This is a genomic window from Streptomyces sp. NPDC059861, from assembly GCF_042731435.1.
In the GTDB taxonomy this organism is placed as follows: domain Bacteria; phylum Actinomycetota; class Actinomycetes; order Streptomycetales; family Streptomycetaceae; genus Streptomyces.
Genome location: NZ_JBHWJQ010000021.1, coordinates 56,303 through 111,502 on the forward strand (window position 1 = coordinate 56,303; position 55,200 = coordinate 111,502).

The following is a 55,200-nucleotide window of genomic DNA, read 5'->3' on the forward strand; positions in this document are numbered from 1 at the left end:
TGGGAGGTGCGTTACTGGAGCCCTGTCAACGCGCCGGTCCTCGGCCAGGACGGGACGGTCGTGCTGCTGGTGCACCGGGTCGAGGAGGTCACCGAGCTGATCGAGGCCCGCGGCGGCCCCGGCGGGAGCAGGGCACGGGTGCTGGAGGCCGAGCTGTACACCCGCGCCCGCGACCTGCAGGAGCTCAACGAGCGGCTGCGCGAGGCACACGACTGGGAGCGTGAGGTGGCACTGGCGCTCCAGAAGGCGATGCTGCCCGGCCGTCGGCAGCTGGGGCACCACGGGGCGGCCGTGCGCTACCGGCCTGCGGTGGGCGCGCTGCACGTGTGCGGGGACTGGTACGACGTGGTCGACCTGGTGGGCGGCAACCGCATCGCGGTCTCGGTGGGCGACGTGGTCGGCCACGGTCTGGCCGCCGCGGGCGTCATGGGCCAGCTGCGCAGCGCGCTGACCGCGGCTTCCCGGGTGGCGGCGGGCCCGGCCCAGGCACTCGACGTTCTGGGGCGGTTCGCGCATGTCGTCGACGGCGCCGAGTCGGCCACGGCGGTGACGACGTTCATCGACTGCGACATGCAGACCATCACCTACAGCAGCGCCGGCCACCTGCCGCCGGTGCTGGTGCACCCCGACGGCCGCGTCGAGTTCCTGGACCGGGCCACCGATCCTCCGCTCGACGCCCATCCCGACCCGCGGCCCCGCCCGCAGGCCGGCACCGGCTTCACGCCCGGTTCCACGCTCGCCCTGTACACCGACGGACTGGTGGAACGGCGGTACGAGGACATCGACAAGGGGGTGGCCCGCCTAGCCGAGTCCCTCGCTCGGCACCGGGACGCCGATCCCGAGGGCCTCGCGGACGCCGTCCTGCACGAGCTGCTGCCTCCCGAGGGTGCCACCGACGACACCGTGCTGATCGTCGTGCGGCTCTGACCGTCGGCGCGGCCGGGACGCATGTCGTTCCCGGCCCCGCACGACGCATGACCTACGGCTTTCGCGCCACCGCCCCGTACATGGCGATGTCCTCGTCCCGGATGCCCTCCTCGCCCATGCCGTCCGGGCGCCACTTGTGGACCTGGACGATGCCGGGCTCGACGAGTTCCAGGCCGTCGAAGAACTCGTGGGCCTCGTCGATCGTGCGCAGCCGCATCGGCATGTTGCGGGCGGCGTACTCGCGGGCGACGCGGCCCACCTCGTCCGGCGCGAACTCGGCCGTGCCGATGGACATCGCCAGGTAGCTGCCCGAGGGCAGCGGCTCCAGCAGGCGGCGGACGATGCCGACCGCGTCGTCCTCGTCCAGGATGAAGTGGACGATCGCGATCACGGTGAGGGCCACCGGCTGCGTGAGGTCGAGGGTGTCGCGCAGCTCGGCGGCGTCGACGATGCTGCCCGGCTCGCGGAAGTCGGCCTCGATGTACGCGGTCCGCCCCTCGGGGGAGCTGGCCAGCAGGCCCTGGGAGAGGGTGAGGACGATGGGGTCGTTGTCCACGTAGACGACGCGCGCCTCGGGCGCCACCGCCTGGGCTATCTCGTGCAGGTTCGGCGAGGTGGGTATGCCGGTGCCGACGTCCAGGAACTGGCGTACGCCCGCCTCCTCGGCGAGCCAGCGCACGGCGCGGTTCATCCAGTCGCGGTTGGCCCGCATGTGGATGGGCAGGGCGGGCCACTCCCGGGACATGGCGTCGCCCGCCTCCTTGTCCGCGGGGTAGTAGTCCTTGCCGCCCAGGATGTAGTCGTAGATCCGCGCGGAGTGCGCGTTCTCGGTGTCGATACGGTCGGCCGGCCATCCGTTGTCAGGCAACGCCGTGTCTCCCATTCGGGTCGGGGGGTGTGGGGAACGCTCAGCTATAGCAACGGGGGGCGAAGAGCCCGGAGAACAGGTTAGGAGAGCCCGGTCGAGCAGAAGGACGATCAGAGCAGGAAGTCGGCCTCACCCGACTTCACACCCGTCAGGAAGGTCGTCACTTCCAGGGGCGTGAAGACCAGCGCGGGTCCCTCGGGGTCGGTCGACTGGCGGACGGCGACCCGACCGTCGGCGAGCCTCAGCACCTCCACGCAGGCGCCTCCGGCATCGTCGCTCCACGGCTTGGACCAGCCCTGGGCGGCCAGTTCGGGGGCGGGCATGCCGTTGTGGACGGGGCGTGTGGGGTGGTGCACGTCAGAGCTCCTTGCGTATCGCGCCGAGTTGGGCCTCGGTCTTGCCGGCGGGCGCCGCCTGGGCGCCCAGCCGGTCCAGGGCCTCGCGGTACACCACGACGTCGTCGCTCTTGTCCAGGTAGACCGCACCCACCAGGCCGTTGAGATAGACGATGTCGGGCAGTTCGCGCGCCCGGAACCGGAAGAGGTGGAAGGCGCCCGCCCGCATCGCGGGGTGCGGCCCGTTCGCGAACCGCATGATCTGCAGGGTCACGTGCGGCAGCCGGTTCACCTCGATCAGATGGTCGATCTGTGCGCGCATCACGTCCGCGCCGCCGACCGGCCAGCGCAGCACGGTCTCGTCCATCACGACCCACAGCCGCGGCGGCGCCTGGCGGGTCAGCAGCTCCTGGCGGCGCATCCGCAGTGCGACCCGGCGTTCGGTCGCCTCGGCCGGGGCGTGCGGATTACCGGCGCCGAGCAGGGCGCGGGCGTAGCTCTCCGTCTGCAGCAGGCCGTGCACGAACTGGTTCTCGTAGGCACGGATCTGCAACGCCGCCTGCTCCAGGCTCAGGTACGCCGCGAACCAGTCCGGCAGCACGTCACGGTAGGTGTGCCACCAGCCGCGCTTGTTGGCCTCGCGCACCGACTTCAGGAAGGTGTCGATCTCCTGCTGTTCCGTCACGCCGTAGACCTGGAGCAGCTTCTCGGCGTCCGGTAGCCGGAGCCGCGCCACCTTGGCGGCCTCCATCCGGCGGATCGTGGAGTGGCTGACACCGATGGCGGCGCCCGCCTGCTCGTAGGTCAGTCCGGCCCGGGTCCGCAGCTCCTCCAGCTGTCTGCCGAGGATCATGCGCAGCACGGAAGGAGCGCCGCCCCAGTCGGTCTCCGCGGTCACGCCCTACCCCCTCACGCCGTCGGCTCCAGGGCCACCGTCTCACGCGGTCACATTCGGAGTGCCATTCGATCATTTCCTGGCGAGAGCAGCATGCACCTGGCCAATTGCAATTTTCAACTTGCGGCTTGCGAGCAGTTGTCGGCGAGTGCCACAGTGGGCTCACTGTCCACGGCTTCGCGAACAGTGCGGCGGAACGGTCCAGTTGGGGGAGACCGAGCCACAACTCGCTGTCCCGCGGCGCGTTCTGCACCCCCGTCCCCACCACGCGCAGCCGGCCGACCCGACAGCTGTACGGCGATGACGCACATGGCAGACGAAAGGCGTACGGCGATGGCTCCGCCCTCCCTCCCCCACCCGCTGGACCGCCTGCCCGGGCATGAACTCCCCGACCACGCGCCCACCGCACGACAGGCCCTCCGCCTGGCCGGCACCGATTTCCTCGGTCCGCTGCCCGGCTCGGAGCACACGCTCCGGGCGCCGTCGAAGGCGACGCGCTCCCCGCAGCCACCCGGAGGCGAGTTCACCGGTCGACTCCCCGGGCCGAAAGGCCCCGACCGGCTCGCCTCCGGGGACCAGCCCGCCCACCGGGCCCACACCTTCGTCCTCCCGGCGACCCCGGAGTCGGCCGGTGTGGCCCGAGGGGCCGTACGCCAGACCCTGACGTCGTGGCACACCCACGCCGACGACGTTGACAACGCTGTCCTCGTCACCTCCGAGCTGGTCACCAACGCGGTGACGCACTCGGGCAGCGAGCGGATCGTGTGCCGACTGCACCTCACCGGGCGCCGGCTCCGCGTGGAGGTCGAGGACCAGAACCTCGGGTCCACCCTCCCGGCGTCCCGGCAGGCCTGCCCCGACGACCAGAACGGCCGCGGGCTCCTCCTGGTGGAGGCGGTCTGCGACGACTGGGGAGTCCGACCCGCCCCGAACCGTACGGGACGCGTCGTCTGGGCCGACCTGACGACGACCTCTTCCGCTCCCGTCCCGCCCTCCCCCACACCCCCCGCCCGGCCCATCCCCCACTCGGCCGAAGGATCCGTCCCCCATGTTCCGACCGCACAGCCGTGACCCGCACCCGTGCCGTTCCGCGGCGACCCTCCACCCCACGCCCGACCGGCACGACGATCTCCGCCTGCCGATCCCGCCACAGCTCCCCACGACCCTCGGCCACGACGCCGTGGGCACGTCGCCGGAACACGGCGAGGCCATCCTGGAGGCGCTCCCCCGCGTCGGCTGTGTCTTCGCCGACGACCGTCACTGGTGGTGGATCGTCCCGTCCGGATCGCACATCGGGATCACCTGGCCGCCGAGCACCACATACGCGATCGGCGCCCGGATGGGCGACCCGTCCTGGACGGCCACCCGCCCGAGGCCGGGCCCGAGCCACCCGCGCCTGCTCCACTCCCCCATGGACGGCTCGCCGTACACGCCTCCGATACCGCTGTATTTCCTCACCTGCCGCCTCACCGGCAGCAGCCCGCGCTGGTCGCTCGGCGCAACCGATTGAAGAGCCACCGCCACGGCGCACTCCCCCGGCGCCGTACCGGTTTCCCACCCTCCCGCCCGCGCCTACACTGACACCTCACGACGTGCTGGTTGACCTGCGAGAACGCTGCGGGGCGCCGAACCTACGGAGTGAGGAGCCACCCGTTGTTCTACTACCTGCTCAAATACGTCCTTCTCGGGCCGTTGCTCCGACTGGTCTTCCGGCCCCGGATCGAGGGTCTGGAGCATGTGCCGGCATCGGGTCCGGCGATCGTCGCGGGCAACCATCTGTCGTTCTCCGACCACTTCCTGATGCCGGCGATCCTCAAGCGCCGCATCACCTTCCTGGCGAAGGCGGAGTACTTCACCGGCCCGGGCATCAAGGGCCGGCTGACGGCGACGTTCTTCCGCAGCGCCGGGCAGATCCCGGTCGACCGCTCCGGTAAGGACGCCGGCCAGGCCGCGATCCGCGAGGGCCTCGGGGTGCTGAGCAAGGACGAACTGCTCGGCATCTACCCGGAGGGCACCCGCTCGCACGACGGCCGCCTCTACAAGGGCAAGGTCGGGGTCGCGGTGATGGCTCTCAGGGCCGGGGTCCCGGTGATCCCCTGCGCGATGATCGGCACCTTCGAGGCCCAGCCGCCGGGCAAGGTCGTCCCCCGTCTCCACCCCGTCGTCATCCGCTTCGGCAAGCCCCTCGACTTCTCCCGCTACGCGGGCATGGAGAACGAGAAGGCCGTCCTGCGCGCCATCACCGACGAGATCATGTACGCCATCCTGATGCTGTCCGAGCAGGAGTACGTCGACCAGTACGCGGCCGTCGTCAAGGCGGAGGCCTCGCAGAAGGCGGAGCAGCGGGAGCGCAGGTTCCGACGCACGCCGCTGCGCTGACCTCCTCTGCTCTGAGCCGAACTCCCTGACCCAGCCGGTCGTCGCGGCCTACGGTCGCCTCATGAGACGTGCTGTGGTGATCGGAGCGACAGGCCAGATCGGGCGCCCGGCGGTACGGGCCCTCGCGCGGGACGGCTGGGAGGTGACGGCCGCCTCCCGGGGCGGCGGACGGGACGAGAGCTGGCCCACGCAGGTGCGGGCGGAACGGCTGGACCGGGACGACGACGCGGCGCTGGCCGCGCTGATCGGCGACGACTGCGACCTCGTGGTCGACGTGGTCGCCTACGGGGCCGAACACGCCCGGCAGCTCACGGGCCTGGCCGGGCGGATCGGATCGGCGGTGGTGGTCTCCAGCGTGTCGGTGTACGAGGACGACAAGGGCCGCGGCTTCGACACCCAGGCCGAACCGGACGGCTTCCCCGAGTACCCGGTGCCGGTGCCCGAGAGCCAGCGCACGGTGGCGCCCGGCGAGTCCTCGTACAGCACCCGCAAGGCGGCTCTGGAACGGGAACTCCTCGCGGCCGGCGACCGCTTGCCCACCACGCTGCTGCGGGCCGGCGCGGTCCACGGCCCGCACTGCCGCACGCCCCGCGAGCTGTACTTCGTCAAGCGAAACCTGGACGGCCGCGCCCGTCGTGTCCTCGCGTACGGCGGCCGGAGCCGTTTCCACCCGGTGAGTGTGCACACCCTGGCGGAGCTGATCCGGCTCGCCGCGGCCCGCCCCGGCTCGCGGGCCCTCAACGCCTGTGACGACGAGGCGCCGCCGGTGCTGGAGATCGCGACGGCGATCGACGCCGTGATGGGTGTCGAGACGGAGACCGTCCTGCTCGACGGTCCCCCGCCGGCCTCGTCGGTGGGCGACACCCCGTGGTCGGTTCCGGTGCCGGTGGTGTGCGACATGTCGGCGGCACAACGGGAGCTGGGCTACCGACCGGTGGTGCGGTACGCCGAGACGCTTCCGGAGACGGTCGAGTGGATCGAGCGCCGACTGTCCGGGCGCAACTGGCGCGAGGCGTACCCGAAGATGTTCCAGGCGTACGGCGACCTCTTCGACTACGCCGCCGAGGACGCGTGGTTCCGCGAGGGGCGGCCGGCTGGTCCGCCGGCCGCCCCCGGCACCGTATGACCGATGCCTACGGCTTGGGCGTGGCGTGCGGAGCGCACGTCACGTCCTCGGTGTCCAGCTTGCCGGTGAGCAGGTAGGCGTCGACCCGGTCGTTGACGCAGGAGTTGACCAGGCTGGTGACGCCGTGCGAGCCGGCGTCCTTCTCGGTGATCAGGCGGGAACCCTTGAAACGCCGGTGCAGTTCGAGGGCGCCCTCGTACGGGGTGGCCGCGTCGCGCTCCGACTGCACGATCAGGACCGGGGGCAGGCCCTTGCCCGTCCGCACGTCCAGCGGGGTGCTCTGCTTGACCGGCCAGGTGGCGCACGGCAGGTTCATCCAGGCGTTGGCCCAGGTCATGAACGGGTGGTCGCGGTGCAGCCGGGTGTTGTCGCGGTCCCACGTGCGCCAATTCGTGGGCCACTTGGCGTCCGCGCACTCGACGGCGGTGTACACGGCGTTGCCGTTCTCCGCGTCGGCGTTGCCCACGGTGTCGGACAGGTCCGGGGCGGCCGCGTCGACGAGGGCCTGGGTGTCGCCGGCGACGTACTTGCTGAAGACGGTGGCGACCGGCACCCACGAGGAGTCGTAGTACGGGGCGCTCTGGAAGAAGGAGATCAGCTCGGCCGGACCGACCACGCCGCCGAGGGGGTTCTTCTTCGCGGTGGCGCGCAGCTGGAGCCACTTCTGCTGGACCTCGGCGCGGGTGTCGCCCAGGTGGAAGGTGGCGTCGTTCCTGGCGACCCAGTCCTGCCAGTCCTTCCAGCGCGTCTCGAAGGCGACGTCCTGGTCCAGGTTGGCCTGGTACCAGATCTTCTCCCGCGACGGGTTGACGACGCTGTCCACGACCATGCGGCCGACGTGGCGGGGGAAGAGGGTGCCGTAGACCGCGCCGAGGTAGGTGCCGTACGAGACGCCGAGGAAGTTGAGCCGCTTCTCGCCGAGCGCGGCCCGGACGACGTCCAGGTCGCGTGCGGTGTTCGGCGTGGTCATGTGCGGCAGCATCGCGCCGCTGCGCTCGTGGCAGCCCTCGGCGTACTCGCGGGCCAGCTTGCGCTGGGCGCGCTTGTCGGCCTCGGAGTCGGGCACCGGGTCCGGCTTCGGCGCCTTGACGAACTCCTGCGGGTCGACACAGGAGAGGGGCGCCGACTTGCCGACGCCCCGCGGGTCGAAGCCCACGAAGTCGTACGCCTTGGCCACCTTCGCCCACACGGCGTTGCTGGTGGTGACCCGGCGCGGGAAGCGCAGGCCGGAGCCGCCGGGGCCGCCCGGGTTGTACACGAGGGCGCCGAGGCGCTCCTCCTCGGTGCCGGTGTTGCCGATGCGGTCCACGGCGAGCTTGATCTGCTTGCCGTAGGGCTTGGCGTAGTCGAGCGGCACGGTGACCCAGCCGCACTGGATCGGCTTCTCCAGTCCCCAGTCGGCGGGGCAGTCCTTCCAGTCCACGCCGGCCTGGGCGGCGCGGGCCGCGGCGACCGTGACGCCCCAGGACTCGTGGTCCTGAACGTGGCGGGCCTGTTCGGCGCTGGCGCTGGCGGTGGGCGCGGCCACCGCGCCGGCTATGAGCGTCGCCGCGACGAGCAGTCCGGCGGAACCGATCGCCGCTGTCCGCCTCTTCGGTCTGATGTCCCTCAAGTCGGGCCTCCCGTACACCGTTTCGATGGGTACGGGTGATCCTGTCCGCTGTGAGGTCGCTGAGAAAGGGGCCGTCCCCCTTCTTTGCCAATCCGATAACCGGATAGGCAAGTTCGCTGGTCGGATTGTTATCCGAACGAGGCCAACACCTTCTCCAGTGTCCGCCGCAGGCTCCGCGCGTCCGGCGCGACGGCGGTCACCAGCGCGGCCGGCCCGGCGAGCGGCAGCACCACGGCGCCCTCCCCCACGACCCGGGACGCCACCGGACGCTCCGCGAACTCCGGCCTTACTACAACCAGTTGACCGACGGCACGATGGCCGCCCAGCCCGGCGGGGCCGTCCCAGCCGCCCGGGGCGCCCGGACCGCAGGACAGCTCCTGGTCGAGGACGGTCCGCCCGGCGATCCGCACGGACAGACGGCTGGTGAGCCGTCCGGGTTCCTCACCCGTCCGGCCGAGCACCTGCTCCTCGCGCAGGACGAGACGGGCACCCGGGCCGAGGTCGGCCCTGGTGCGCACGTGCAGGTCGCTGTCGCGCGCGGAGATCAACTGCTCCGGCAGCCAGCACAGCTCGCCGCCGTCGGCCACGCTCAGCCGGACGTCGTAGCGGGCCCCGTCCTTGGCCTGCCCTGGCAGCGCGAGGGTGGCGGCGGCCGACCCGACGTGCAGCCGGGCCCCCTCCTCCACGCCGGCCTCGACCGTGAAGTGGTCGCCACCGAGGGGGCCGCTCATCGCGCCGACCAGCGTCACCCGGGCCTCGCCCGCACTCCCGCGCGTCCGGCGCGGCGCCAGCGGCCCCTCCCCCGCCAGTACCGGCAGTGCCGTACCGCCGCGTCCGTCGGCGCGGGCGACGATCCGGGCGGTGGCGCGTACTCCGGTGGCCGTCGCGCTCATGCCGTCCACGCGGCGAGCCGCCCGCGCACCCACTCGGCCACGTCCCGCACGCCGCTGTCGTCACGCAGCGACTGGAACACGACGGGCAGTTCGGCGCGCTGGGCCTTGGCGTCGGCGGCCATCCTGGCCAGGTCGGAGCCGACGTACGGGGCGAGGTCGGTCTTGTTGACGACGAGCAGGTCGGCGGTGGTCACGCCGGGGCCGCCCTTGCGCGGGATGTCGTCGCCGCCGGCCACGTCGATGACGAAGACCTGTGCGTCGACAAGGCCCTTGGAGAAGGTGGCGGTGAGATTGTCCCCGCCGGACTCGACCAGGATCAGGTCCAGCGGCCCGACCTCGTCCTCCAGGTCCTCGACCGCTTCGAGGTTGGCGGAGATGTCGTCCCGGATCGCGGTGTGCGGACAGGCCCCCGTCTCCACGGCGGTGATCCGCTCCGGCGGCAGCACGGCCTCCCGCAACAGGAACTCGGCGTCCTCACGGGTGTAGATGTCGTTCGTGACGACGGCCAGGGACAGTTCGTCCCGCAGCGCCCGGCAGAGCGCGGCGACGGTCGCGGTCTTCCCGGACCCGACGGGCCCTCCGAGCCCGATCCGCAGGGCCCGCCGCCGCCCGTCGGGCCGACGGGCATCGGCACTGACGGCGGCGGGGCTGTGGTGGGGGTGGTCGAGATGCATGGCAACGGCTCCTTCGGTGACTGGCGTCGGCCTCTCAGGCAGAAGCGGGGGTCCAGGGGGGGCGGCACCCCCCTGGCGGGGTGGAAGGGGCAGAGCCCTGGGGGATGGGAAGGGCAGGGGCGGCGGGGGCGAGAACCCTCACGAGGCGAACAGCCGCACCCCCCACCCCGCATGCACCTCCGCCCCGATCTCCAGCAACGGCGCCGACCCCGCGGGCAACACGTCGGTCCCCTCCTCGACGACCTCCCGCGCCACCTCCGCCGCCCGCCCCGCCACCCGGTCCACCTCCGGCGCCAGCCGGGCCAGCACCCCGGTCGCCTCGAACGGATCCAGACTCAGCAGCCGCACCGTCGCACCGGCCGGCCCACTCACACACTCGTACGCCGCGCAGTAGGCCGCTTCGAGTGCCCCGAGCCCCGCCGCCCGCGCCACGAGCCCCAGCACCACCGGCTGATGCGCCCCCTTGGGGAACGCCCGCGCCACGGCGTCCAGCTCACCGGACGGCCAGGTGACCCGCGCGGCCCGCAGCAACTGCCGCCCCAGCCTGCGCGCCGCGAGCCGCAGCGCCGGAGACGGCGTCCGCGCGTCCGCCGCCGCGTCCAGTTCCTCCGGATCGACACCGAGCGCCGCCGCCGCCGCGAGGGCCGCCGACACCAGTCCCGTCGTGTGCAACCGGCCCCGGCAGAACTCCTCCAGGCTCGCCGCGCCCGTGACCCGCCCCGCCTTCACCGCGGCCTCGGCCCCGCCGGAGTGCGCGTGCCCTCCGGCGGGGAAGCGGCCGTCGGCCAGGACGAGAAGTGCCGCGCGGGACATCAGAAGAGGAAGTAACGCTGGGCCAGGGGCAGTTCGGCCGCCGGAGTCGCCTCGACGAGTTCGCCGTCGATGTGCACGGCGAAGCTGTCGGGGTCGATCCGGACCTCGGGCCGCGCGTCGTTCTCCCGCATGTCGGCCTTGGTGACCGCCCGCGTCGAGTCGATGGCCATGAACCGCTTGCCGAGCGCGAGCCGCTCCGGCAGCCCGTCCTCGACGGCGAGGGGCGCCACGAAGTTGAACGAGTTCGCGGCCGGGGCCCGCCCGATCGCCCCGAACATCGGCCGGGGCAGGATCGGCTGCGGCGTCGGGATCGACGCGTTGGCGTCGCCCATCTGCGCGTAGGCGATCATTCCGCCCTTGATGACGAGGTGCGGCTTGACCCCGAAGAACGCGGGCTCCCACAGCACCAGGTCGGCGAGCTTGCCGGTCTCGACGGAGCCGATCTCCCGTGCGAGGCCCTGCGCGAGCGCCGGGTTGATCGTGTATTTGGCGACATAGCGACGTACTCGGTGGTTGTCCGCGCCGCCGTCGCCGGGCAGCGCGCCCCGGCGCCGCTTCATCACGTGGGCCGTCTGCCAGGTCCGCATGATCACTTCGCCCACCCGGCCCATGGCCTGGGAGTCGGACGAGATGATCGAGATGGCACCCAGGTCGTGCAGTATGTCCTCGGCGCCGATCGTCGAGGGCCGGATGCGCGACTCGGCGAAGGCCAGGTCCTCGGGCACCGCTGTGTTCAAGTGGTGGCACACCATCAGCATGTCGAGGTGTTCCTCGGCCGTGTTGACCGTGTAGGGCCGGGTCGGATTGGTGGAGCTCGGGAGCACGTACGACTCGGAGACCACGGACATGATGTCCGGCGCGTGCCCGCCGCCCGCGCCCTCGGTATGGTACGCGTGGATGCCGCGTCCGCCGATCGCGGCGAGGGTGTCGGCGACGAACCCGGCCTCGTTGAGGGTGTCGGTGTGGATGGCGACCTGGATGCCCGTGCGGTCGGCCACCGTGAGGGCGGCGTCGATCGCGGCCGGCGTCGCGCCCCAGTCCTCGTGGATCTTCAGGCCGAGCGCGCCGCCCCGGATCTGCGACAGCATCGCGTCGTGCGAGACGGTGTTGCCCTTGCCGAGCAGACCGAAGTTGAGGGGGTATCCCTCCATCGACTCCAGCATCCGGGCCAGGTGCCAGGGGCCGGGCGTCACGGTGGTCGCCTTGGAGCCCTCCGCGGGCCCGGTGCCGCCGCCGACGAGGGTGGTGATGCCGGAGGCGAGCGCCTCGTCGGCGATCTGCGGGCAGATCAGATGGACGTGCGCGTCGATGGCGCCCGCGGTCAGGATCCGCCCGTTGCCCGCGACGACCTCGGTCTCCGGTCCGATGACCAGTGCCGGATGCACCCCGTCCATGGTGTCCGGGTTGCCCGCCTTGCCGATCCCGGCGATCCGGCCGTCGCGGACACCGACGTCGGCCTTGACGACCCCCCAGTGGTCGACGATCACGGCGCCGGTGATGACGGTGTCCGGCGCGCCTTCCGCGCGCGTGACACGCGACTGCCCCATGGACTCGCGGATGACCTTGCCACCGCCGAACACCGCCTCGTCACCGGCGAGTCCGGGCCCGCCGCTGCGGTCCTCCTCGATCTCGATCAGCAGATCGGTGTCGGCGAGCCGGATGCGGTCACCGGTCGTCGGGCCGAACAGGTCGGCGTAGGCGGCACGCGAGATCTCAGGCATCGAGGGCACCTCCCGTCTCCCCGCGCAGTCCGGGCACCACGCGGGCACCGGCGAGCGGAACGAGTTCGACGTCCACCGGGATGCCGGGTTCGAAGCGCATGGCGGTACCGGCGGCGACGTTGAGCCGCTTGCCGCGCGCCGCGGCGCGGTCGAACTCCAGGCCGGGGTTGGCCTCGGCGAAGTGGTAGTGGGAGCCGACCTGGACGGGCCGGTCGGCGGCGTTGAGCACGGTGAGCCGGGTGACCTCGCGACCCTGGTTGTACGCAATCGGGCCGTCGGCGAAGAGGATCTCTCCTGGGATCATCGAGGCCGCCTCACACGATCGGGTCGTGGACGGTGACGAGTTTGGTGCCGTCCGGGAAGGTCGCCTCGACCTGCACGTCGTGGATCATCTCGGGGATGCCCTCCATGACGTCGTCCCGGGTGAGCAGTTCGCGTCCGGAGGCCATGAGTTCGGCGACCGAGCGGCCGTCACGTGCGCCTTCGAGGATGTGCGAGGTGATGAGGGCGACGGCCTCGGGGTGATTCAGCCTCAGCCCGCGGGCGCGGCGCTTCTCCGCCACGTCGGCCGCCACGTGGATCAGCAGCCTCTCCTGCTCGTGCGGGGTAAGTTGCACGTCCCACCTCACCTCCTCGCTCCGGACCGTGCGGGGCCCGGCTGCCGCGGCCACCGGCAAGGTCCCCGACGGCGTGGAGGGGCAGGTTAGTCGGCACGCGTTTCGCGCACGTTAACCAAGCTGTGACCCACGAGTCGCGGCCCCCTCGTCCCGCATGCTCGTCAGCGCCCGCAGTCCGTCACGGAGGACCTCGACGGGCACGGGCCCGAAAAGGGACTGCTGCGCGAGGAAGCCCATCACCGAGGCGATCATCGTGCGGGCCACGTCGTCGGGGGTGACGTCCGCATCCATCATCCCGGCGTTCTGGTAGCTCTCCACGATCCGCGCCCAGGCCCCGCGCACCGAGCCGTACCCCTCGCGCAGCACGGCCGCCAGTTCCTCGTTGCGCAGCGTCTCCGCCCACACCTGGATGACGAGTCGCGGAAAAGCCGGCCGCCCGTCGACCGTCAGATTCTCCCGAGCGGCGAGCGTCCGGCCGAGGACCGCCGCGACGAGCTCGTCCGGCGGCGCGGGCGGGCTCTGCCGGGCCGCCTCCGCGAAGGCCTGGTGGACCGACCCGAGCACCTCGCCGACGATCGCGGCGATCAGTTCCTCCTTGCCGCTGAAGTAGCGGTAGACGGCACCCGCAGAGAGATTCACCTCCTTGAGCACGTCCTGCATCGACGTGGCATGGAACCCGTTGCGGGCGAAGCAGACGGCGGCGCCGTCGAGGATCTGCCGGCGCCGGGCGTCGAGGTGTTCCTGGGATACACGAGCCATGATCCCAATGTAGAACGAACATTCTTTCTTGACAACCGCCCACGCTTCGGCGCACGGTGGTCCGGAGTCTAAAACGAACGATCCTTCTTTTTTGGACGCCCACCCGAGGGGGAACCCATGTCCACACCCGGCACGCACTCCACCCGCCCCGGACCCCGGCACGTCGTCGCGGTCGTCGTCCTCGTGCCGCTCGTTGCGGCACTGGCACTGTGGGCCTTCGCCTGGCCGGCCGCCCGCACCGCGCCGCACGACCTGCCGCTCGGTGTCGCGGGCCCGGCCACCGCCACCGTGCAGATCCAGCAGCAGCTGGCACGGCATCAAGGCGCTTTCGAGATCCACCGCTACGCCGACGAGACCGCGGCCCGCGAGGCCGTCGAGGACCGGACGGTGTACGGCGCGATCGTCGTCACCGCCCAGGGTCCCGAGCTGCTGACCGCGTCGGCCGCGAGCCCGGTGGTCGCGCAGCTGCTCCAGCAGGCGATGTCCGCCGAGGGCGCCCGGCCCCGCACCGTGGACGTGGTGGCCGCTCCCGAGAGCGACCCGCGGGGCGCCGCACTCGCCGCGAGCGTGCTGCCGCTGGCGCTGGCCGGGATCGCGGCGGGCGCGGCCGTCTCCGTGCGGGGGCTGCGCGGGATCCGGGCGGTGACCGCGCTGGTGGGCGCGTCCGCGCTGGTCGGCGTCATCGCGGCCGCGATCGCGCACAGCTGGCTGGGGGTCCTCACCGGCGACTGGTGGGCCGAGGCCGCCGTCCTCGGGCTGTCGACGCTGGCGGTGAGCAGCGCGGTCGCCGGGCTCGCCGCACTCCTGGGCCATGCCGGGATCGGCATCGCCGCGGGCACGCTGATGCTGTTCGGCAACCCGTTCTCCGGTGCGGGGTCGGCGCCGCAGATGCTGCCCGAGCCGGCCGGGGCGATCGGCCAGTGGTTGCCGCCGGGCGCGGGGACGACGCTGCTGCGCTCGGTGTCGTACTTCGACGGCGCGGCGGCGCTCGGCCCGGCGCTGACCCTCATCTGGTGGGCCGCGATCGGGCTCGGCGCGGTGCTGCTGGGCAGTGCGCTGAAGTCCCGTACCGGGGTGGCGAAGCAGTCCGCGGCCGAGCGGGAGCCCGCACCGGCGGGCTGACCACGAGCAGGCCGTGCGCCCCGCTGCGGCGGACGGGGCGCACGGCCTCTTCACGCTGCCCGGCACGCGGGTGACGGCCGGTCAGCGGGTGCTGTGCGGGCCCCTCGAGGGTCAGGCCGGTGATCTGGGCATTCAGGGCGCGGAGTCGGCGGGGCCGCGCACCCGGCTGGGCGAGATGCTGCCTGATCCACCGGATCGTCCCGCACCGCAAGGACGTGCAGGGCCTCTTCGAGCATCTCGACCCGGCGTGCGCCGACGACACCTATCGTGGACAGCGCGCCGCTCAGGCGCTGGTGCGCAGGGCCGTCGAACCGCGCGACGCACTCACGCCGATGCACCGGCGGGGCGAGAGCGAACTCCCCGCACGAATCCTCGCGCGGGCGCTGCGCGTGCTGGACGGTGAACGCCGCGCGGCGCGTGTCCCCGTTGCACCGCGCTCCGACAGTTGCGGCAGGGCTGATCCACCCGCCGTCGCCTCGGACCGCCGGGAGTCATGACGGAATGTGCGGGCGGGAGTTGAAACGGACCAAAAGGGCTACCGCCGTCCGGATGACCTTCACCCCCTTTCTCGGGGCCCTTGCGGTTGCGCAACGAGGGCTGCTCCGGGGCGGAATGAGACCTTCCCTCGCTGGTCCGGGGTCGCGTGGCGCCCTTGACACCCGTTCGCACAGGAGGCTGTCCACCCGAACGGGTGAGTGGTGAGTAACGCCACAAATCCCCGATTGCGTTGGGATTTTCGGACTTCCGTGAGTCAAGATCCCTGACTGACGACAAGCCCCCGCCGCCGCGGCGGGGCGGTCCGGGCGGACGCCGAGTCCTGCCGCCGCCCGGATGACCGGTCGACAGGAGTGGATCGGCAGGAGTGGAGGACCCGAGCACGACGGGTCGCCGGAGCGCAATCTCCGAGCGTCCCTTGGGGTGAAGCCGTGGCAACGCGGCCGGGCAACTTCGCCAGCCCGAATCCGACAGGTCATCCTTCACAGGCGGCTGACGAAGGGTTGCGCATGACCGCGCTCAATCGTGTCCCGTCGCTGATGGCCCGCGCTGGTACGGCCTCGGCCCTCACCCTCGCCGCGGTGGGCGGCTCCGTCGTTGCTCCGGGCTTCGCCTCGGAGGCCGCGGCCGCCACACCGGCGACGAAGGCACTCCAGATCGCCGCCTCGAAGAAGGGCTCCCCGTACAGGTGGGGCGCCACCGGGCCGCGCAGGTTCGACTGCTCCGGGCTGACGCTGTACTCGTTCAAGAAGGCGGGCAAGAAGCTGCCCCGCACGGCCGCCCAGCAGTACAACAAGACCCGCCACGTCGGGGCCAAGAGCCGCAAGGCCGGTGACCTCGTGTTCTTCCACTCGGGGTCGAACGTGTACCACGTGGGGATCTACGCCGGGAAGGGGAAGATCTGGCACGCCCCGAAGACCGGGGACGTGGTGAGGCTCCAGAAGATCTGGACCAAGAGCGTCTGGTACGGCCGGGTGAAGTGACCCTCGGGTGGCGGTGGCGGCGCCCGGAGGGGACGCCGCCGCCCCGCCCGTGACACGGACTCGGACCGACTCGGACAGCAGGGTCGCGCCGAGGACCGTCAGCGCGGCGCCCGTGACGCTGTCCAGGGCACGGGCGGCGCCCGGCCTGCGCAGCCAGTGGCCGAGACGGTCCACCAGCAGGGCCACCGCCGGGAACCACACCAGGGGCGAGGGCCACGATGATCAGCGCCCGCAGCAGGGTGCGCGGCAGTGCCGGGGCGCCTGCCGGGACGAACTGCGGCAGCAGGCTGAGGAAGGTCACCGGCGCCTTGGGGTTCGGGGCGTTGGTGACGAAGCCCTGGCACAGCGGGGTGCACGGCGGCCGGGGTCGGCTCCCCGCCGGCGGCGGTACAGGGCCGTCGTACGGCCCACAGGGCCCGGAGCCCGAGAAAGAGCACGTAGGTGCGCGGCCGGCCGGCTGGAGGGCCCGGAACAGCGCGGGCACGGCGGCGAGAACGGCCGCGACGCCGGCCACGGGCGGGCGGTGTGCGGCAGCAGCCCGCCCGCGATCCCCGGCGCGCACGCCACGCCGACCCGGCGGGAGATCAACGCGTTGCGTACGAGACGGTGAAGTCCGCGCCCGGCATGGCGGCCACGCCCTCGGCCGCGAGGGGCTCGCGGCTGCCGCCGGCCGAGCCGGCCGGGCAGCCGTTGAGCGGCGTGGCGCCGGACCACCCCGCCCGGCAGGGGGGAGGCGGCGCTGGCACGCGCCGGGACGGCGCCCCCCGGTACTGGTCGCCACGCCGGGGTACGCCGTCGTGTGCGCGCTCGTGAGCGCGGGGCTCGGGGTGGCGGTCGTACCGGAGGTGGTGGCGCGCACGGCGGTCACGCCGGTGGGATGCGCCCGCTGTCGGCGGGCGAGCTGCGCCGCACGACCTCGTTCGCCCACCGCACCGGCGGGACGACCCCGGCGGCGGACGTCTTCCGCGCCCTCCTCCGCGGCGCCTTCGCCCAGGCCCGGCAGCCCCGCCCGACCTGACGCCACCCCACGACGGACCCGGCGACACCGGCTCCCCGCCCCGCCCGCTCCGGCACGGCGGCTCGCCCCCCGGTGGGCTACGGCTCCTGTCGGCCCGCCAGGCGGGCCGGGCGCACCGGTACCGTCCAGGGCAGTTCGATGGAGACCGTCTTGCCACCCTCGCGGGTCGGGCGGACTCTGAGACGGCCTCCGCACTCGGCGGTGAGCCAGCGGATGATGACCATGCCGCGGCCGTTGTCCTGCTGAACGGCGGCCGGGAGCCGCTTGGGGAAGCGTGGGTGACTGTCGGTCACCCCGATGCGGAGCTGCTCGTCGCGGTCGAGCTGCATCGCGACCGTGAAGGTGGGTGACTGACCGAGGGTGTGCTGGACGGCGTTGGTGGCGAGTTCGGAGATGATGAGCCTGATCGTGTCGGCCGCCTCGGTCTCCGGTGGCAGGCCCCATTCCGCCAGGGTGCTGACCACGTAGGTGCGGGCGGTGGAGACCGAGGCGGGATCGCTCGGCAGAGTGACGGATGCTTCCAGATGGTCTGCCATGGCGACGTCGTCCCTTTCCCACGGGACCGCAGTCCGACACGGAGCGGATGGTTCGAGTACGGTCCCGGACTGGTGCTTCTTCGCCAGACTGCCACTCAAAGCCCGGTAGCGGTGGCGATCCACCAAGATATGCATATATCTGTCGCTCGAAGCGGTGAACTCTGCGACGGCAGAGCGTATTTGGGCGGCTCGGAAGGAGTAAGGAGTAGCCCATGCAGCACGGTCCCGCGGTGCGCCGCCGGAAACTGGGCGCCGAATTACGCACACTGCGAGGCCGCGCGGGCCTCACAAGCGGTGAGGCGGCCCGGCTGGTGGGATGGCACCAGTCGAAAGTGAGCCGGATCGAGACCGGCGCCAGCGGCGTGAAACCGGCCGATGTGCGGTTACTCCTGGATGCCTACGGGGTTGACGACGCCCAACTCGGAGATCTCCTTCTGGCGTTGGCGGGCTCCGGCGACGGCCACGGCCGTGACCACTGGTGGCACGCCTACAAGGGGGTGCTGCCGCCCACCTACCGGGACTTCATCAGTCTGGAGTCGCAGGCCGGCGCCATGCGCACACTGGAGACCTCCGTCGTCCCGGGCCTGCTCCAGACCCCCGAGTACGCCCGCGCCGTGACCCGCGCCGCGGTCGAGGGCCTGGACGAGAGCCGCCTGGACGCCCTGGTGGAGGTACGTCTGGCCAGGCAGGACGTGCTCCGTTCGCACCCTCCGCTGGTGCTGAGCGCGGTGCTCGACGAGGCGGTGCTGCGCCGGGAGGTCGGCGGCCAGGAGGTGATGGCGCGCCAGCTGGAGCGGCTCGTGGCGGCCGCCCGCCTGCCCCAGGTGCGGCTCCAGGTGCTGCCCTTCGCCGCGGGGGCGCACATCGGTATCACCGGCCCTTTCGTTATCTTCTCATTTTCGAGCACTTCTGATCTGGATGTTGTGGTTCTAGACCACTTGACGAGTAGCCTCTACCTCGAAAGGAAAGAAGACGTAGAGGCCTACACCGAGGCCTTCAACGCCCTTCAGTTCCACGCCCTTTCGCCCGAGGAATCGTTGGACTACATCGCCGGGATAGGTGACGGCGTGTAAGGAGGCACCATGACCGCACTGCCTCGGAACGTACCTTCCAGCACGCAACTGCTCGGTGTGCACTGGCTGCGCAGCAGCTACAGCACCGGCGCCAACAACTGCGTCGAGACAGCCCGGCCGGCCCTGGGCCCGTGGGCCGGTCTGCTCGCCGTACGCGACTCCAAGGACCCGGCCGGACCCGCGCTGCTCTTCTCCCCCGAGAGCTGGGCGGGGTTCACGGCTCACCTCTGACAGGTCCTGCTGGCTTTCGCATTCGACCCACCCTGATTGGGTCGGATCACTTCTGATCAGTTCCGAACAGCGCGATGCACGGCCGTGGTCCGCCGACTCATGGTCGCGTGTCGCCGATGACTCGTACAGCGCGTTCGATCTGGTCCCCGGAGAGGTCCGCGCGGGCCGTCAGCCGCAGCCGGGAGATGCCGTCGGGCACGGAGGGAGGTCGGAAGCAGCCCACGGCGAGCCCCTCGGCGCGGCAGTCGGCCGCCCAGCGCACGGCGCTCTCCGGGGACGGCGCGCGCACGGAGACGACCGCGGCGTCCGGCCGTACCGCCGCCAGGCCCAGAGCCGTCAGCCGGGTGTGCAGTTCGCCCGCCACCGCGCGCGCCCGCGCCGCCCGGTCCGGCTCACCGCGCAGCAGACGCAGCGCCGCCAGCGCCGCACCCGCGGCGGCGGGAGCCAGACCGGTGTCGAAGATGAACGTCCGGGCCGCGTTCACCAGATGGTCGATCACCCGGGCCGGGCCGAGCACCGCGCCCCCCTGGCTGCCCAGCGACTTCGACAGCGTGACCGTGACGACCACGTCGTCCGCGCCCGCCAGCCCCACCGCGTAGGGCGCCCCCCGGCCGCCGTCGCCGAGCACCCCGAGGCCGTGCGCGTCGTCCACGACCAGCCCCGCGCCACTCTCCCGGCACGCCTGCGCCAGAGCGGTGAGTGGGGCCTGGTCCCCGTCCACCGAGAAGACCGTGTCGGACACGGCCACCGCCGGTCCGTCATGCGTGTGCAGCGCCTTGCGCACCGCCTCCGGGTCGGCGTGCGCGACGACCTGCGTGGTGCCCCGGGCCAGTCGGCAGCCGTCGATGAGCGAGGCGTGGTTGCCCGCGTCGGAGACGATCAGCGAGCCGTGCGGCGCCAGGGCGGTGACCGCGGCCAGGTTGGCGGCGTAACCGGAGGAGAAGACGAGCGCCGCCTCGAAGCCGCAGAAGCCGGCCAGCTCGCGTTCGAGTTCCGTGTGCAGTGCGGTGGTGCCGGTGACCAGGCGGGAGCCGGTCGCCCCGCCGCCCCACGTCCGCGCCGCCCGCGCGGCGCCCTCGACGACCTCGGGATGGCGGGCCAGACCCAGATAGTCGTTGCTCGCCAGGTCGAGCAGCGGCGAGTCGGCCGGGCGGGGACGCAGGGTCCGTACGAGTCCGGCGCCCCGGCGCAACTCCGCCTGCTCGTCGATCCAGCCGAACGCCATGGGGTCCGTCCTCCGGTGTTTTTGTAGGCAGTGAACAGACACTAGCGGGACCCATCGGGGCTCAGGGTGTGGCAATACCCACACGTCGAACACGCGGGGTTGTGCGAAGTCTCCTCTTGGCCGGAAGCGGTGCGTTAGGACAGGATCACTTTCATGGACCTGCTGAACACGCTGGTGGACAAGGGGCTTCGGCGCGAGACGCCGACCCGCGAGGAAGCACTGGCCGTCCTCGCCACTTCCGACGACGACCTACTCGATGTGGTGGCCGCGGCCGGCAAGGTGCGCCGCCACTGGTTCGGCCGAAGGGTGAAGCTCAACTACCTGGTCAACCTCAAGTCGGGCCTGTGCCCGGAGGACTGCTCGTACTGCTCCCAACGGCTCGGTTCCAAGGCCGGGATCCTCAAGTACACCTGGCTGAAGCCCGGCGAGGCCTCCGAGGCCGCCGCCGCGGGCCTCGCGGGCGGTGCCAAGCGGGTCTGTCTGGTGGCCAGCGGACGCGGGCCGACCGACCGGGACGTCGACCGGGTCTCCGAGACGATCAGGACGATCAAGGAGCAGAACGAGGGCGTCGAGGTGTGCGCCTGCCTCGGTCTGCTCTCCGACGGCCAGGCGGAGCGGCTGCGCGAGGCCGGCGCCGACGCCTACAACCACAACCTCAACACGTCCGAGGGCACGTACGCGGACATCACGACCACGCATACCTACGCCGACCGTGTCGAGACCGTGCAGAAGGCGCACGCGGCCGGCCTGTCGGCCTGCTCCGGTCTGATCGCGGGGATGGGCGAGTCGGACGAGGACCTGGTCGACGTCGTCTTCTCGCTGCGCGAGCTGGACCCGGACTCGGTGCCGGTCAACTTCCTGATCCCGTTCGAGGGCACGCCGCTCGCCAAGGAGTGGCACCTCACCCCGCAGCGCTGTCTGCGGATCCTCGCGATGGTGCGGTTCGTCTGCCCGGACGTCGAGGTGCGCATCGCGGGCGGCCGCGAGGTCCATCTGCGCACGATGCAGCCCCTCGCCCTGCACCTGGCCAACTCCGTCTTCCTGGGCGACTACCTCACCAGCGAGGGCCAGGCCGGCAAGGCGGACCTGGAGATGATCGCCGACGCCGGGTTCGAGGTGGAGGGCGCCGATCAGGTGACGCTGCCGGAGCACCGGGTGGGCGGTGGCTGCGGATCGCACGAGGGCGCGGCGGGCGGCGGCTGCGGCTCGCACAGCAGTGCGGAAGGCGCCGGCTGCGAGTCGCACGCGGACGCCGGGTGCGGGTCCCACGAGGGCGGGGGGTGCGGGTCCCACGAGGGCGGGGTCCGCGGTTCCGCGCCTGTCCCGCAGGCCATCGAGCCACGCACGGACCTGGTCGCCGTACGCCGCCGGGGTGCCGGAACGGATCTCGCGCCCAATGCCTGACCTGCCCCTTCCGGAGCTGCTGGACCTCGACCGGCGGCACGTCTGGCATCCGTACGGCCCCATGCCCGGCCGGCAGGAACCGCTCGTCGTGGAGTCGGCGAGCGGAATCCGGCTGCGGCTCGCGGACGGTTCGGGCGAGCTGATCGACGGGATGTCGTCCTGGTGGTCGGCGATCCACGGCTACAACCACCCGGTGCTGAACGAGGCCGCGCGCGAGCAGTTGTCGCGGATGAGCCACGTGATGTTCGGCGGGCTCACGCACGAGCCCGCCGTACGGCTGGCGAAGCTCCTTGTCGACATGTCTCCTGACGGTCTGGAGCATGTGTTCCTCGCCGACTCGGGGTCGGTGTCGGTCGAGGTCGCGGTCAAGATGTGCCTGCAGTACTGGCGTTCGCTCGGCCGGCCGGAGAAGCGCCGCCTGTTCACCTGGCGGGGCGGCTACCACGGCGACACCTGGCAGCCGATGTCGGTGTGCGACCCCGACGGGGGCATGCACGAGCTGTGGACCGGGGTGCTGCCACGTCAGGTCTTCGCCGACGCGCCTCCGGCGACGTACGAGGAGTCGTACGCGGAGCAGCTGCGCACGGCGATCGAGCGGCACGCCGGTGAACTGGCCGCCGTCGTCGTCGAACCGGTGGTGCAGGGCGCGGGCGGGATGCGGTTCCACTCCCCCGCGTATCTGCGGGTGCTGCGCGAGGCGTGCGACGCGCACGACGTGCTGCTCGTGTTCGACGAGATCGCGACCGGCTTCGGCCGGACGGGCGCGCTGTTCGCGGCGGAACACGCGGGCGTGACGCCGGATGTGATGTGCGTGGGCAAGGCGCTGACCGGCGGTTACCTGACCATGGCCGCAACGCTGTGCACGCCGCGGGTCGCCGACGGCATCTCGCGGGGCGAGGTGCCGGTGCTGGCGCACGGGCCGACGTTCATGGGCAATCCGCTGGCTGCTGCCGTGGCCTGTGCCTCGATCGAGCTGCTGCTCGGTCAGGACTGGCGCACCGAGGTCAAGCGGATCGAGGCGGGACTGCGGGCGGGGCTGGCACCGGCCGCGGACCTTCCGGGCGTACGGGAGGTGCGGGTCCTGGGCGCCATCGGCGTGGTCCAGCTGGACCACGAGGTGGACATGACGGTGGCGACGCGGGCCGCCGTGCGCGAGGGCGTGTGGCTGCGGCCGTTCCGCGACCTCGTCTACACCATGCCGCCGTACGTCACGGGAGACGCGGACCTGGCACGGATCGGGCGCGCGGTGTGCGCGGCCGCGCGGGAGGGATGACATGCCGATCCTGGTGATCACGGGGACGGGCACGGAGGTCGGCAAGACGGTCACGACGGCCGCGATCGCCGCGTCGGCGACGGCCGCGGGGCGTTCGGTCGCCGTTCTGAAGGCCGCCCAGACGGGCGTACGGCCCGATGAGCCCGGGGACGCGGAGGAGGTGACGCGGCTGGCGGGCCCGGTCACGGCGACCGAACTTGCCCGGTACCCGGAGCCGTTGGCGCCGGGCACCGCGGCGCGGCGCGCCGGGCTGGCACCGGTGCATCCGCACGACATCGCCGAGGCCGCCGCCAAGCTGGCCACCGAGCACGATCTGGTGCTGCTGGAGGGCGCGGGCGGGCTGCTGGTGCGGTTCGACCCGGCGGGCGGGACGCTGGCGGACGCGGCCGGGCTCCTGGCGGCGCCGGTGCTGGTGGTGGTCGCGGCGGGGCTGGGGACGCTCAACACCACCGAGCTGACGGCGCGTGAGGTGCGCGCCCGGGGGCTCGACCTGGCGGGGGTGGTGATCGGCAGCTGGCCCACCGAGCCGGATCTGGCCTCGCGCTGCAATCTGGCGGATCTGCCGGAGGTGGCGGACGCGCCGCTGCTGGGTGCCCTGCCGGCCGGCTCGGGGGCGGTGGCACCGGAGGCCTTCCGGGCGGCGGCACCGGGATGGCTGGCGCCGCGGCTCGACGGCACGTGGGACGCGGAGGCGTTCCGGATCCGGGAGCGGCCGCGGGCGCTCGGCTGAACGCCCGCGGGGCGTCGCACGACAAAGCTCCGCCGGGGCCGTCGGTTGTTCGCCGGGGCCGGCGGTCCGGTGAGCGACCGGCCGTGGGCCGACGGCGGGGTGAGCGGCTGGGCCGTCGGCCGGCGGGGGCGTGAGCGGCTGGGCCGGCGGGAGCATGAGCGGTTGGGCCGTCGGCCGGTGGGAGCGATCGGCCGGCGGAGGGATCGGCCGGCGGGGCCGTCAGCGGGGCGGTCGCGGGGAGGCGGTCGGCGGTGGGCGGCTCCGCCTCGGGCCGCCGGTAGGTGTAGCCCTGCCCTCGGGTAGCCGCTCGGCCGGCGGGGCGGTGAGCGGCTGGCCCATCGGCCGGCGGGAGCATGAACGGCTGGGCCGTCGGCCGACGGGGGCGGCCGGCGGGTGGGATCCTCAGCGGGGCGGTCGTCGGTCAGGGGTGGGCGGCTCCGCCTTCGGTTCCGTGGGGGCGACTCGACCGTCGGGCGAGCGCTCGGCCGAGCGGTGCCGTCAGCGGTGGGCGGCTCCGCCCTTGGTCCGGCCGGTCGGCGCGACTGGGCCGGTGGGCAACAGCGGGGCCGTCAGCAGGGCGATCGGCGGTGGGCGGCTCCGCCCTCGGTCCGGCCGGTCGGTGCAGGCGTGGCTCGATCGATCGGCAACCGCTCGGCCGAGCGGGGGCACCCCGTCAGCCCGTGCGTGGCTCCACCGTCGGGCAACAGCTCGGCCGACGGGGCGGTCACCGGGGCGGCAGCCCGACAGCGGTGTCCGGGTCCGGCCTCGGTTCGCCGGTGGGTGTCGCGCGGGCTCGGGCAGTCGCTCGGTCATCGGCGTCGACCGCCCTCCGTCGGCCCCCGGTTGGGGGCTCGGCGTGGGTTTCGTGCGCCGCGGCGCTGACCGGTGGCTCGGCGACCGACCGCGCTCCGGGCAACAACCGCGGCATCAAGAAGCCGCCGCGCGCGACTTCGTGGCGTGCGCGGCGGACGGGGGTGCACCGGGCGTTTCCGGGGGACAATCCCGGTACGGCCCGTCCTGCCCGGGAGGTTTCCATGCCGCTTCGGTCCGCCGGCACCGGCAAGGTGGCGCGGGATCCCGTGCACCACCCGCTGTTCGCCCGCTACTACGCCCGCGTCAGCGTGGCCGCCGAGACCCGCTTGGGCATGGGCCAGGTACGCGACCGGCTGCTCGCCGGACTGTCCGGGCGGGTGATCGAGATCGGCGCGGGCAACGGACTGAACTTCGCGCACTACCCGCGCACGGTCGCCGAGGTCGTCGCCATCGAACCGGAGCGCAGCCTGCGGAAGCTGGCGGTGGAGACCGCCCTGCGCGCCGACGTGCCCGTCGACGTGGTGCCGGGTGTGGCGGAAGCACTGCCGGTCAAGAGCGAGGGCTTCGACGCGGTGGTGCTGTCGCTGGTGCTGTGCAGCGTGCGGGACGTGCCGCGCGCCCTCGGCGAGGTGCGGCGGGTGCTGCGGCCGGGCGGTCAGGTGCGGTTCTTCGAGCACGGGCGGGGCGGTGGCCGCGCCATGGGCTTCACACAGCGCGCGCTGGACCGCACGCTGTGGCCCGTGCTGACCGGCGGCTGCCATCTGTCCCGGGACCCGGTGGGCGCGTTCCGGGACGCCGGGTTCGAACTCGGCCCGTACCGGCGCATGCTGATGCCGGAGAAGGGGCCGGTCCTGCCCTCGTCGTTCTGCGTGCTCGGCACCGCGTGGCGGCCGCAGCCGTAGGCAGGCGCCTCACAGGCTCCACTGGCGCAGCTCGCGCGCGATGTCGTGCACCGACGCCTCACCGCTCTTGACGAGCCGGGCCAGATCGCGCACCTGCTCGGGCGAGGTGACGACCTTGGCGCCGCTCGCGACGAGGTAGGCGTAGGCGACGGCGGAGGCGAACAGGGCGTTGGAGCGCTCCAGCGCCGGGACGTGGATGAGCAACTGGAGCAGGGCGGCGGCGCGGGTGTGCGGGGTGTCGTACACGGGGAGGTCGAAGATCTCGGCCTGGTGGCGGGCGACGGCGGCGACGAGGGCGCCCCAGTCGGTGACCTGGGGGTCCCCCGGCGTCTTCTGTTCGGCGAGCATCAGGAGCCAGGCGAGGTCGATGGTGAGGTCGCTCAAGGGATCAGCGGCGACCTTCGCTCGTGCGGCCCCCACGGCTTTCCTTCGTGGGGCGTGCGCTCACGCGGCCCTCGCGGTCGGTGCCGAACTCTTCCGCGAACACCGACTCGTACTGCTTCATGAAGTCGGCGGCGGCCTCCACGAAGGTGTGGCCGACCTCGCCGGTGTCCTGCTTGACGAGCTCCTCGATGTAGCGGTTGACGCTCATCCCGCGCGCGAGGGCGCGTTCGCGTGCCGCGCGGGCGGTGTCCTCGTCGACGCGAACGTTCAGCTGGGTCTTGGCCATACTTCGAAGCTAGCGCTCGGACGCTAGCACGGCAAGGGGCCACCGCACGGCCGGTTGCCTGCCCCCTACAGCCGTCTCCGGTGCACGACCTGGGCAGGAGAACACCCGGGACCTCCGGGGGATACCGTGTGTGCCGCGCGTCACACTACTGTCTGCCCCAGCCGGGAAGTCGTCCGCGCGGTACCCGGGACGCCCATGAGCGAGGAGCGACCAAGGAGGACCCCTTGTCCACACCTGCTGCGCAGCACGCCCCGGGACACGCCTCGGCCGACGGGGTCGCCGCCCGCACCCGGGGGCTGACCAAGGCGTACGGCTCGGGCGAGACGACGGTGCTCGCCCTGGACTCGGTGGACGTCGACATCGCGCGCGGGCGCTTCACCGCCGTGATGGGCCCCTCGGGGTCCGGCAAGTCCACCCTCATGCATTGCCTGGCCGGGCTCGACACCGTCTCGGCGGGCCAGGTGTGGCTCGGCGGCACCGAGATCACCGGGCTGAAGGAGCGCGAGCTGACACGCCTGCGCCGGGACCGGATCGGCTTCATGTTCCAGTCGTTCAACCTGATCCCGACGCTGAACGCGCTGGAGAACATCACCCTGCCCATGGACATCGCGGGCCGGAACCCCGACCAGAAGTGGCTCGACCAGGTCATCGACACCCTCGGGCTGCGGGACCGGCTCAAGCACCGCCCGTCCCAGCTGTCCGGCGGCCAGCAGCAGCGCGTCGCCTGTGCCCGCGCCCTTGCCTCCCGGCCGGAGCTGATCTTCGCGGACGAGCCGACCGGCAACCTCGACTCGCGCGCGGGCCTGGAGGTCCTCGGCTTCCTGCGGGAGGCCGTCGACACACTCGGGCAGACCGTCGTCATGGTCACCCACGACGCGGGCGCCGCCGCCCACTCCGACCTGGTGCTCTTCCTCGGCGACGGGCGAATGGTCGACGAGATGGAGCGACCGACGGCCGAGGCGGTGCTGGAACGCATGAAGCGGTTCGACGGGATCCGCCGTCAGTACGACGACGGCACAAGCGCCCAGGGAGAATGACGCCGTGCTGAAGGCGACGCTCAGAAGCTTCCTCGCCCACAAGGGGCGGCTGCTCCTCTCGGCGCTGGCGGTGCTGCTGTCCGTGGCGTTCGTCGCGGGCAGCCTGATCTTCTCCGACACCGTCAGCCGCACCTTCGACCGGCTCTTCGCGTCGACCGCGGCCGATGTCACCGTCAGCCCCAAGGAGACCCTCGCCGAGGCGGTGCCGTCCGGTGCCACGGCCACCCTGCCGGCCGCCCTCGCCGAGCGGGTCGCCGGGATCGACGGGGTGGCCGCCGCCCGCGCGGAGGTCGAGGTCCAGAACATCACCGTCGTCGACGACCGCAACGAGTCGGTCAGCCCGACGAGCGGCGCCCCCACGCTCGGCAACAACTGGAACCCGACCGAGCGCAGCCCCGTGGAGCTGACCTCCGGTCACGTCCCGCGCGGCCCCGGCGAGGCGCTGATCGACTCCGAGACGGCCGAGCGCAGCGACGTAGGGGTGGGCGACACCCTGACGGTGATCGCCGCGCCCGGCTCGTTCAGGGCCGAGGTGGTCGGCATCGTCACCTTCACCACGACCAACCCCGGTGCCGCGCTGCTGTTCGTGGACACACCGACCGCGCAGACCAAGTTCCTCGGCGACCCGAAGGGCGCCACCGGCATCACGGTGGACGCGGCGCCGGGCGTCAGCGACGACACGCTCAAGCAGCGGGTGGCGGACACCCTCGGCACCGGCCGCTACGACCTGCGCACCGCGGGCGAGAAGGCCCAGTCGGACGTCGAACAGCTCGGCGGCTTCCTCGACGTCATCAAGTGGGTGATGCTCGGCTTCGCCGGGATCGCGGTACTGGTGGGCGTGTTCCTGATCGTCAACACCTTCTCCATGCTGATCGCGCAGCGCACCCGCGAACTGGGCCTGCTGCGCGCGCTCGGCGCCGACCGCCGCCAGGTCCGCCGTTCGGTGCTGACCGAGGCGCTGCTCCTCGGCCTGGTGGGCTCCACGCTGGGCCTGGCCGCCGGCATCGGGCTCGCGGCCGGGCTGATCGGGCTGATGGGCCTGCTCGGCATGAACATCAGGTCCACCGAGATGGTCATCGGCTGGGCGACCCCCGTGACGGCGTACGTCGTCGGCGTCGGCGTCACCTTCGTCGCCGCGTACCTCCCCGCGCGCCGCGCCGCCTCCGTGTCGCCGATGGCGGCGCTCGCGGACGCGGAGGTCGCCGGGGTGGGCCGGCCGCTCAGGTTGCGCGCGATCGTGGGCACGGTCGTCGGGGCGGCCGGCGCGGCCGCGCTGGTCGGCTGCGTGGTGGCCGCCGACGTCGGATCGGCGGCCTCGCTGCTCGGTCTCGGCGTCGTACTAACGCTGGTCGCGACGGTGATCGCGGGGCCGCTGCTGGTACGGCCGGTGATCCGGGTGCTGGGCGGGTGGTTCCCGGCGCTGTTCGGTTCGGTCGGGCGGATGAGCCAGCGCAACGCCCTGCGCAACCCCCGTCGTACGGGCGCCACCGCGGCCGCGCTCATGGTCGGGCTCGCCCTCGTCGGCGGGATGTCGGTGGCGAGCGCCTCGATGACGAAATCGTTCGACGAGCAGATCGACCAGACGCTGGGCGCGGACTTCGTGCTCCAGAACGCCAACTTCGTGCCGTTCCCGCGGGAGGTCACCGAGCGGGTGCGCGAGACCGAGGGCGTCGGCCTGGTCGTGCGCTCCCGGTTCGCGCCGATCGCGGTGACCGTCCCCGACGGCGACCGGATCGAGACGACGGCCGCCGGCTACGACCCGCGGCTCGACGAGGTCGCCAACGTCTCCTACGCGCAGGGCGACAGCGCCACCGCGCTGGCCCCCGGGCGGATGGCGATGGACCGGGACTTCGCGCGGGACCACGGCCTGAAGGTCGGCAGCACGGTGCCCGTCGAGTTCCAGGGCGGACGCGAGGCCGAGCTTACCGTCGGCGCGCTGACTGACCAGGAGTCCTCCGGGGGCTTCGGCATGCAGGGCGGGATCTACTTCGGGCTCGCGGCGCTGGAGCGGTACGCGCCGGGCGCGCAGGACTCCGCGCTGTACGTCAACGGCTCGCCCGGCACCGTCGCCGACGACCTGCGTGACGGCCTGGAGACGACGCTGGAGGCGTATCCGCAGGTACAGGTGCGGGACCTGGCCGACTACAAGCAACTCGTCAACGACCAGATCGCGGTGCTGCTCTACCTGGTGTACGCGCTGCTCGGGCTGGCGATCGTCATCGCCGTGCTGGGCGTGGTCAACACCCTTGCCCTGTCCGTCGTCGAGCGCACCCGGGAGATCGGGCTGCTGCGGGCCATCGGGCTCGCCCGGCGACAGCTGCGACGGATGATCCGGCTGGAGTCGTTGGTGATCGCGGTGTTCGGAGCGGTGCTCGGCCTGGCGCTGGGGCTGGTCTGGGGCCTGTGCACCCAGCAGGTACTGGCGCTGGAGGGCATGACCGCGCTGGCGATCCCGTGGGGCACGATCGTCGCCGTCGTGATCGGCTCGGCGGTGGTCGGGGTGGCGGCGGCACTGCTGCCGGCGTTGCGGGCGTCCCGGATGAACGTACTCGCGGCGATCGCGCACGAGTGAGGACGGGTGACGGACGGGTGCCCGTCGGCGCCGTGGGCCGCCCCGTGTTTGCCCGGATGCTGGAAATCAGGCGCGGATCGGTCCCGGCCGGTGGTGGGATCACGCCATGACCGACCTGCGGATACGGGCCGCCACCCCCGACGACCTGGACACGGTGCTGACCTTCTGGAAGACCGCCGCCGAGGGCACCAGCATCAGCGACGACCGCGACGGCGTCGAACGGCTGGTCGCCCGCGACCCGAATGCGCTGATCCTGGCCGAGCGAGCGGGCGCGCTGGTAGGCACGGTGATCGCGGGCTTCGACGGCTGGCGCTGCCACCTCTACCGGCTCGCCGTGCACCCGGCCCATCGCCGCCAGGGCATCGGCGGCGCACTGCTGGCCGCCGCGGAGGAACGTTTCGTGGAACTCGGCGGACGGCGTGGGGACGCGATGGTGCTCACCGAGAACGAGACCGGGCAGCACGCGTGGCGTGCGGCGGGGTACTCGCCCGAGGAGCAGTGGCGGCGCTGGGTGAAGCCGCTGACCCTGTCCTGACATCCTTTGCCGATCATTTACCCCGAAGCGGCCACTCGGTTCTCCCCGGACCGGCCCTTATCCGAAAGGTGTGAGCGTCCGCCCATGGGCGAGCCTCCCCGTGCAAGACATCGCGCGATCCTCACCGCCCTGCCGGATCATGGGACGGAGGTGACCCGATGACCGAAGTGCTCCTCCTGCTGGTGGCGATCCTGCTCTCGCTCGTCTGTGGCGCCTTCGTCGCCGCCGAGTTCTCGCTGACCACGGTCGAACGCGGCGATCTGGAACGGGCCGTGGAGCGCGGCGACCGTGGCGCCGCCGGCGCCCTCAAGGCCGCACGCAACCTCACCTTCCAGCTCTCCGGTGCCCAGCTCGGCATCACCGTCACCAACCTGGTGGTCGGCATGCTCGCGGAGCCGTCCATCGCGCGGCTGATCGCGGGCCCGCTGCGCGGCATGGGCGTCTCCTCCTCCATGGCCTCGTCGATCGCACTGGTCCTGGGCACGGCCCTGTCGACGGTGTTCCTGATGGTGGTGGGCGAGCTGGTGCCCAAGAACTGGGCGATCTCCTCGCCCCTGGCCGTGGCCCGGCGGGTGGGCAACGCCCAGCGCTGGTTCAGCGCGATCTTCCGTCCGTTCATCACCCATCTCAACAACACGGCGAACCGCCTGGTACGACGCTTCGGCATCGAGCCCGCCGAGGAGCTGGCCTCCGCGCGCGGGCCGCAGGAGCTGGCCGCGCTGGCCCGCCACTCCGCCCGGGAGGGCGCACTGGAGCCGGACACCGCCGAGCTGTTCGTGCGGACCCTGAACCTCGCGGACCTCACCGCGGAGAACGTGATGACCCCGCGCGTGCAGGTCGTCGCCCTGGACGCGCAGGCGACCTGCGAGGACGTGGCGAACGCGACGCGTGCGACGGGCCTGTCCAGGTTCCCGGTCTACCGCGGCAGCCTCGACTCGGTCGTGGGCACCGCCCACGTCAAGGACGTCCTGACCGTGCCCGCGGAGCGCCGGCCCCGGGTGCGGGTCGCCGACATGATGCGCGAGCCGCTGCTCGTCCCCGAGTCGCTGACCGTGGACCGGCTCCTCGACCGGCTGTCCGGCAAGCGCACGATGGCCGTGGTCATCGACGAGTACGGCGGTACGGCGGGCGTGGCGACCCTGGAGGACATCGTCGAGGAGGTCGTCGGCGAGGTGCGCGACGAGCACGACCCGCACGAGACCCCCGACCTCGCCCCGGTCGGCGCCGACGACGACGGTCACGCCCTGTACTCCGCGGACGGCGCCGCCCGCATGGACCAGCTCGCGCGCGTCGGCCTGCGGCCGCCTGAAGGGCCCTACGAGACGCTGGCCGGCCTTGTCGCGAACGAACTGGGCCGCATCCCCGCCGTCGGCGACAGCGTCGAGGTCGCCGGCTGGCGGCTGGACGTCCTGGACGCCCGGGGCCGTCGGGCCGCGCGCGTGCTCCTGCACGCGCCGCCCGACGACGAGACGGACGGGACGGACGGGACGGACGAGAAGGGGGCGCGGCCATGACCGTCGTACAGCTGCTGATCGGTCTGGCGACGCTGGTCGTGAACGCCTTCTTCGTGGGTGCCGAATTCGCGCTGATCTCCGTGCGCCGCTCGCAGATCGAGCCGTACGCCGAGCAGGGTGACCGGCGCGCCAAGGCCGTGCTGTGGGGGCTGGAGCACGTGTCCGCGCTGATGGCGGCCGCGCAGCTCGGCATCACGCTGTGCACGCTGGTGCTCGGTGTGGTCGCCGAACCGGCGATCGCCCATCTGCTGGAGCCGGTGTTCCACGCGATGGGTGTGCCGACCGGCGCGGGCCACGCGGTGTCGTTCGTGATCGCGCTGGCCCTGGCGACCTATCTGCACATGCTGCTCGGCGAGATGGTGCCGAAGAACATCGCGCTCGCCGAGCCGGTGCGCAGCGCGCTGCTGCTCGGGCCTCCGCTGGTGACCCTCTCCCGGGCGCTGCGGCCGGTGATCTTCACCATCAACGCCGTCGCGAACGGCTTGCTGAGGCTGCTGCGGATCGAGACCAGGGACGAGGTCACGGCGACCTTCTCGGACGCCGAGCTGGCGCGGATCGTCAAGGACTCCGGAGCGGCAGGGCTGATCGACGACCGGGCGCAGGAGCGGCTGCACGACGCGCTCGAACTGGGCCGCCGGCCCGTGCGTGACGTCGTGCTCCCGCTGGAGCGCGTCGTGTACGCGAGCGTGGGGGTCACTCCTGAGGAGCTGGAGGGGCTGTCGGCCCGGTCCGGGTTCTCCCGCTTCCCCGTGGTGGACGAGGGGCGGCGCATCGTCGGCTACCTGCACGTGAAGGACGCGTTGGACGCCTCCCCGCGGGACATGCCGTTCCGGCTGCGCGACATGCGGCCCATCGCGCGCGTACGGGAGTCCACGCCGCTGGACGACGTCCTCACCGCGATGCGGGGCAGCCGTACGCATGTGGCGGCCGTCCTGGGCTCCGACGGGCGGCTGGCGGGCCTGGTGACCATGGAGGACGTACTGCGGGAGCTGTTCGGGCAGTGGGCGTGATGCGGGGGGCGCACCGGGGCGGGGATGACCGTGAGGGCTGGGGCGTGCCGGGGGCCGGGGGCGACCTCGACGCGGAACCACCCTGGGGTTGGGGAGGCGCCGGGCAGCGGGAGGGTGACCGACCGACGGGTATGCGCCTCGGGATACCATCTCTGACGCCATGGAGACGAACCCCTCACCCACATACAGCAGCCTGGTCGCGGTCGGCGACTCCTTCACCGAGGGCATGTCGGACCTGCTCCCCGACGGCACCTACCGGGGCTGGGCCGACCTGCTCGCCGCCCGGATGGCCGCCCGCGCGCCCGGTTTCCGGTACGCCAACCTGGCCGTGCGCGGCAAGCTGATCAGCCAGATCGTGGACGAGCAGGTGCCCGTGGCGGCCGCCATGGGCGCCGATGTGATCACGTTGGTCGGCGGACTCAACGACACCCTGCGGCCCAAGTGCGACATGGGACGGGTGCGCGGGCTCCTGGAGGAAGCCGTGGAACGGCTGGCCCCGGCCTGCAAACAGCTGGTGCTGATGCGCAGCCCGGGACGGCAGGGCCCCGTGCTGGAGCGGTTCCGGCCGCGGATGGAGGAACTGTTCGCCTGCGTCGACGAGCTGGCCGCGCGGCACGGCGCGGTGGTGGTCGACCTGTACGGGGCCGGCTCGCTCAGCGACCCGCGCCTGTGGGACGTCGACCGGCTGCATCTGACGGCCGAGGGGCACCGCCGGGTCGCGGAGGCGGTCTGGCAGGAACTCGGTCACGAGGCCGAGGACCCGGACTGGCGGGTGCCGATGGCGGCCACGCTGCCGCCCAGGTGGGCCACGCGGCGGGTCGCGGACGTGCGGTTCGCCCGGCAGTATCTGCTCCCGTGGATAGGACGCAGGCTCACCGGCCGCTCCTCCGGGGACGGCCGCCCGCCGAAGCGGCCCGACCTGCTGCCGTACGAGGATCTGGCGTAGGGCGCCCGTGACGACGCGGGTGATCGACCTCAGGGGCCGGATCCACGACTTCGGTCCGCTGCTGGAGGACGCCCCCGAGGAGGTCGTCCACGTCGGCCGGCGCTGACGCTGGGCGGCTGGGACCTGCCTCGGCACCCGCTGCACAACCCGTTCGCCATGACACGGCCACGAGGCGACGGGACGGCACCCGGGCCGAGGCGATGGCGATGTACCGGGCGTATCTGCTGGAGCGCCCGGAGCTGCTCGACCTGGTCCCGGACCTGCGCGGACGGACGCCGGCCTGCTGGTGCGCGCCGGAGCCCTGCCACGCCGACGTGTCGGCCGAGTTGGCCGAGTCCGGCGGCTGACGATCGCCTCGTAGGTTCCGACGAACCGACCCGTGGCGCTGGCCTGCACAAACCGCCAGTAGAATCCGGTTACGTGACTTCTGCTCCCGCCAAGCCCCGCATCCCCAACGTCCTCGCCGGACGCTACGCCTCCGCCGAGCTCGCCACGCTCTGGTCGCCCGAGGAGAAGGTGAAGCTGGAGCGTCGGCTCTGGCTCGCCGTGCTGCGGGCCCAGAAGGACCTCGGGATCGAGGTGCCCGACGCGGCGATCGCCGACTACGAGCGCGTCCTCGACCAGGTCGACCTGGCCTCCGTCGCGGAACGCGAGAAGGTCACCCGGCACGACGTGAAGGCGCGGATCGAGGAGTTCAACGCCCTCGCCGGGCACGAGCACGTGCACAAGGGCATGACGTCCCGCGACCTCACCGAGAACGTCGAGCAGCTGCAGATCCGGCTCTCGCTGGAGCTGATGCGCGACCGCACGGTGGCCGTGCTGGCGCGCCTCGGCAAGCTCGCCGGGGAGTACGCCGAGCTGGTGATGGCCGGCCGCTCGCACAACGTCGCCGCGCAGGCCACCACCCTGGGCAAGCGGTTCGCGACCGCCGCCGACGAGCTGCTGGTCGCGCACGGCCGGATCGAGGAGCTGCTCGGCCGCTACCCGCTGCGCGGCATCAAGGGCCCGGTCGGCACCGCGCAGGACATGCTGGACCTGCTCGGCGGGGACGCCGGCAAGCTCGCCGAGCTGGAGCAGCGGATCGCCGGGCACCTGGGCTTCTCGCAGGCCTTCACCTCGGTCGGCCAGGTCTATCCGCGCTCGCTGGACTACGAGGTCGTCACCACGCTCGTGCAGCTGGCCGCCGGCCCCTCGTCGCTGGCGAAGACGATCCGGCTGATGGCCGGGCACGAGCTGGTGACCGAGGGCTTCAAGCCGGGTCAGGTCGGCTCCTCCGCGATGCCGCACAAGATGAACACCCGCTCCTGCGAGCGCGTCAACGGCCTGATGGTGATCCTGCGCGGCTACGCCTCGATGACCGGTGAGCTGGCCGGCGACCAGTGGAACGAGGGGGACGTCTCCTGCTCGGTGGTGCGCCGGGTCGCGCTGCCCGACGCGTTCTTCGCGCTGGACGGGCTGCTGGAGACGTTCCTGACGGTGCTCGACGAGTTCGGCGCGTTCCCGGCGGTCGTGGCACGCGAGCTGGACCGCTACCTGCCGTTCCTGGCGACGACCAAGGTGCTCATGGCCTCGGTGCGCGCGGGTGTCGGCCGTGAGGTCGCGCACGAGGCGATCAAGGAGAACGCCGTGGCGTGCGCCCTCGCGATGCGTGAGCGGGGCGCCGAGCGCAACGAACTGCTCGACAAGCTCGCCGCCGACGAGCGCGTCCCGCTCGACCGCGCCGCGCTCGACGAGCTGATGGCCGACAAGCTGTCCTTCACCGGTGCCGCAGCCGACCAGGTCTCGGCCGTGGTCGGCCGGATCGAGGAGATCGTGAAGCAGCGCCCGGAGGCCGCGGGCTACACGCCCGGAGCGATCCTCTGACGCGCTTCACTCCCGAGGAGCTCCAGGCCGCCCGCGACCGTCTCGTCCCTGACGTGGTCGCGGACGGCCTGTGCGTGCTGTTCTGCGGTATCAACCCCGGTCTGATGACCGCGGCGACGGGCCATCACTTCGCCCGTCCCGGCAACCGCTTCTGGCCGGTGCTGCATCTGTCCGGCTTCACGCCCCGGCTGCTGAAGCCGTCCGAGCAGGACGAGTTGCCCTCGTACGGGCTCGGCATCACGAACGTGGTGGCGCGGGCGTCGGCCCGGGCCGACGAGCTGAGCGCCGAGGAGTACCGCGAGGGCGGGCGGCTGCTGGCACTGAAGGTGGCGCGGCTGCGGCCGCGTTGGCTCGCGGTCGTGGGCGTCACCGCGTACCGGGCCGCCTTCGACGACCGCAAGGCGCGCATCGGGCCGCAGGAGCGGACGATCGGGGACACCCGGGTGTGGGTGCTGCCCAACCCTTCCGGATTGAACGCGCATTGGACGGCTCGGACGATGGCGGAGGAGTTCGCACGGCTTCGGGTGGCCGCGGAGGGCTAGCCGGTCACTCGGGGTCCACCTCCGTCACGACCGCCAGCAGGCGGGCCGGGGCCGTCTCGTCGCCCTGGGCGACTCCGAGGGCGACCCAGCGGCCCGTACCGGCCGCCTCCCAAATGCGCAGGTCGTCCGCCAAGGTGCTGATGCTCGCCCACGGCTCCGGTATCTCCTCGCCCCGCTCGGCGCGCACCCGGAGGGTGAGCATCGCCCACGGGGGACGCTCTCCCCACCGTTCGTCGAGCCGCTGGGCGATCCCCTCCCGGAAGGCCTCGACGTCGTCGGCGGTGGGCTCCCCGGGTGCGCGGTCGCGGTCCGCGGCCGCCCACTCCGCCATCTCCGCCATGAAGTAGCCCGGTCCTCCTCGGCCGACGTCCGACCAGCCGTGCTCCGCCGGAAAGGGGCGGGAGCACAGCCGGTCGATCGTGTCCAGGCACCGCGCGATGTTCATGACCCCAGTAAACCCGGCACCACTGACAATTGGCGCCGCGTCAGGCGTCCCGCCGCAGAACGCTCCACGCACCCGCCGCCAGCGCCACCGCCGTCCACAGGGCGGTCACCGCCAGCCCCGTCCATGGTCCGAGAGTGCCGTCCCATGTCTCCTGCAGGACGATCCACCCGGCCCGGTCCGGCATGAACTCCACCGCCTTGCCCGCCGCGTCGCCGATGACGAACGACACGATCAGGAGGAACGGGATGAGGATGCCGAGCGCCGCGCTGCCGCTGCGCAGCAGGGCGGCGAACCCGGCCGCGAACAACGCCATCAGCATGAGGTAGACACCACCACCGAGCACGCCGCGTGCCTGCTCACCGGCCGTGAGCCCGCCTGCGGCCTCGCCCATCACGCTCCGCCCCGCCGCGAGGGACGCGCCGGTCGTGAGCAGCCCGACGAGGAACGCCGGTACGGCGATGGCCGTCAGCTTGGCCGCGAACCAGCGCCCGCGCTGCGGCACGGCGGCCAGGGAGACGCGGAGCGCGCCCCCGTGGTACTCCGCGGAGACGGCCATGGCGCCGAAGGCGACGGCGGCGACCTGACCGAGCAGGATGCCCGAGAGCGCGTTGGACAGCGGGTCGAACTCCGGGTCCGAGGTGCTGGAGGTACCGCCCAGCGCGGAGAACGCCGTGGACACGGCGAACAGCGCGAACAGCGCGCCGCACAGCGACCGGAGCGTACGGATCTTCAGCCACTCGGCGTGCAGGACGGGAGCGAAGGGCATGGTCAGGCCTCCTGGGGCTGGGCGGTGAACTCGGTCTCGGCGGCGGTCAGGTCCAGATAGGCCTGTTCCAACGTGCCTGCGGCGGCGGTCAGTTCCAGGATCGGCACCCGCGCCTCGGAGGCCAGGCGGCCGATGTCCTCCACGCGCGCGTGGTCCACGGTCCACGCGCCGTCCTCCGTCTCGGTGGACGCGTAGCCGTGCCGTCCGAGTACGTCCTTCAGGGCGGCCGGGTCGTTGGTGCGCACCCGGACACAGGGCTGCACGCGCGCGTCGATGAACTCCCGCATGGGCATGTCCGCGAGCAGCCGCCCGCGCCCGAGGACCACGAGGTGGTCGGCGAACGACGCGGTCTCGTTCATCAGATGACTGGAGACCAGGACCGTGCGTCCCTCGTCGGCGAGCCGGCGCAGCAGGCCGCGGATCCAGACGATGCCCTCGGGATCGAGGCCGTTCGACGGCTCGTCCAGCATGATCACCGCCGGGTCGCCGAGCAGCGCCCCCGCGATGCCGAGGCGCTGACGCATGCCCAGGGAGTACGTCCTCACGCGGCGGCGTGCTGCCGGGACGAGGCCGGTCTCCTCCAGCACCTCGTCCACGCGGCGTACCGGGATGCGGTTGCCGGCCGCCAGGGTGCGCAGGTGGTCGCGGCCCGTGCGGGAGCCGTGGGCGGCGCCGGCGTCGAGCAGGGCACCGACCGTACGCAGGGGCTCGAGGAGCGTGGTGTAGCGGCGGCCGCCGACCGTGGCGGTGCCGGCGGTGGGCCGGTCGAGGCCGAGAACGAGCCGCATGGTGGTGGACTTCCCGGCGCCGTTGGGGCCGAGGAAGCCGGTGACGCGGCCGGGCCGGACGGTGAAGGTGAGGTGGTCGACGGCGCGTCGGGGGCCGTACTCCCTGGTGAGGTCCTGGACGTGGATGCTGGTCATGGCAGCAGCCTGGCCGGTGGGCGGGCCGTCCTCCTCCCCCGCACGTGGAAATCGTCTCCCCCGCCCGGGGGAGGTGTGTTGTCAGTGGTGGCTGGCACGATGACGAAATGGGCCGATTGCTGCGCCCCTTGCTGCGGGGGACGACATACACACGCTGGCTGCACCTGTGGGTGCCCGTGTTCCTCGTCAGCGTGTGGCTCTTCATCGACATGTCGAGGCCCTGGGTGCCGGCGCTGCTGGTGATCCCGGTCGCCATGATCCCGGCCGTGCGGATGGGCGAGGGCGTGCAGGCACAGTTGCTGCTGACGCCGGGCGAGCCGGATTCGGGGATCTCCACGGCGCCGTCGTCGACCTGGCGGGACCGATGGCGCACCGCGCTGTGGCTGGAGATCCGGCTGGCTCTCGGCGCGGCGGCGTCCTTCGCGACGATCTGGCTGCCACTCACCTCCGTCGATCTGGTCACGACCGCGCTCGGGCACCCGCAGCACGACGACAACCCCCTGCTGTGGACTGTCGAACCCCCCTGGGTCTACTGGCTGCTGGCGCCCCTGCCACTGATCGCGCTGTACGTGACGGTGCTCGGCCTGGGCCATGTGGTCACCGCGGCCGCACGCCGGCTTCTCGGCCCTTCCGCGGCGGAGCGGCTCGCCACGCTGGAGGAGCGCACGGAGCAACTCCTGGAACGCACGCGTATCGCCCGCGAGTTGCACGACTCCATCGGCCACGCGCTCACGGTGGCGGTGGTGCAGGCGGGCGCGGCGCGGGCGGCGGGCGATCCGGCGTTCACCGCGCGGGCGCTGGGCGCCATCGAGGAGACCGGGCGCGCCGCCCTGGAGGATCTGGAGCGGGTGCTGGGCGTACTGCGTGAGGCGGAGCGGCCGGTGAGCTCCCGCCCCACCCTCGTGGACGCCGAGCGGCTGCTGGAGTCGGCACGCGCGTCCGGCGCGAAGGTCGACGCCGAGGTGACCGGGCCTGTCGATGCCGTGCCGGGGCCCGTCTCGCGCGAGGGTTACCGCATCCTCCAGGAGTCGCTGACCAACGTCCTGCGGCACGCGGGGGCCGTTCCGGTCCTGGTCCGGATCGAGGTGGCGGACGGCACTTTGACGCTGGACGTCCGCAATCCGCTGCCCGGGGCGACACCCGGCCCGGGGCAGGGCAGCGGCCTGCGGGGCATACGCGAGCGCGCGGCCCTGCTCGGCGGGCGGGCGCGGACGGGGCCGGCCGAGGGGGACTGGCGGGTGCGTGCGGAGCTGCCGCTGCGCTGATCTACGCTGGCCGGATGCCGCTCAGCGTTCTCCTGGTCGACGACGAACCCCTCGTACGGGCGGGCCTGCGGGCCGTGCTGGAGGCGCAGCCCGACATCGAGGTCGCCGGCGAGGCGGCCGACGGGGCGGCGGTGATCCCGCTGGTGCGGCAGCTGCGGCCGGACGTGGTCGCGATGGACGTACGGATGCCGCTGCTGGACGGCATCGAGGCCACGCGCGCGGTGCTGCGGACGGTCGAGAAGCCGCCGAAGATCCTGGTGGTGACCACGTTCGAGAACGACGAGTACGTGTACGCGGCGCTGCGTGCCGGTGCCTCCGGGTTCCTGCTGAAGCGAGCCCGGCCGGCCGAGATCGTGCACGCGGTGCGGCTGGTCGCCGAGGGCGACTCACTGCTGTTCCCGGCCTCGGTACGGCAGCTGGCCGCGGAGTACGGCGACAGCGGCGGCAATCGCGCGGCCCGGGCGGCACTGGAGCGGGCGCGACTGACCGAGCGTGAGGCGGACGTGCTGCGGCTGATGACCCGCGGCCTGTCGAACGCGGAGATCGCCGGGCACTTGGTCGTCGGCACGGAGACGGTGAAGTCACACGTCAGCGCGGTGCTGACGAAACTCGGTGCGCGGGACCGCACCCAGGCGGTGATCACGGCTTACGAGTCGGGGTTCGTCTCCCCCGGCTGATCCGAATCCCCGCCGGATTCGAGGGCTCCGGCACTCGCCGCTGCCCGCCGGTGCCGAGTACGATCCGGCGAACACGCGCACGAGCTGGGAGGACGGACGTTGGGGCGGCTGACCGGCGGGGATCCCTCGCTGCTGCGAAGGATCAATTCCGCGGTGGTGCTGCACGCGCTGCGTGCCACGGACTGCGCGACGCTGACGGAGATCACCCGCGTCACCGGCCTGTCCCGGCCGACCGTAGAGGGGGTCGTCGAGGGGCTGATCGAAGCCGGTCTCGTGGTGGAGATGGCGGCCGAGGAAGGCGCCACGCGACGCCAGGGGCGACCGGCGCGCCGGTTCCGGTTCCGGGCCGAGGCCGGGCATCTACTGGGGCTGGAGATCGGGCCGCACCGGGTTGCCGCGCTGCTCGCGGACCTGGACGGGCGGATCGTCGGCGCGCAGGCGAAGGACATCGACGAGACCGCGCCCGCCGACGAACGACTGGAACGGCTGCGCACCGCCGTCGCCGAACTGCTGCGCCGGGCCGGGATCGCGCGCGGCTCGCTGCGGGCGGTCGGGGTGGCGACGCCGGGGATCGTCGAGGCGGACGGCACCGTGAGGTTGGGCACCGCGCTGCCCGGCTGGACGGGGCTGCGGCTCGGGGAACGGCTGGGCCGCTCCTTCAAGTGCCCGGTGCTGGTGGAGAACGACGCCAACGCGGCGGTGGTCGCCGAGCACTGGAAGGGCTCCGCCATCGAGTCCGACGACGTGGTGTTCGTGCTGGCGGGACTCAGCCCGGGTGCCGGCGCCCTGATCGGCGGGCGGCTGCACCGGGGATACGGCGGGGCGGCGGGCGAGATCGGCGCACTGCATCTGCTGGGCCGGGAGGCGACGCCGGAGACGCTGCTGTCCACCACGGACGAGCCCTTGCATCCGCTGGACGAGCAAGCGGTCGCCAAGGTCTTCGCGCAGGCCCGTGAGGGTGATCAGCGGGCGATCGCAGCCGTCGAACGGTTCATCCAGCGGCTCGTGCACGACGTGGCCGCGCTCGCCCTGGCCCTCGACCCGGAGCTGGTCGTGATCGGCGGCTGGGCGGCGGGCCTGGACGGCGTACTGGAGCCGCTGCGTCGCGAACTGGCGCGCTACTGCCTGCGGCCGCCGAAGGTGACGCTGTCGCTGCTGGGTGAGGCGGCGGTGGCGACCGGGGCGCTGCGGCTGGCCCTGGACCACGTGGAGGAGCAGTTGTTCGCGGTGGAGGGCACGGTGACCGCGCGCCGCTGAGGTCCGGCGCCCCGGCGCCCCGCTGACGTCCGGGCCCCCGGCGCCCCGGCCCGCGCTCTCGCGGGCCCACGGCGCCCAAGGGCTGAGGAAACGTTCGTAGCCCCGGAGGAAGTCCTCGGGGGCTCCGTACGAGAGAGATCCCTGCCGCGGTCAGGAGGCCTTGCGCTCCGGGCCCTCGTGGATCTCCACTCCGCCCGAGTCGCCGAAGGTCAGCCGGCAGGTGTCCGCGCGGTACGTCGCGACGGAGACCGCCGCGGTGCGGCCGTCGGCGTGGAAGCGGGTGGTGACGACCAGGACCGGCGCGCCCGGCAGCCGGTCGAGTTCCTTGGCGTCGTCGGCGCGGGCCGAGCCGAGCTCGACCGCGCGGTCCTGACCTTCCAGCTCCAGGCGCTGCAGTTCACGCAGCACCGCACGCGCGCGTGCCGGTCCTGCCGGGGCGTCGATGGCCGACAGGTCGGGCACCGACGACTCGGCGATGTAGAGCAGCTCGGCGGCGACGGGCTGGCCGTGGGTCGTACGGGTGCGGCGCACGATGTGCACGGGCTCCTCGCGGCCCGTCTCCAGGGCGTCCGCGACCGCGGCCGGCGGAGCCGCGACGACGCAGTCGACGGCCTGCCAGGCGTCACCGGACCCGCCCGGCCAGTCGTGCTGCTCGGTGCCGACGGCCACTCCCACGCGTGGCGGGGCGACGGTCGTGCCGACACCGCGGCGGCGCTGCAGCCTTCCTTCCAGTTCCAGCTGTTCCAGGGCCTGGCGGAGCGTGGCTCGGGCGACGCCGAAGCGGGCGGCGAGGTCGCGCTCGTTGGGCAGGATCTCGCCCACCGAGAACTCGGAGTCGAGTGCCTCCGTGAGCACGGTCTTGAGATGCCAGTACTTAGGTTCCGGCACCGATTCCAGCTGCGTGGTCCCCACCCTGTCCTCCGCAATCGCCGTGATCGGCGGCGTTTTAGCGCCCTTGTTTATTAAAGGTTGTTGTACTTATCTGCGACCATAGGACGGCCCCCACCCTTGGTCAAGACCAATCATTGATCGCCCGGGAGCCACACAGAGAGGTGCTGCCGAGCGTTCACGGGCCGTTCGCACCTCGCCACATACGTGACACGACGGCGTCTAGGCGGTGGCCAGTGATCGCAGCTTGTCGGGGTTGCGCACCACGTAGACGGTCTGGACACGTCCGTCGACGACGTCCACCTGGAGCACGGCGTCGGGTTCGCCGCCGGACAGGACGAGGACCGCGGGGCCGGCGTTGAGCTCCAGGAAGCGGTAGGACATGCCAGGAATGCCCTTTCCGGCGGCGCCGACGAGGAATCGGCCCACGTGGTCGGCGCTCTCCAGCACCCGCAGCGGCGCCTTGGACTTGCCGCCGCTGTCGCCGACGAGGCGGACGTCGGGCGCGAGCAGCGCCATGAGGCCGTCGAGATCTCCGTCCCCGGCCGCCGCGAGGAACCGCTCGGTGAGGTCGCGGCGCTGGGCCGGGTCGACGTCGTAGCGCGGGCGCCGCTCCTCGACGTGCCGGCGGGCCCGGCCCGCCAGCTGCCGTACGGCGGGTTCGGCGCGGTCGAGCATGGCGGCGATGTCGGCGTAGGGGTAGCCGAAGGCTTCGCGGAGCACGAAGACAGCCCGCTCCAGCGGTGACAGCGACTCCAGTACGACGAGGACGGCGAGGGAGACGGAATCGGCGAGCACGGCACGTTCCACGGTGTCGGGGGCTGTGTCCCCGAACTCGGTGAGATACGGCTCGGGCAGCCAGGGGCCGACGTAGGCCTCGTTGCGGGCCTTGATCTGGCGCAGCCGGTCGAGGGCGAGGCGGGTGGTGACGCGCACCAGGTACGCGCGCCTGTCGCGCACGTCGGCGCGGTCGGCGCCGGACCAGCGCAGCCAGGCGTCCTGGACCACGTCCTCCGCGTCGGCGACGCGGCCGAGCATGCGGTAGGCGACGCCCAGGAGGACCGGGCGGTGCTCTTCGAAGACCTCGGTGGCGATGTCGGCGGTCACCCCGCAATCCCATCCGACACGTCACGCCGTGTCCAGGCGGTTTCGCCGCGGACGCGCGTGCGGCCGTTTCCTGCGCGCGTAGGCAACGCCGTGTCTGCGGCGGTGCGTTCGGCCATGCGGTTGACGGCGACCGGGGGCTACCCGTCGGTAGCCGTTGCTGACAAGGTGTCTACACCATGTCCGGCACCGAGTCCCCGACGAGGAGCTGTATGTCCGCCACCGTCTCCTTCACGGTCCCCACCCCGCACGGCCCGCGCAGCATGAGCCTGGCGTACACGCGCGTGGGCTCCGGTGAACCGCTGGTTCTGCTGCACGGCATCGGCCACCACCGGCAGGTGTGGGACCCGGTCGTCCCCGTTCTGGCCGTAGAGCGGGACGTGATCTCCGTGGACCTGCCGGGGTGCGGGGAGTCCCCGGCGCTCCCGGACGGGCTGACCCACGACCTGCCGACCATGGCCTCCGTGCTGGCCGCGCTGTGCGAGGCGCTCGGGCTCGAACGGCCGCATGTGGCGGGCAACTCGCTGGGCGGCCTGCTCGCCCTCCAGCTCGGCCGGGACAAGCTGGTGCGGTCGGTGACGGCGCTGTCGCCCGCCGGGTTCTGGTCGCAGGCGGAGCGGCGTTACGCCTTCACCGTGCTCACGGCCATGCGGCAGATCGCCCGGCGGATGCCGCCGCCCGTCGTCCAGGCGCTCGCCCGGCCAGCGGTGGGCCGCACACTGCTGACCAGCGCCATCTACGCCCGTCCGGCCCGCCGTTCGCCCGAGGCGGTGGTCGCCGAGACGCTCGCGCTGGCCCGTGCCCAAGGGTTCGCGCAGACCCTCCGGAGCGGCCGGGACGTGCGGTTCACCGACGACATCACCGGGATCCCGGTCACCGTGGCCTGGGGCAGCAGGGACCGGCTGCTGGTGCCACGGCAGGGCATCCGCGCCAAGTACATCCTGCCCAAGGCCCGGCTGGTCCGGCTGCCCGGCTGCGGTCACGTCCCGATGAACGACGACCCCGCGCTCGTCGCACGCGTGCTTCTCGACGGCAGCCGGCCCACCGCACGGCAGACGCCCTGAGGACTGCTTGCGGGGCGGTCATGGGAGCAGTGCCCCTCCATGCCCAGGGCCCCCGCGCCCCGCGCCAGCTAGTGTCCCCCTCCATGAAGCCCTCGCAGACCGACGGTGCGCAACACCGGGGCCCCGCGGCCTGGGAGTTGCTGCTGCCCGCCGCCGCGGCGCCCGCACGCGCGCGTGGCCGCTCGTTGCAGGCGGCGCTGCGGTCGGCGGTCCGTGCCGGGCGGCTCGCGCCGGGCACCCGGCTGCCGTCCAGCCGGGACCTCGCGGCCGACCTGGGTGTGTCGCGCGGGCTGGTCACGGAGGCCTACGAGCAGCTGACTGCGGAGGGCTACCTGCGCAGTGGCCGGGGCGCGGGGACCTGGGTGGGTGACGCGGCACGAGCCGCCCACCCCCGCGCGCGCGATCTCGCCCCCCGTACCGCCGGGGCGCGCGCCGACTTCGTGCCGGGGACACCCGACCTGTCGCTGTTCCCGCGCGCCGCCTGGGCGGCCGCGCAGCGCCACGTGCTTGCGGAGCTGCCCCACCACGGCCTCGGCTACCCCGACCCACGCGGGCTGCCCCGGCTGCGCACCGCACTGGCCGAACTGCTCGGCCGCCGGCGGGGCGTGGTCGCCGACCCGGAGCGGATCGTGGTCGTCTCCGGCGTGACCCAGGCGACGACACTGCTCGCCCTGGTGCTGCGGGCACGCGGCACGCACGTGATCGGCGTCGAGGATCCCGGCAGCCCGCAGCACGACGGCATGTACGCCGCGGCCGGCGTCACCTCCGTGCCGCTGCCGCTGGACGGCGAGGGGCTCGCCCTGGGTCCGCTGCGGTCGTCCGGCGTGCGTGCCGTGGTGACGACGCCGGCGCACCAGTACCCGACCGGCATCGCGTACTCCGCGCGGCGCCGCGCCGAACTCCTCGACTGGGCGCGGTCGGTGGGCGGCATCGTCCTGGAGGACGACTACGACGGCGACTTCCGCTACGACCGGGCACCCGTGGGCGCGCTCCAGGGCCTCGACCCCGAACGCGTCGCCTACACGGGGTCGGTCAGCAAGTCCCTCGCCCCCGGACTGCGGCTGGGCTGGCTGCTGGTCCCGGAGTGGCTGGCCGCCGACGTCATCGCCCGCAAGCGGACCCTCGACCTCGGCCATCCCACCCTCGACCAGGCGTTGTTCGCGCGGTTCCTGGAGCGCGGGGACTACGACAGCCAGCTACGGCGCTGCCGACGCGCGTACCGCGAACGGCGTGACGCGCTGGTCTCCGCGCTCGACGAGCACTTCCCCGGCTCCGAGGTGTCCGGGATCGCCGCGGGACTGCACGTCATCGCGACACTGCCGAAACGGTACGGGCCGCAGGAGCGGTTCCTCGCGCGCGTGGGGGCGGCCGGGGTCGCCGTACGGGCGCTGTCGGAGTGCACGTACGCGCGTGCGGGTCTCTCGGAGGATGGGGAGGCGGCGGTGCGGCTCGTCCTCGGGTACGCGCAGGTGCCGCCGGGGCAGATACGGGAGGGGGTGCGGGTGATGGCGGATGCGGTAAGTGGCGGGTAGCCGACGAGAGTCGGGGAGCCTCGCCCCGGCTGCCGCCGCGCCCCGTCACGCCAGCCCTCCCGTACCGCTTCCTGTGTCACCCGGGGTGCGTTGTTCACTCCTGGTTTGCGTGTGCGCTGCGGCGCCCCAGTAGTTGTGGCATCGCAACTGGCCGGTTCCGTCCTGTCCTGGAGGCGCACCCATGCCACACCCGTCCTTGCCCGGCCGCCGCAGCGTCCTGCGCGGCTCTCTCGCCGCGTCGGCGGCCCTGACCCTGCCCGCCGGGCTCGGCGCGGCGCCGGCCCTCGCCCTGTCGGGACGCCCGAAGGCCGCCTGGGGCGTGCAGACGGGCGACGTGACCGCGCACTCCGGGCTCGTGTGGGTGCGCTCCGACCGCCCGGCCCGGATGATCGTGGAGACCTCCGCCACCGAGTCGTTCCGCAACCCGCACCGGTGGTACGGCCCGCTGCTCGGCAAGGGCTCCGACTTCACCGGCACGACCCTGCTGCGCGGCCTGCCGTCCGGCGAGCAGATCCACTACCGCGTGCTGCTGGCCGACCCGGACGACCCGCGCCGTGCCGGCGAGCCGGTCGCCGGCACCTTCCGTACGGCACCCGCCCGGCGACGGGACGGAGTGCGGTTCGTCTGGTCCGGAGACCTGGCCGGGCAGGGCTGGGGCATCAACCCGGAAATAGGCGGCTACCGCATCTACGACGCGATGGCCGCCCTCGACCCCGACTTCTTCCTCTGCAGCGGCGACAACGTCTACGCCGACGGGCCGCTCACGGAGACCGTGCCGCTGCCCGGCGGGCGGACCTGGCGGAACATCACCACCGAGGAGAAGGCGAAGGTCGCCGAGACGCTGGCGGAGTTCCGCGGCAACTTCCGCTACAACCTCCTGGACCAGAACCTGCGCGCGTTCAACGCCCAGGTCCCCTCGATCATCCAGTGGGACGACCACGAGGTCACCAACAACTGGTACCCGGGTGAGATCCTCGCCGACACCCGGTACACGGAGAAGAACGTCGACGTGCTCGCGGCACGCGCCCGGCAGGCGTTCTCGGAGTACTTCCCCATCTCGACGCTGCGCCACCCCGGCGGCCGGGTCCACCGGGTGCAGCGCTACGGCCCGCTGCTGGACGTCTTCGTCCTGGACATGCGCACCTACCGCAACGCCAACTCGACGGACGACCAGGCCAGCGACGCCCAGGGCATCCTCGGCCGCGAGCAGTTGGAGTGGCTCAAGCGGGAGTTGTCCCGGTCGCGGGCCGTGTGGAAGGTGATCGCCTCCGACATGCCGCTCGGCCTGGTCGTGCCGGACACGGGGGACGGCAGGCCGAACATCGAGGCGGTCGCACAGGGCGACCCTGGTGCCCCGCTCGGCCGTGAACTGCAGATCGCCGAGCTGCTGCGGTTCGTCAAGCACCGTCGGATCACCGGCACGGTGTGGCTGACGGCCGACGTGCACTACACCTCGGCGCAGCACTACCAGCCGTCGCGCGCGGCGTTCACGGACTTCGAGCCGTTCTGGGAGTTCGTGTCCGGCCCGCTCAACGCCGGTGCATTCCCGGCGAACACGCTCGACAACACCTTCGGCCCGGAACGGGTGTTCGTGAAGGCGCCGACCACGGCCAACGTCTCCCCCGCCGAGGGCTACCAGTTCTTCGGCGAGGTCGACATCGACGGCGACAGCGCCGAACTCACGGTCCGGCTGCGAGAGCAGGACGGCACCGTGCTGTTCACGAAGGTGCTGCGACCCGGGCGGGTCGGTCAGTAGGGCTTCCGGGCAGAAGCCCTCGTCCAGGGCAGGAGTTCCCGTCCAGGGCATCGGCTTCCGTACCCTCGTGCGACGTGCCGCGCACCGGCGTCATCCCCCGGTGCGCGGCACGTTCCCTCCCTCCTCCAACTGGCCTGCGGGAGCAGCATTTTCGCAGGTCAGACTGATTGTCAGTGGCCGCCTCTACGGTTTTCCCATGACGCGATCTTTGCAGGCCGTGACCTATCGGCGACCCTCCGTGCTGGAGTCCGCGGCGGACGGACAGCGCCTGGGTCTGGAGACCTCACGAGGTGCGACGCCCTCGGGCGTGCAGGACCATCCGCAGTTCTTCGCGGGCTTTCTGACATCACCTCAGGTGGCTGCGGCGGGGCTGCTCGCGGTGGCGGACGTGGCGGCCGCGCGGTACTACCAGCGGCAGCTGCGCGCCTCGCTCGACCCGGTGGTGACGGGCAACGGCGACCGGCTCCGCTTCGAGTCGTTCTCCGGCTGCGGCGGGGTCTACGCGCGCCTGGACGTCCTGGAAGCGGGCCTGGACGGCGACGCGGTGGGCCACGGCACGACGAACGTCGACGTCAACAACCCGCTGCGCGAGGCCCTGTCGCGGATCGGTTCCGCCGATCCGCTCCACCTGCGGGTCGGCCCGGACGAGCTGGCGGTGACCACGCTCGACGGTCCGGTCGTCGAGAAGAAGGTGCCGCTGCCCGACCGCTGGCTGCGGGGCTTCGCCGAGGCCCAGGTCATCGCCGCCGGCTTCGATCTGCGGGCGGAGCTGCCGGCCGCCGAGGCCGTGCGGTTCCTGCGGGCGCTGCCCCGGGGCGGCGGGCGCGCCGCGTCGGCCGGCGCCCGCTGGGTGGTGCCGGCCGGTCACGGGCTGCGGCCCAGCACCCGGGCCGTGCCCGGCGCGGTCTGCCTGCCCGGCCCGGAGCGGCTCATCGCGCTCCAGCGGGTACTGCGGCACGCCACGTCGTTGCGCGTGTACGGCCCCGCGGTCGCCGGCGACGCCGCCGCCACCGCCGCGGCCTGGGAAGTCGTCCTGCCCGGCATGCGGCTCACCCTGACGCTGTCCCCCGACGCCTCACGCGGGTTCTCCGGCGAGGGCGGCGTCCTGGACGCGCTGGCGACCGACGAGGCCGCCGAGGACGCGGAGCTGATCTCGGTGCTGCTCGCGTGGGAGCCGCGCGTCGACGTCCGCGATCTCGCGGTCGCCTCCGGGCTGACCGCCGAGCGCGTCCGGGCGGCGCTGGTACGCCTCGGCACCTCGGGACGCGTCGGGTACGACGTGGCGGAGACGGCCTACTTCCATCGCGAACTGCCCTACGAGGCCGATCGCGTGGAGCGGCACAACCCACGACTGCGATCCGCCCGCGGGCTGGTGGCGGCGGGTGCGGTCGCCCTGGACGGCGCGGTCGCCACGGTCACGGCGGAGGACGGGCACATACACCGGGTGCGGGAGCAGGCGGCGGGGGTGCTGAGCTGCAGTTGCCTGTGGTGGGCGAAGTACCGGGGCGGACGCGGGCCGTGCAAACACGCGCTGGCGGTGCGCATGGGGCGGCGCGGGGCCACCGTGGCGCGGGCAGGACAGCCGGAGCGGGTCGACGGGGGTGCGCGATGAGTGCGCTGCTGGAGTTGGTGCGGGCCGGCCGTACGGCCGAGGTGGTGGGCCTGCTCGACGGGCTGACGGACGCCGAACGACGCGCGCACTTCCCCGAGTTGAAGGAGCTGCGCAAGGAGTTGCGGGCGGCTCCCTGGGAGTCGGCCGCGCGGCGCGCGTATCCCGCCCTGCACGCGGCCGGGGCGGCGTGCCAGACGGGCGCGGCGGGAGTGGCGAGCTGGATCGCCGCCGCCGACCTGCGCTGGTCGCAGGTCCCGCCCGGCGTGCTGCTGCACGTCCTGGGCGACCGGGAGACCGACTGGCTGGCCGATGTGACGCACCGGCTGGCGCAGCGCCCGGTCTCCGCCTGGGTGCCGTTCGAGCTCATGGCCGGTCTGGTGCGGCTCTCCGGCTGCCCGGTGCCGACGACCGACGCCTACGTCAGGGGCTGGGTCGATCACCTGCACGGCTCGTGGCAGCGCGGGGGCACGCTGCTCGACCGGTTGCGGCAGGACCCGCATCTGCGGGAGCTCATCGCCGCTCTGTTCGAGACGGACGACATCGGCAACCGGCTGCAGTGGCCGGGCCACGACGGCCCGGACAGCTGGATCGGCGCGCTGGCACGGCTGACCGTGGAGGGCGCACTCGACCGTGAGGCGACGGTCGACGCGTGCGTGGCCCGGCTGCTGCGGGGTGGCACGGCCGCCGACCAGCGGGCGTTCCTGCGGCTGCTGAAGTGCCTCGCCCTCACCCGGGACGAGGAGCGGGAGCGCCTGCCCGACTGGCTGGCGCTCGCGTCGGACGCCACGTCGACGGTGGCCTCGTACGCCCAGTCGGTCCTCGGGGCCCTCGCCCTGGACGGCGAGCTGGCGCCGCGGCAGCTGGCGGCGGTGTCGGAGGCGGTGCTGTTCCGCACCGAGCGGAAGCTCGTGCGGGCCCAGCTCGTGCTGCTGGGCAAGGTGCTGACGCGGGAGGCCTCCGCGGCCGGGGAGCTGCTGCCCGCCGTGGCGCAGGCCTTCGGACACGAGGACACGGACGTCCAGGAGCGGGCGCTGAAGCTGGCCGAACGGCACGTCAGGAAGGTCGACTCGGTGCCGGCGCGGGCGGATCTGGCCATCGCCGCCGCGCAGTTGAGCCCCGGCCTGCGCGCCAGGGCGGTCAAGACGCTCGGCGCGGCGCCGGCCGGCCCCGAGCCGTCGGACCACGAGGAGCTGCTGCCCCCGGCACCACGGCCGACGCGTCTGGCCCCCGCCGCCGCGTCCGCCGTGGAGCTGGCCGAGGAGGTGGGCGCGGCGCTGGCCTCCGAGCCGGGCGTCATCGATTTCGAGCGGGCCCTGGACGGTCTGGTGCGGCACGCGTACCGGGACAGCGAGGCCCTGCTGACGGCCCTGGAGCCGGTGGTCGCCCGGCGTTGGTGGGACAGCGCCCACGGCCCCGCGTCGGGCGACGGCTTCGGCCACTCCTACGGCGCGGTGTCCGACGCCGCCGGCGGCCTGGATCTGCTCCTCGCCACGCTGCGCGGCGCGGTCCGCACCACCACGCTGCACACGCGCGTCAAGCGTGGTGCGAATGTCCGTGACTGTGTGCACAGTGCCCTCTTCCGCGCGTTCGAGTGCCGCCTGGGGGAGGTGGCGTACCGGATGCGCACCGATCCGCTGCCCTTCCTGCTCTCGACTCCCACCTGGAGCACCGGCCTGCTGGAACCGGCCGAGCTGGTCGAACGCCTCCACACCTACGCGCGGCTGGGTGCCCGGGTCGCGGACACCGACTTCGCGCAGGCCCTGCTCCGGGTACGCCGCGGGGACCGGGCGGCGGCCGGGTCGGCGGCCCGGCGTGCGGCGGCTCTCGGCACGGCGGAGGGGACACGGCTCGCCGCCTGGCTGACCTCCGGTGCCCCGGAGATGCCGACCACCTGGCGACGGGCATCGGGGCGGCGCGTCCTGGTGGAGCTCGGCGAAGTCCTCGAACTGCAGGAGGACTTCCCGGCGGAGTTCCGCTCCCTGGGCAGACCGTTGAGCGTCCACGAGGAACACCGCTGGTGCCACCACTGGGAGGACGACGTACGGCAGCACTGGTCGGCCATGCTCCCGGAGCGGCGTGAGCTGGTGGCGGCGCGGCTGCTGCAAGGTCTGTCCGAACTCGCCGTGGACGACCTCCGGGGTGCCGCCGCGGCGCTGCCGCCGCTCGCGGAGTCCGGCGGAGAGGCGGGCGAGGCCGTCCATCTCGGTGTCGCCTACGGGCTCGGGGCGCGGCATCCGGAGGATCGGCTCGCGGCGGTGGACGCGCTGCTGGTGCTGGCCGCGCGCGGACAGCTGGACGCGGCTCGGCTCGGCGCGGACCTCGGGCAGCTGGTCCGGTGCCGTGCGGTGAAGACACAGCGGCTGGCCGAGTCGATGCGTACGGCGGCGGCGACCGGCGCCAGCGCCACGATATGGAGCATCCTGTGCCGGACGCTGCCCGACCTGCTGGCCGACCTCACGAACGGCGAGGCGGCCACGCCCGCCCGGGGCCTCGGGGAACTGCTGGCGGTGGCGGCCGAGTGCGCCGAGCGGTCCGGGGCGCGCGGCGACCTGCCGCACCTGGCCCAGGCAGCGGCCCGGCGTGGCTCCTCCCGTCTGGTGAGGCAGGCACGCCGGCTGCGCAGTGCGCTGGGCGAGGAGGTGGCCGCATGACGTAGGCAGGCTGGTACCGGGGGGCAGTTGAGCACGTACGTCCTCGCAGGTCGTCACCGCGCGGCCACACAGTTGTAAAAAGAACAACAAATAGGGCAGATTCATGCTTTACCGATCAGTCACAAAGCGTTCGTGATCACGCAACACCGTTCCTTCACAGTGGGTGCATGAGTCGAGACATGTCTGATGTGACACGTGCGAAACACGGCCGCCCCGTGCACCACTGGCGACGGGACCTCGTGGAGCTCGCCGCCCTGTTCACGGCCGTCGCGGTGGCGGACGCCGTGGCCAACCTGATCGGCCACGGCCCCGACGGCCCGGCACTGCTGGTGATCTCCGCGATCGCCCTGCTCGCCACGGCGGCGTTCCACACCTGGTGGTCACGCCGCCACGGGCACGCACCGCCGACCAGCGATACCGGCGCCCGGCCGCCCTCTTCGGAGCGGCAGGCCGGGCCGTCCGCGCCCACCCCGGCGAACGCGCGGCCCGAGTCCGGGGAGGCCGCGCTCTGGCGGATGCGCACGACGGTGAAGGACGAGCCGGGTTCGCTCGCCGCGCTCTGCACGGAGCTCGCCGGGCACCGGGTCGACATCCTGAGCCTGCAGACACATCCGCTGGGCGACGGCACGGTGGACGAGTTCCTGCTGCGGGCCCCCGCCGGGCTCGCGGCGGCCGAGCTGACGCGGGCGGCGGCCCAGGCCGGCGGTACGAGCACCTGGATCGAGCGGGCCGACGCGCACGATCTGGTGGACGCCCCGACCCGGGTCCTGGGCCTGGCCACGCGCACGGCACTGGACGCCGCGGAACTGCCGCTCGCGCTCCGGCAGTTGCTGGGCCGGTGCACGATCCGATCGCTGCCCGCGGTCCCGGTGGGCGGCGGTCGCGCGGCGGACGGTGTGCCGGTGGAGGGCGTTCTGGAGGACACCGTGCTGCGGTTGCGGGCACCGGAAGGCGGAGTGATCACCGTGGAGCGGCCGTATCTGCCGTTCACGCCGACCGAGTTCGCACGGGCACGGGCGCTGGTGGAGCTGGACGCCCGGCTCGGGCCGCGCATCCCGGGCAGCCAGGACGTACTGACCCTGCCGCAGGGCGGCGCCATCACGGTGCGCCGGGCCGACACCGGTGACGTCGAGGCCGCGAAGGCGATGCACGACCGGTGCTCGCCGCGCACCCTCTCGATGCGCTACCACGGGCCGGTCGGGGACGCCGACCGCTACCTCAACCACCTCCTGAGCCCGCGCTTCGGCCGGACGCTCGCCGTGCAGACCGCGTCGGGCCGGATCGTCGGGCTCGGCCACCTGCTGTGGGACGGGGACGAGACGGAGGTCGCGCTGCTCGTCGAGGACGACTGGCAGCGCCGTGGCATCGGCGCCGAACTGCTCGGCCGTCTGGTGTCCATGGCGGTCGAGGCGGGCTGCGAGAGCGTGTACGCCGTGACGCAGTCGTCCAACACCGGCATGGTCGCCGCGATGCGCGGGCTGGGCCTGCCCCTCGACTACCAGATCGAGGAGGGCACCCTGGTGATCACGGCCCGCCTGGACGCGACGGCGGTCCGTTCGGGCCTGCCGTACGACGGGGAGCGGCTCGGCGAGCGGATCGTCCGGGAGTGAGGCGACGGGCGCGGTGACGGGCGCCTCGGGGACGGTGCGGGACACACACCGAGCCGTCCCCGAGGCGCGGGGCGGGCCGCTCAGGCGTGCCACACCCCTGCCGCCACCCGGGCCGGTGCCGGCTCCTCCCCCAGGGCGGCGTCCAGATCGGCCCACAGGTCCTCGACGTCCTCCAGCCCCACCGACATCCGCAGCAGCCGGTCGCTGACGCCGGCACCCCGGCGGTCGTCCGCGTCCACGATGCGGTGGCTGATGGACGCCGGGTGCTGGATGAGGGTGTCGACGCTGCCGAGGCTGACGGCGGGGGTGATCAGACGGACGTCGGCGATGACCTGGTGCGGGTCGCCGTGCACCTCGAAGGCGACCATCGCGCCGCCGATGCTCGGGTAGTGCACGCGGGCGACGCGCGAGTCGGCGGCGAGGCGGCGGACCAGTTCGGCCGCGTTCGCGGACGCCGCCCGCACCCGCACGGGCAGGGTCGAGAGTCCGCGCAGCAGCAGATAGCCGGCCAGCGGATGCAGCACCCCGCCCGTCGCGAACCGCACCTGGCGCAGCCGCCCGGCGAACTCCTCGTCGCAGGCGACGACTCCGGCGAGTACGTCACCGTGCCCGCCGAGGTACTTGGTGGCGCTGTGCAGCACCAGTCGGGCGCCCTGCTCGACGGGGCGCTGGAGGACGGGTGTGGCGAAGGTGTTGTCGACGAGCAGCGGGACCGATCCGCAGGCGTGCGCGGCGGCCCGTACGTCGACCTCCGCGAGGGTCGGGTTCGCCGGGGACTCGACCAGGACGAGCCCGGTGTCGGGGCGCAGCGCGTCCGCGATGCCCGCCGGGTCGGTCCAGGTGACCTCCGAGCCGAGCAGTCCGGCGGTGAGGAGGTGGTCGCTGCAGCCGTACAGGGGCCGTACGGCGACGACATGGCGCAGGCCGAGGGAGGCCCGTACGAGCAGGACCGCGCTCAGCGCGGCCATGCCGCTGGCGAAGGCGACGGCGGACTCGGTGCCTTCGAGCCGGGCGAGGGCGGTCTCGAAGCGGGCGACGGTCGGATTGCCCAACCGGGCGTAGACGGGCGGGCCGTCCGGTTCGGCGCCGGTGGTGGCGAAGGCGTCGATGCGGGCGGCCTCGGCCCGGCTGTCGTACGAGGGGTAGGTGGTGGACAGGTCGATGGGCGGGGCGTGCAGGCCCTGCCTGGCAAGATCGTCCCGCCCGGCGTGCACCGCTTCGGTGGCGAACCTCCTGGCCGGGCTCTCGGCCGACGCCATCCGGTTCGCTTCTCCTGTGGCAGCGTCCCCGCTGTCCAGCGCTCTCGTCTCCATGCCCCGCAGGGTGAACACCGACCGGGTCACAGGGGGCGGAACCCGTGCTACGTTCGGCCAGTGGCCGAATCTGTCGTACTGGATCCGGTGGATGTCGATCTGCTGCGGCTGCTGCAGAACGACGCCCGGACGACCTACCGCGATCTCGCCGCCCAGGTGGGCGTCGCGCCGTCGACCTGCCTGGACCGGGTGACCCGGCTCCGCCGCGCCGGCGTGATCCTCGG

54 protein-coding genes, 2 pseudogenes and 1 riboswitch (2 of these 57 only partly in view) are annotated in these 55,200 nt (G+C 72.9%); of the genes and pseudogenes, 34 read left to right on the forward strand and 22 right to left on the reverse strand.

The annotated features are described in order from the left end of the window. On the forward strand, positions 1 to 927 hold the 3' portion of the coding sequence (locus ACFV6X_RS19810) for a PP2C family protein-serine/threonine phosphatase (protein ID WP_385385216.1). The gene continues 303 nt to the left of window position 1, outside the view; the window shows 927 of its 1,230 coding nt (coding positions 304-1,230); the start codon falls outside the window, past its left edge; it ends in the stop codon at positions 925 to 927. Positions 928 to 979: 52 nt separating this feature from the next. On the opposite strand, the gene ACFV6X_RS19815 is transcribed toward ACFV6X_RS19810, so the two are convergent. The 3 genes from ACFV6X_RS19815 to ACFV6X_RS19825 form a co-directional block, all read right to left on the reverse strand. Beyond that, positions 980 to 1,795 carry an SAM-dependent methyltransferase gene (locus ACFV6X_RS19815; RefSeq protein ID WP_385385218.1) on the reverse strand — a complete coding sequence of 272 codons (816 nt, stop codon included), beginning with the start codon at positions 1,793 to 1,795 and terminating at the stop codon, positions 980 to 982. Between the two features lie 110 nt (positions 1,796 to 1,905). After that, positions 1,906 to 2,118, reverse strand: coding sequence for a DUF397 domain-containing protein (locus tag ACFV6X_RS19820; RefSeq protein ID WP_385385347.1), 213 nt, complete (start codon positions 2,116 to 2,118; stop codon positions 1,906 to 1,908). Between the two features lie 34 nt (positions 2,119 to 2,152). Beyond that, positions 2,153 to 3,028 (reverse strand): helix-turn-helix domain-containing protein, encoded by an 876-nt coding sequence (locus tag ACFV6X_RS19825; RefSeq protein ID WP_385385220.1) that lies wholly within the window; start codon positions 3,026 to 3,028, stop codon positions 2,153 to 2,155. Between the two features lie 306 nt (positions 3,029 to 3,334). Between ACFV6X_RS19825 and ACFV6X_RS19830 the strand changes: the two genes are divergently transcribed. The 4 genes from ACFV6X_RS19830 to ACFV6X_RS19845 all read left to right on the forward strand — a co-directional run bounded on the left by ACFV6X_RS19830 (position 3,335) and on the right by ACFV6X_RS19845 (position 6,530). Beyond that, a complete protein-coding gene (locus ACFV6X_RS19830; protein WP_385385222.1) occupies positions 3,335 to 4,096 on the forward strand; it encodes an ATP-binding protein in 762 nt (253 codons plus the stop codon). Beyond that, on the forward strand, positions 4,074 to 4,535 hold the full coding sequence (locus ACFV6X_RS19835; RefSeq protein WP_385385224.1) for a hypothetical protein: 462 nt from the start codon (positions 4,074 to 4,076) through the stop codon (positions 4,533 to 4,535). The genes ACFV6X_RS19830 and ACFV6X_RS19835 overlap by 23 nt, the downstream gene beginning before the upstream one ends. 143 nt (positions 4,536 to 4,678) lie before the next feature. Further along, positions 4,679 to 5,404: a lysophospholipid acyltransferase family protein gene (locus ACFV6X_RS19840; protein ID WP_385385226.1), complete on the forward strand. Its 726-nt coding sequence runs from the start codon at positions 4,679 to 4,681 to the stop codon at positions 5,402 to 5,404. 73 nt (positions 5,405 to 5,477) lie between these two features. After that, positions 5,478 to 6,530 (forward strand): NAD-dependent epimerase/dehydratase family protein, encoded by a 1,053-nt coding sequence (locus ACFV6X_RS19845; protein ID WP_385385349.1) that lies wholly within the window; start codon positions 5,478 to 5,480, stop codon positions 6,528 to 6,530. A 7-nt stretch (positions 6,531 to 6,537) separates the two neighbouring features. Here ACFV6X_RS19845 and ACFV6X_RS19850 read toward each other — a convergent pair whose 3' ends face one another. The 8 genes from ACFV6X_RS19850 to ACFV6X_RS19885 form a co-directional block, all read right to left on the reverse strand. Further along, entirely contained in the window at positions 6,538 to 8,142 is a 1,605-nt protein-coding gene (locus tag ACFV6X_RS19850; protein ID WP_385385228.1) for an alpha/beta hydrolase, read from the reverse strand. A 128-nt stretch (positions 8,143 to 8,270) separates the two neighbouring features. Then, on the reverse strand, positions 8,271 to 9,035 hold the full coding sequence (locus ACFV6X_RS19855; protein ID WP_385385230.1) for an urease accessory protein UreD: 765 nt from the start codon (positions 9,033 to 9,035) through the stop codon (positions 8,271 to 8,273). After that, positions 9,032 to 9,709 (reverse strand): urease accessory protein UreG, encoded by a 678-nt coding sequence (gene ureG / locus ACFV6X_RS19860; protein ID WP_385385232.1) that lies wholly within the window; start codon positions 9,707 to 9,709, stop codon positions 9,032 to 9,034. The genes ACFV6X_RS19855 and ureG overlap by 4 nt, the downstream gene beginning before the upstream one ends. Before the next feature lie 138 nt (positions 9,710 to 9,847). Beyond that, complete coding sequence (locus tag ACFV6X_RS19865; RefSeq protein ID WP_385385234.1) at positions 9,848 to 10,522, reverse strand: urease accessory protein UreF; 675 nt, start codon at positions 10,520 to 10,522, stop codon at positions 9,848 to 9,850. Continuing rightward, positions 10,522 to 12,243 carry an urease subunit alpha gene (locus ACFV6X_RS19870; protein ID WP_385385236.1) on the reverse strand — a complete coding sequence of 574 codons (1,722 nt, stop codon included), beginning with the start codon at positions 12,241 to 12,243 and terminating at the stop codon, positions 10,522 to 10,524. Before ACFV6X_RS19870 ends, ACFV6X_RS19865 begins: the two co-directional genes overlap by 1 nt. Beyond that, a complete protein-coding gene (locus ACFV6X_RS19875; protein WP_385385238.1) occupies positions 12,236 to 12,547 on the reverse strand; it encodes an urease subunit beta in 312 nt (103 codons plus the stop codon). Before ACFV6X_RS19875 ends, ACFV6X_RS19870 begins: the two co-directional genes overlap by 8 nt. Before the next feature lie 10 nt (positions 12,548 to 12,557). Next, on the reverse strand, positions 12,558 to 12,860 hold the full coding sequence (locus ACFV6X_RS19880; RefSeq protein WP_385385240.1) for an urease subunit gamma: 303 nt from the start codon (positions 12,858 to 12,860) through the stop codon (positions 12,558 to 12,560). A 111-nt stretch (positions 12,861 to 12,971) separates the two neighbouring features. Then, a complete protein-coding gene (locus ACFV6X_RS19885) occupies positions 12,972 to 13,619 on the reverse strand; it encodes a TetR/AcrR family transcriptional regulator (RefSeq protein WP_385385242.1) in 648 nt (215 codons plus the stop codon). 117 nt (positions 13,620 to 13,736) lie between these two features. Between ACFV6X_RS19885 and ACFV6X_RS19890 the strand changes: the two genes are divergently transcribed. From ACFV6X_RS19890 to ACFV6X_RS19900, 3 genes are all read left to right on the forward strand, one after another. Further along, positions 13,737 to 14,741, forward strand: coding sequence for an ABC transporter permease (locus tag ACFV6X_RS19890; RefSeq protein WP_385385244.1), 1,005 nt, complete (start codon positions 13,737 to 13,739; stop codon positions 14,739 to 14,741). Between the two features lie 182 nt (positions 14,742 to 14,923). Next, positions 14,924 to 15,238, forward strand: a complete 315-nt coding sequence (locus ACFV6X_RS19895) for a hypothetical protein (RefSeq protein ID WP_385385351.1) — start codon at positions 14,924 to 14,926, stop codon at positions 15,236 to 15,238. Between the two features lie 301 nt (positions 15,239 to 15,539). Then, positions 15,540 to 15,742, forward strand: a riboswitch (cyclic di-AMP (ydaO/yuaA leader). A 3-nt stretch (positions 15,743 to 15,745) separates the two neighbouring features. Further along, positions 15,746 to 16,219, forward strand: coding sequence for a C40 family peptidase (locus ACFV6X_RS19900; RefSeq protein ID WP_365444920.1), 474 nt, complete (start codon positions 15,746 to 15,748; stop codon positions 16,217 to 16,219). A gap of 72 nt (positions 16,220 to 16,291) precedes the next feature. Here the strand turns inward: ACFV6X_RS19900 and ACFV6X_RS19905 are convergent. Continuing rightward, positions 16,292 to 16,845: pseudogene (locus ACFV6X_RS19905) on the reverse strand (LysE family translocator); the annotation flags it as partial. 251 nt (positions 16,846 to 17,096) lie between these two features. Here ACFV6X_RS19905 and ACFV6X_RS19910 point away from each other — a divergent pair. Beyond that, entirely contained in the window at positions 17,097 to 17,237 is a 141-nt protein-coding gene (locus ACFV6X_RS19910) for a hypothetical protein (RefSeq protein ID WP_385385246.1), read from the forward strand. A gap of 77 nt (positions 17,238 to 17,314) precedes the next feature. Here the strand turns inward: ACFV6X_RS19910 and ACFV6X_RS19915 are convergent, their stop codons facing one another. After that, complete coding sequence (locus ACFV6X_RS19915; protein WP_385385248.1) at positions 17,315 to 17,773, reverse strand: ATP-binding protein; 459 nt, start codon at positions 17,771 to 17,773, stop codon at positions 17,315 to 17,317. Between the two features lie 212 nt (positions 17,774 to 17,985). On the opposite strand from ACFV6X_RS19915, the gene ACFV6X_RS19920 reads away from it, so the two are divergent. Continuing rightward, a complete protein-coding gene (locus ACFV6X_RS19920) occupies positions 17,986 to 18,846 on the forward strand; it encodes a helix-turn-helix domain-containing protein (RefSeq protein WP_385385250.1) in 861 nt (286 codons plus the stop codon). Between the two features lie 9 nt (positions 18,847 to 18,855). Further along, positions 18,856 to 19,077: a DUF397 domain-containing protein gene (locus ACFV6X_RS19925; protein ID WP_196464322.1), complete on the forward strand. Its 222-nt coding sequence runs from the start codon at positions 18,856 to 18,858 to the stop codon at positions 19,075 to 19,077. Positions 19,078 to 19,174: 97 nt separating this feature from the next. Here ACFV6X_RS19925 and ACFV6X_RS19930 read toward each other — a convergent pair whose 3' ends face one another. Continuing rightward, the gene (locus tag ACFV6X_RS19930; RefSeq protein WP_385385253.1) at positions 19,175 to 20,302 is read right to left on the reverse strand and encodes an 8-amino-7-oxononanoate synthase; all 1,128 of its coding nucleotides are present in this window, start codon (positions 20,300 to 20,302) and stop codon (positions 19,175 to 19,177) included. 153 nt (positions 20,303 to 20,455) lie between these two features. Here ACFV6X_RS19930 and bioB point away from each other — a divergent pair, with 153 nt between their 5' ends. From bioB to ACFV6X_RS19950, 4 genes are all read left to right on the forward strand, one after another. After that, entirely contained in the window at positions 20,456 to 21,706 is a 1,251-nt protein-coding gene (gene bioB / locus ACFV6X_RS19935; protein ID WP_385385255.1) for a biotin synthase BioB, read from the forward strand. Continuing rightward, positions 21,699 to 22,979, forward strand: coding sequence for an adenosylmethionine--8-amino-7-oxononanoate transaminase (locus tag ACFV6X_RS19940; RefSeq protein ID WP_385385257.1), 1,281 nt, complete (start codon positions 21,699 to 21,701; stop codon positions 22,977 to 22,979). Before bioB ends, ACFV6X_RS19940 begins: the two co-directional genes overlap by 8 nt. Position 22,980: 1 nt before the next feature. Next, complete coding sequence (gene bioD / locus ACFV6X_RS19945) at positions 22,981 to 23,709, forward strand: dethiobiotin synthase (RefSeq protein ID WP_385385259.1); 729 nt, start codon at positions 22,981 to 22,983, stop codon at positions 23,707 to 23,709. A gap of 1,034 nt (positions 23,710 to 24,743) precedes the next feature. Then, on the forward strand, positions 24,744 to 25,424 hold the full coding sequence (locus ACFV6X_RS19950; RefSeq protein ID WP_385385261.1) for a class I SAM-dependent methyltransferase: 681 nt from the start codon (positions 24,744 to 24,746) through the stop codon (positions 25,422 to 25,424). 9 nt (positions 25,425 to 25,433) lie between these two features. Here ACFV6X_RS19950 and ACFV6X_RS19955 read toward each other — a convergent pair whose 3' ends face one another. Next, positions 25,434 to 25,808: a fic family toxin-antitoxin system, toxin component gene (locus tag ACFV6X_RS19955; RefSeq protein WP_385385263.1), complete on the reverse strand. Its 375-nt coding sequence runs from the start codon at positions 25,806 to 25,808 to the stop codon at positions 25,434 to 25,436. 4 nt (positions 25,809 to 25,812) lie between these two features. Then, the gene (locus tag ACFV6X_RS19960; RefSeq protein WP_385385265.1) at positions 25,813 to 26,094 is read right to left on the reverse strand and encodes an antitoxin; all 282 of its coding nucleotides are present in this window, start codon (positions 26,092 to 26,094) and stop codon (positions 25,813 to 25,815) included. Between the two features lie 224 nt (positions 26,095 to 26,318). Here ACFV6X_RS19960 and ACFV6X_RS19965 point away from each other — a divergent pair, with 224 nt between their 5' ends. The 9 genes and pseudogenes from ACFV6X_RS19965 (at position 26,319) to mug (ending at position 36,113) form a co-directional block, all read left to right on the forward strand. Then, the gene (locus tag ACFV6X_RS19965; protein ID WP_385385267.1) at positions 26,319 to 27,131 is read left to right on the forward strand and encodes an ABC transporter ATP-binding protein; all 813 of its coding nucleotides are present in this window, start codon (positions 26,319 to 26,321) and stop codon (positions 27,129 to 27,131) included. A gap of 4 nt (positions 27,132 to 27,135) precedes the next feature. Then, positions 27,136 to 29,703: an ABC transporter permease gene (locus tag ACFV6X_RS19970; RefSeq protein ID WP_385385269.1), complete on the forward strand. Its 2,568-nt coding sequence runs from the start codon at positions 27,136 to 27,138 to the stop codon at positions 29,701 to 29,703. Between the two features lie 106 nt (positions 29,704 to 29,809). Further along, the gene (locus ACFV6X_RS19975) at positions 29,810 to 30,238 is read left to right on the forward strand and encodes a GNAT family N-acetyltransferase (RefSeq protein WP_385385271.1); all 429 of its coding nucleotides are present in this window, start codon (positions 29,810 to 29,812) and stop codon (positions 30,236 to 30,238) included. Between the two features lie 158 nt (positions 30,239 to 30,396). After that, complete coding sequence (locus ACFV6X_RS19980) at positions 30,397 to 31,752, forward strand: hemolysin family protein (protein ID WP_385385273.1); 1,356 nt, start codon at positions 30,397 to 30,399, stop codon at positions 31,750 to 31,752. Further along, entirely contained in the window at positions 31,749 to 32,762 is a 1,014-nt protein-coding gene (locus ACFV6X_RS19985; RefSeq protein ID WP_385385275.1) for a hemolysin family protein, read from the forward strand. The genes ACFV6X_RS19980 and ACFV6X_RS19985 overlap by 4 nt, the downstream gene beginning before the upstream one ends. Positions 32,763 to 32,922: 160 nt before the next feature. Then, positions 32,923 to 33,708 (forward strand): SGNH/GDSL hydrolase family protein, encoded by a 786-nt coding sequence (locus ACFV6X_RS19990; RefSeq protein ID WP_385385277.1) that lies wholly within the window; start codon positions 32,923 to 32,925, stop codon positions 33,706 to 33,708. 7 nt (positions 33,709 to 33,715) lie between these two features. Continuing rightward, positions 33,716 to 34,055, forward strand: a pseudogene (locus ACFV6X_RS19995) (DUF4326 domain-containing protein). 73 nt (positions 34,056 to 34,128) lie between these two features. Continuing rightward, complete coding sequence (purB, locus tag ACFV6X_RS20000) at positions 34,129 to 35,571, forward strand: adenylosuccinate lyase (protein WP_385385279.1); 1,443 nt, start codon at positions 34,129 to 34,131, stop codon at positions 35,569 to 35,571. Beyond that, positions 35,568 to 36,113 (forward strand): G/U mismatch-specific DNA glycosylase, encoded by a 546-nt coding sequence (gene mug, locus ACFV6X_RS20005; protein WP_385385353.1) that lies wholly within the window; start codon positions 35,568 to 35,570, stop codon positions 36,111 to 36,113. Before purB ends, mug begins: the two co-directional genes overlap by 4 nt. Positions 36,114 to 36,117: 4 nt before the next feature. Here the strand turns inward: mug and ACFV6X_RS20010 are convergent, their stop codons facing one another. The 3 genes from ACFV6X_RS20010 to ACFV6X_RS20020 are packed head-to-tail and all read right to left on the reverse strand — an operon-like array spanning position 36,118 to position 38,247. Continuing rightward, complete coding sequence (locus ACFV6X_RS20010) at positions 36,118 to 36,558, reverse strand: hypothetical protein (RefSeq protein WP_385385281.1); 441 nt, start codon at positions 36,556 to 36,558, stop codon at positions 36,118 to 36,120. Between the two features lie 40 nt (positions 36,559 to 36,598). Beyond that, a complete protein-coding gene (locus ACFV6X_RS20015; RefSeq protein WP_385385282.1) occupies positions 36,599 to 37,324 on the reverse strand; it encodes an ABC transporter permease in 726 nt (241 codons plus the stop codon). A 2-nt stretch (positions 37,325 to 37,326) separates the two neighbouring features. Continuing rightward, the gene (locus ACFV6X_RS20020) at positions 37,327 to 38,247 is read right to left on the reverse strand and encodes an ATP-binding cassette domain-containing protein (protein WP_385385284.1); all 921 of its coding nucleotides are present in this window, start codon (positions 38,245 to 38,247) and stop codon (positions 37,327 to 37,329) included. 107 nt (positions 38,248 to 38,354) lie between these two features. Here ACFV6X_RS20020 and ACFV6X_RS20025 point away from each other — a divergent pair, with 107 nt between their 5' ends. The 3 genes from ACFV6X_RS20025 to ACFV6X_RS20035 all read left to right on the forward strand — a co-directional run bounded on the left by ACFV6X_RS20025 (position 38,355) and on the right by ACFV6X_RS20035 (position 41,446). Next, positions 38,355 to 39,512 (forward strand): sensor histidine kinase, encoded by a 1,158-nt coding sequence (locus tag ACFV6X_RS20025; RefSeq protein ID WP_385385286.1) that lies wholly within the window; start codon positions 38,355 to 38,357, stop codon positions 39,510 to 39,512. Positions 39,513 to 39,526: 14 nt separating this feature from the next. After that, positions 39,527 to 40,189 carry a response regulator gene (locus ACFV6X_RS20030; protein ID WP_385385288.1) on the forward strand — a complete coding sequence of 221 codons (663 nt, stop codon included), beginning with the start codon at positions 39,527 to 39,529 and terminating at the stop codon, positions 40,187 to 40,189. 99 nt (positions 40,190 to 40,288) lie between these two features. Beyond that, on the forward strand, positions 40,289 to 41,446 hold the full coding sequence (locus ACFV6X_RS20035) for an ROK family transcriptional regulator (protein WP_385385290.1): 1,158 nt from the start codon (positions 40,289 to 40,291) through the stop codon (positions 41,444 to 41,446). 150 nt (positions 41,447 to 41,596) lie between these two features. Here the strand turns inward: ACFV6X_RS20035 and ACFV6X_RS20040 are convergent, their stop codons facing one another. Beyond that, entirely contained in the window at positions 41,597 to 42,358 is a 762-nt protein-coding gene (locus tag ACFV6X_RS20040) for a GntR family transcriptional regulator (RefSeq protein WP_365444853.1), read from the reverse strand. A gap of 198 nt (positions 42,359 to 42,556) precedes the next feature. Further along, positions 42,557 to 43,441, reverse strand: a complete 885-nt coding sequence (locus tag ACFV6X_RS20045; protein WP_385385292.1) for an RNA polymerase sigma-70 factor — start codon at positions 43,439 to 43,441, stop codon at positions 42,557 to 42,559. A gap of 209 nt (positions 43,442 to 43,650) precedes the next feature. Here ACFV6X_RS20045 and ACFV6X_RS20050 point away from each other — a divergent pair, with 209 nt between their 5' ends. The 6 genes from ACFV6X_RS20050 (at position 43,651) to ACFV6X_RS20075 (ending at position 53,663) form a co-directional block, all read left to right on the forward strand. Continuing rightward, complete coding sequence (locus tag ACFV6X_RS20050) at positions 43,651 to 44,502, forward strand: alpha/beta fold hydrolase (RefSeq protein ID WP_385385355.1); 852 nt, start codon at positions 43,651 to 43,653, stop codon at positions 44,500 to 44,502. Between the two features lie 83 nt (positions 44,503 to 44,585). Then, positions 44,586 to 46,034, forward strand: a complete 1,449-nt coding sequence (locus tag ACFV6X_RS20055) for a PLP-dependent aminotransferase family protein (protein ID WP_385385294.1) — start codon at positions 44,586 to 44,588, stop codon at positions 46,032 to 46,034. 181 nt (positions 46,035 to 46,215) lie between these two features. Beyond that, on the forward strand, positions 46,216 to 47,790 hold the full coding sequence (locus ACFV6X_RS20060) for an alkaline phosphatase D family protein (RefSeq protein WP_385385296.1): 1,575 nt from the start codon (positions 46,216 to 46,218) through the stop codon (positions 47,788 to 47,790). A gap of 196 nt (positions 47,791 to 47,986) precedes the next feature. Further along, positions 47,987 to 49,402: an SWIM zinc finger family protein gene (locus ACFV6X_RS20065; RefSeq protein ID WP_385385298.1), complete on the forward strand. Its 1,416-nt coding sequence runs from the start codon at positions 47,987 to 47,989 to the stop codon at positions 49,400 to 49,402. Then, the gene (locus ACFV6X_RS20070) at positions 49,399 to 52,053 is read left to right on the forward strand and encodes a DUF6493 family protein (protein ID WP_385385300.1); all 2,655 of its coding nucleotides are present in this window, start codon (positions 49,399 to 49,401) and stop codon (positions 52,051 to 52,053) included. The genes ACFV6X_RS20065 and ACFV6X_RS20070 overlap by 4 nt, the downstream gene beginning before the upstream one ends. A gap of 215 nt (positions 52,054 to 52,268) precedes the next feature. Next, the gene (locus ACFV6X_RS20075; RefSeq protein WP_385385357.1) at positions 52,269 to 53,663 is read left to right on the forward strand and encodes a GNAT family N-acetyltransferase; all 1,395 of its coding nucleotides are present in this window, start codon (positions 52,269 to 52,271) and stop codon (positions 53,661 to 53,663) included. A gap of 80 nt (positions 53,664 to 53,743) precedes the next feature. Here ACFV6X_RS20075 and ACFV6X_RS20080 read toward each other — a convergent pair whose 3' ends face one another. Next, positions 53,744 to 54,976 carry a trans-sulfuration enzyme family protein gene (locus ACFV6X_RS20080; RefSeq protein ID WP_385385301.1) on the reverse strand — a complete coding sequence of 411 codons (1,233 nt, stop codon included), beginning with the start codon at positions 54,974 to 54,976 and terminating at the stop codon, positions 53,744 to 53,746. A 60-nt stretch (positions 54,977 to 55,036) separates the two neighbouring features. Between ACFV6X_RS20080 and ACFV6X_RS20085 the strand changes: the two genes are divergently transcribed. Next, positions 55,037 to 55,200 carry the 5' end (the start) of an Lrp/AsnC family transcriptional regulator gene (locus ACFV6X_RS20085; RefSeq protein WP_385385303.1) on the forward strand. 328 nt of this gene lie beyond the right edge of the window, so the window shows 164 of its 492 coding nt (coding positions 1-164); the start codon lies at positions 55,037 to 55,039; its stop codon lies off the right edge, out of view.

What these genes read in the sequence shown, in the direction of transcription:
- ACFV6X_RS19820 (WP_385385347.1), bottom strand. Translation starts at nt 2,118, where the DNA reads ATGCCCGCCCCCGAACTGGCCGCCCAGGGCTGGTCCAAGCCGTGGAGC.
- ACFV6X_RS19830 (WP_385385222.1), top strand. Translation starts at nt 3,335, where the DNA reads ATGGCAGACGAAAGGCGTACGGCGATGGCTCCGCCCTCCCTCCCCCAC.
- ACFV6X_RS19835 (WP_385385224.1), top strand. Translation starts at nt 4,074, where the DNA reads ATGTTCCGACCGCACAGCCGTGACCCGCACCCGTGCCGTTCCGCGGCG.
- ACFV6X_RS19855 (WP_385385230.1), bottom strand. Translation starts at nt 9,035, where the DNA reads ATGAGCGCGACGGCCACCGGAGTACGCGCCACCGCCCGGATCGTCGCC.
- ureG (WP_385385232.1), bottom strand. Translation starts at nt 9,709, where the DNA reads ATGCATCTCGACCACCCCCACCACAGCCCCGCCGCCGTCAGTGCCGAT.
- ACFV6X_RS19865 (WP_385385234.1), bottom strand. Translation starts at nt 10,522, where the DNA reads ATGTCCCGCGCGGCACTTCTCGTCCTGGCCGACGGCCGCTTCCCCGCC.
- ACFV6X_RS19870 (WP_385385236.1), bottom strand. Translation starts at nt 12,243, where the DNA reads ATGCCTGAGATCTCGCGTGCCGCCTACGCCGACCTGTTCGGCCCGACG.
- ACFV6X_RS19875 (WP_385385238.1), bottom strand. Translation starts at nt 12,547, where the DNA reads ATGATCCCAGGAGAGATCCTCTTCGCCGACGGCCCGATTGCGTACAAC.
- ACFV6X_RS19885 (WP_385385242.1), bottom strand. Translation starts at nt 13,619, where the DNA reads ATGGCTCGTGTATCCCAGGAACACCTCGACGCCCGGCGCCGGCAGATC.
- ACFV6X_RS19890 (WP_385385244.1), top strand. Translation starts at nt 13,737, where the DNA reads ATGTCCACACCCGGCACGCACTCCACCCGCCCCGGACCCCGGCACGTC.
- ACFV6X_RS19900 (WP_365444920.1), top strand. Translation starts at nt 15,746, where the DNA reads ATGACCGCGCTCAATCGTGTCCCGTCGCTGATGGCCCGCGCTGGTACG.
- ACFV6X_RS19910 (WP_385385246.1), top strand. Translation starts at nt 17,097, where the DNA reads ATGCGCCCGCTGTCGGCGGGCGAGCTGCGCCGCACGACCTCGTTCGCC.
- ACFV6X_RS19915 (WP_385385248.1), bottom strand. Translation starts at nt 17,773, where the DNA reads ATGGCAGACCATCTGGAAGCATCCGTCACTCTGCCGAGCGATCCCGCC.
- ACFV6X_RS19920 (WP_385385250.1), top strand. Translation starts at nt 17,986, where the DNA reads ATGCAGCACGGTCCCGCGGTGCGCCGCCGGAAACTGGGCGCCGAATTA.
- ACFV6X_RS19925 (WP_196464322.1), top strand. Translation starts at nt 18,856, where the DNA reads ATGACCGCACTGCCTCGGAACGTACCTTCCAGCACGCAACTGCTCGGT.
- ACFV6X_RS19930 (WP_385385253.1), bottom strand. Translation starts at nt 20,302, where the DNA reads ATGGCGTTCGGCTGGATCGACGAGCAGGCGGAGTTGCGCCGGGGCGCC.
- bioB (WP_385385255.1), top strand. Translation starts at nt 20,456, where the DNA reads ATGGACCTGCTGAACACGCTGGTGGACAAGGGGCTTCGGCGCGAGACG.
- ACFV6X_RS19940 (WP_385385257.1), top strand. Translation starts at nt 21,699, where the DNA reads ATGCCTGACCTGCCCCTTCCGGAGCTGCTGGACCTCGACCGGCGGCAC.
- bioD (WP_385385259.1), top strand. Translation starts at nt 22,981, where the DNA reads ATGCCGATCCTGGTGATCACGGGGACGGGCACGGAGGTCGGCAAGACG.
- ACFV6X_RS19950 (WP_385385261.1), top strand. Translation starts at nt 24,744, where the DNA reads ATGCCGCTTCGGTCCGCCGGCACCGGCAAGGTGGCGCGGGATCCCGTG.
- ACFV6X_RS19960 (WP_385385265.1), bottom strand. Translation starts at nt 26,094, where the DNA reads ATGGCCAAGACCCAGCTGAACGTTCGCGTCGACGAGGACACCGCCCGC.
- ACFV6X_RS19975 (WP_385385271.1), top strand. Translation starts at nt 29,810, where the DNA reads ATGACCGACCTGCGGATACGGGCCGCCACCCCCGACGACCTGGACACG.
- ACFV6X_RS19980 (WP_385385273.1), top strand. Translation starts at nt 30,397, where the DNA reads ATGACCGAAGTGCTCCTCCTGCTGGTGGCGATCCTGCTCTCGCTCGTC.
- ACFV6X_RS19985 (WP_385385275.1), top strand. Translation starts at nt 31,749, where the DNA reads ATGACCGTCGTACAGCTGCTGATCGGTCTGGCGACGCTGGTCGTGAAC.
- ACFV6X_RS19990 (WP_385385277.1), top strand. Translation starts at nt 32,923, where the DNA reads ATGGAGACGAACCCCTCACCCACATACAGCAGCCTGGTCGCGGTCGGC.
- ACFV6X_RS20010 (WP_385385281.1), bottom strand. Translation starts at nt 36,558, where the DNA reads ATGAACATCGCGCGGTGCCTGGACACGATCGACCGGCTGTGCTCCCGC.
- ACFV6X_RS20015 (WP_385385282.1), bottom strand. Translation starts at nt 37,324, where the DNA reads ATGCCCTTCGCTCCCGTCCTGCACGCCGAGTGGCTGAAGATCCGTACG.
- ACFV6X_RS20020 (WP_385385284.1), bottom strand. Translation starts at nt 38,247, where the DNA reads ATGACCAGCATCCACGTCCAGGACCTCACCAGGGAGTACGGCCCCCGA.
- ACFV6X_RS20025 (WP_385385286.1), top strand. Translation starts at nt 38,355, where the DNA reads ATGGGCCGATTGCTGCGCCCCTTGCTGCGGGGGACGACATACACACGC.
- ACFV6X_RS20030 (WP_385385288.1), top strand. Translation starts at nt 39,527, where the DNA reads ATGCCGCTCAGCGTTCTCCTGGTCGACGACGAACCCCTCGTACGGGCG.
- ACFV6X_RS20050 (WP_385385355.1), top strand. Translation starts at nt 43,651, where the DNA reads ATGTCCGCCACCGTCTCCTTCACGGTCCCCACCCCGCACGGCCCGCGC.
- ACFV6X_RS20055 (WP_385385294.1), top strand. Translation starts at nt 44,586, where the DNA reads ATGAAGCCCTCGCAGACCGACGGTGCGCAACACCGGGGCCCCGCGGCC.
- ACFV6X_RS20060 (WP_385385296.1), top strand. Translation starts at nt 46,216, where the DNA reads ATGCCACACCCGTCCTTGCCCGGCCGCCGCAGCGTCCTGCGCGGCTCT.
- ACFV6X_RS20065 (WP_385385298.1), top strand. Translation starts at nt 47,987, where the DNA reads ATGACGCGATCTTTGCAGGCCGTGACCTATCGGCGACCCTCCGTGCTG.
- ACFV6X_RS20070 (WP_385385300.1), top strand. Translation starts at nt 49,399, where the DNA reads ATGAGTGCGCTGCTGGAGTTGGTGCGGGCCGGCCGTACGGCCGAGGTG.
- ACFV6X_RS20080 (WP_385385301.1), bottom strand. Translation starts at nt 54,976, where the DNA reads ATGGAGACGAGAGCGCTGGACAGCGGGGACGCTGCCACAGGAGAAGCG.